Genomic DNA, 57671 nt, shown 5'->3' on the forward strand with positions numbered 1-57671 from the left:
TAATCCGCAGTACCTGCCGGACTTTCTCAGCGCTCTCGATACGTATGATCTTGTCGTGGGCTCGCGCTATCTCAGTGGAATCAGTGTCGTCAACTGGCCCATCCGGCGCCTGTTCATCAGCTTCTTTGCAAATAACTACGCGCGCCTGATCACCGGGCTGCCGATCCGCGACTGCACGAGCGGCTTCTGCTGTTATAAAAGAGAGTTGCTTCAGCGGATCAACCTCGATCAGATTCATTCGCGGGGGTATTCCTTCCTTGTCGAGATGAAATACCGTGCGTTTCGACAAGGCTTCAGGATTGGCGAGGTGCCGATAATCTTTTTCGAAAGACGTTCCGGAAGAACAAAGATGTCAAAGCTCGATATCCTGGAAGCGGTGTTCACCGTATGGCGGCTTCGACTGGGACTGTATAAAAAGTAAATCGGTTCATGCGGTCCGATAACTTCCGAACAAAATTCATCATCAATCCGTATTCGGCGAACGGTTCGACCCGGGAAGCATGGAGCCGCATTCAGGAAATCCTGCGCCGGGATTTGGAAAAGATAGATTTTTCTTTTACCGTAGCTGCAGATCATGCAACCACCCTTTCGAGGCAGGCTCTGCATAAGGGATATGAGATGATCGTCGCCGTCGGCGGCGACGGCACGGTCAACGAAGTCATCAATGGTTTTTTCGAATCCGGCTCACTCATTAATCCGAATGCCGTCCTGGGAATGGTCCCGCGTGGAACCGGATGCGACTTTGTGAAGACTCTGGGAATTTCGCGAGATACCGCCGCCGTCTCAAAGATCCTTTGCGGGAGAACAGTAAAGAAATGCGACGTCGGCCATTTCACCTGCAGTGATGGACGGGGAGGCAACCTCGAGCGGTACTTCATTAACATAGCCGATTTCGGAATCGGCGGAGAAACTGTCGAGCGAGTCAACCGCACGACAAAGGTCTTCGGCGGATTCGTCTCATTCCTCTACGGCGCCGTCAGTACGCTTCTCACATACAAGAGCAAGAGAGTGAAAGTGCAAGTCGATGAGACGTTTGCAGAAGAAATGTTAATCAATAATGTCGTTATCGCCAACGGACAGTATTTCGGCGGCGGCATGTGGGTGGCGCCGAAGGCGCGGGTTGACGACGGCCTGTTTGATATCCTCATTATCAAACATACCAGCCGCATCCAGTCACTCACCAGCATCCCGAAACTGTATAAGGGGACTCACGTGAATCATCCGAGCGTCACGTATATGCGCGGGAAGACGGTAACAGCCGAATCATCCGATGTTGTTCTGCTTGATGTCGAGGGAGAGCAAGTGGGCAGATTGCCTGCCCGGTTCGATATCGTTCCCGCCGCCATCAATGTCAAAATTGGGGAAGACCATGAACGTCTCCGAATATCTTGAGCAGCTTACAAGATGGCCGCATCGCGGCTCGACGACCGAATACGAGCGGCAGGCCGCCGAGTACCTTCACAAATGCATGGAGGAGATGGGCCTGGAAACGCGGCTCGAACACTTTGTTTCGCATACCTCGTTTTCCTGGATTTATTTGATCATCTATGGCGGGTTCCTTTTGGGGGGCGCCTTCGGGTGGAATCATCCTTTTTTTGGACTTCTCGTATGCTGCCTGATGTTTGCGCTGTTTTACGGAGAATGCACTTCCTTGTGGAAAGGACTTGCCGGTATCTTACCGAAGCGGCCTTCGCAGAATGTGCTTGGCGTACTTCCCAATGAGAAGGCCCGAAAAAAGGTTGTGCTGGTGGCGCATTATGACACCTCAAAAAGCGGTCTTAACTTTCATCCTTCGGCCGTCGGCTCTTTCCGGCGCTCGTTTCTCCTGTCCATCTTTATCATGGCGCTCCTCATCGAGGTTCTGGTCATCCGCTTCTTCGAAGGCGAGGGAACTCTGCTGTACGTATTGTGGCTGATCTCCCTCGTTTATCTGCTCTCGCCGGTCATCCTTCTGCTTCACCGGGAAATGTTCGGGCAGTACGTGCAGGGCGCCGCCGATAACGCCTCGGGCGTTGCGTCGATGCTTGCCGTGGCGAAAAAGCTGTCCGAAAAGTCGCCCGCGCATCTCGAAGTCTGGTGCTTGGCGACCGGGTGCGAAGAGGTCAATCTGGTGGGGATGGCTGCCTTTCTGCGCGCCCATCAGTACGAGCTGAATCCGGAGACGACATATTTCCTGAATTTCGATAATTTGGGGTCGGGCTCGCTCCGCTACATCACCGCCGAAGGCGTGCTCCGCGTTTTTCCCTCGGCGTGTGAGCTTGTCGCCATTGCGGACAGGCTGTCGCAGCGAGAACAATTTTCCGGCGTGCGTCCCTACGTGTATAAGCGCGCGACGCTCGATGCGCTGGTCGCATCGAGCCGCGGGTACAAGACGATGAGCCTCATGGCTCTGAATGAAAATGACGAGATCGTACATTGGCATTGGCCGAGCGACATCCTGGAGAACGTAGATGTCTCGGTCGCCGAAAAAGCCGCCGCCTTTGCTCACGCCGTTCTTGCGGAACTTGATATTCATGTCGAAGCCAACCAGAGAGGTGAGGGAGATGGGAGATCAACTTAAGATTTTTTCCGGCAGCGCACACCCCGAACTGGCCCGTGAGATTTGCAATATAATCGAGATGCCGCTTGGCCAGATGACAATCCATAAATTCTCGAATGACAACATAAAGGTCAAAATCGAAGAAAATGTGCGGAACGCCGATGTCTTCGTCGTTCAGCCCTCGACCATTCCGGTCAATGAGGGACTCGTGGAATTGTTGATCATCATCGACGCCATCAAGCACGCCTCCGCAAGCAGAATCACCGCTGTCCTCCCATATTATCCGTATGCGCGCTCGGACAAAAAGGATGAACCGCGCATCTCCATTACCGCGCGCCTGGTTGCCGATCTTCTGGAAACCGCGGGCGCAAACCGAATCCTGACGATGGACCTGCACTCTCCCCAGATCCAGGGATTCTGCCGGATTCCCGCCGATCAACTCATCGCGCTGCCTATTCTCTGCGACTACTTCGCCGGCAAAATGCAGAATAACTATGTCGTGGTCGCCGCTGACGCCGGCGGCGTGAAGAATAGCGCCGGGTATGCCGCGCGTCTGCAACAACCACTTGCCATTATCGACAAGCGGCGGTTCGCTGACGACGAGAAGGCGTCCGTTCTCAATATTGTGGGCGATGTCAGGGGAAAGAAGGCGATCATCTTTGATGACGAGATCAGCACGGGCGGCACCCTCGTTGAGGCGGTCGAGGAGCTACTGGCTTTTGGAGCGACCGAAGTGTCCGCCGGTATCGTCCATCCCGTCCTCGTAGGCAACGCCATCAAGAAGCTCGCAGGCTCGAAGCTGAAGGAACTCGTCGTCACCAATACGCTTCCTGTGCCGCCTGAAAAGAAATTGGACAATATCACCGTGCTTTCCGTCGCCCCGCTGTTCGCGGAGGCAATCAGGCGGATTCATGACGGCGAGTCCGTAAGCGCGCTGTTCCGCTAATCCTGCGGCAATGAGAGCCCTTGTCTTTGACGAAGACCTCCAGTTCGTGAAGGATTATCCTGCGCCTGTCCGCAAGCGCGGGGAATCGTTGATCCGCGTGAGCTATGCCGGCATCTGCAATACCGACCTCGAAATCTCGAAAGGATACATGGCTTATCGCGGCGTGCTCGGACATGAATTTGTCGGCATCGTCGAGGAAACGGATACTCCGGGTTTGGCCGGAAAAAGAGTGGTTGGCGAAATCAACATCGCGTGCGGCGAATGCGACTTCTGCCGGGCCCATATCAAAACCCACTGCCCCAACCGAACCGTCCTTGGTATCTCCGGCCGAGACGGCGCGATGGCTGATTACGTTGTGCTCCCTGATGAGAACCTGCATGAGGCGCCCCCGGGTGTGAGTGACGAGGCCGCGGTCTTTGTCGAGCCGCTTGCGGCCGCGTTCGAAATCTTATCGCAGATAAATATTCGACCCGGCCGGCGGGTCCTTGTGCTCGGCGACGGCAAATTAGGGCTGCTCGTGGCGCAGGTGATAAATACAACCGGAGCGGATTGCCGATTGATCGGACGCTCGCCGGGCAAACTGGCGCTTGCGCGGCGCCTTGCAATCGCCACGGCCGATCTCCAGAGCCTTCATCCCCAGGCGGCGGATATTGTCATCGATTGCACCGGATCACCGGAGGGCCTGCCGCTGGCGCTTCGCCTCGTCAAGCCGAGGGGAACCGTGGTCGTCAAAACCACGGTGGCCGCTCAATATCAAATAGACCTTGCGCCCGTTGTTATTCATGAGATAATGGTAATGGGCTCGCGGTGCGGCCCATTTCGGCCGGCTCTTTCGGCGCTCGCGTCGGGAACCGTCCGCGTGAAAGAATTGATCACCGGCGTCTTTCCTCTCGAGGATGCTCTCGCGGCATTCAAGCGGGCTCTCGAGCCGGGCGCACTGAAAATCCTCCTGAGAACCTGATGACCGAATCGATCCAGCACATTGCTATGAACAAGGCCCGTCTGGCGGGGGCCGATTATGCTGATGTCCGGATTGTCGACCTGCTGAAAGAGTCGATCCTCGTAAAGAACGGGCGTGTTGAGTCGGCGCATAGGTCACAGTCATCCGGATTCGGCGTACGCGTTCTGCTCCGAGGCGCATGGGGGTTCTCCAGCAGCAACAGGATGTCCGCCGCCGATGCCGTGCGCGTGACGGAAGAGGCGGTAGCGATCGCCCATGCAAGTCAAAAGGCCCAGCGCAAGCGCATCGAATTGTCTCCGGCGGAAAGCGCCAAAGATTTCTGGGCCACCCCGGTAAAGATTGATCCATTCACAGTCTCCCTCGAACAGAAACTGGCGTTGCTGGATCAGGCCGTTTCGCTGCTGAAATCGGTTCAGGGCGTCAATCTTGCCGAGGGGTCAATGAATTTCTGGAAGCGCAAACAACTGTTCGCGAACACCGAGGGCAGCCTGATCGAGCAGGAGATCATCCATAGCGGCGCGGGCGTCAGCGCCACCTCGATTCGGGACGGCGAGATACAGGTTCGCTCGTATCCCAATTCATTCCGCGGACAGTATCGATCGGGCGGATACGAACTCGTCGAGGAAATGGGCATGGTGGAGAACGCCGAGCGGATCGGTTCCGAAGCGGTTGCGCTCCATTCGGCCAGACAATGCCCGTCCGGGGTAATGACCGTCATCCTCGACGGCTCGCAGCTCGGACTGCAAATCCATGAATCATGCGGCCATCCGACCGAACTCGACCGGGTGCTGGGGTCGGAGATAAATTTTGCCGGCACGAGTTTTCTTACCACTGATAAGCTTGGCCATTTCAGATACGGCTCGGAACTGGTCAATCTTGTGGCCGATGCGACGCCGGCGACGTCTCCCGGCGGATTGGGGACGTTTGCCTACGACGACGAAGGGATCCCCGCGCGGCGCGTATATCTGGTGCGCGACGGCATCTTCAGCGATTACCTGTCATCGCGCGAAACCGCCCGCGAAATCGGTTCGCGCTCAACGGGCGCGATGCGGGCGATGAGCTGGAGCACGATTCCGCTTGTGCGTATGACTAACGTCAACCTGTTGCCGGGTGATTCTTCGCTCGATGAAATGATTGCGGCCACCGACGAAGGCCTCTTTATGAGCACGAACAGGAGTTGGAGTATCGATGATAAGCGGCTTCACTTCCAGTTCGGAACCGAGATCGGGTGGTTGATCAAAAACGGAAAAGTGGTCGAGATGGTGAAGAACCCGACATACTCCGGAACAACCCCTTCCTTCTGGGGGAGTTGTACTGCAATCGCCGGCCCGAAAGAATGGACTATCTGGGGAACGCCCAACTGCGGAAAAGGACAGCCGCAGCAGATCATATCGACGGGCCACGGAGCTTCTCCCGCCCGCTTTGATAATGTCTCCGTCGGAGTCGCCTATGGCCGGTAAAAGAGAGCTCGACGCCCATCGGAAGGAATCCGCCATCGAGTTCCTCGAAGACGTCTTGAGTCTTTCTGAAGCGGCTCAAACAGAAGTTTTGCTCGAGGCCGATCAGGGGGCGCTCACTCGCTTTGCCGGAAACCAGATTCACCAGAACATGTGCAGCAATGACTGCCGCTTGACAATCCGCGCCATCGAGGGCGAGGGAGCCGGCCACACTTCGACAAACCGGTTCGACTCGGATTCGGTTAAACAGGCGCTCGAATGGGCGCGACAAGCAGCCCGCTCCGGCAGGGTTCCCGCTCGCCCGGCCGATCTGCCCGGTTCTCAACAATACGCGCAGATCAAGAACCATTTCGAAAAGACAGCCCGATTGTCGCCGGACGAGCGAGCGGAGATGGCTCTGCGCGTGATTAAAAAAGCGTCCGCAGCCGGCGCAGAGGCGGCGGGGGCGGTCTCGAATTCACAGGAAACCATCGCCATCGCAAATTCCAGCGGTCTCCGCGCATTTCATAGCTTTACCAACTCCAATTTTACCGCCACGATCTCGGCGGACGGCTTCACCGGCTGGTGCGATTGCACGTCGGCCGATGTGACAACTCTCGATGTCGACGAGCGCGGCAAACGCGCGCTCGAGAGGGCGCTGGCCGCGCGGAATACTCGAAAACTCGAGCCGGGACGCTACACCGTCATCCTTGAGGAAGCTGCCGTAAAGGAATTCCTCGATTTTCTCGCATGGCTCGGCTTCGGCGCCCAGGCCTTCGAGGAAGGCCGCAGCTTCATGTGCGGAAAAATCGGGACAAGGATCACCGGTGAAAATATAACGATCGTCGACGACGCCTTCCATGAAGAGGGCTCAGGCATCCCGTTCGATTTTGAAGGCGTGCCAAGACAGCGGGTGGTTCTCATTGAGAACGGGATCGCGCGCGCGGTGGTGCACGATCGAGCCTCTGCCTCCAGAACGGGAACCTCCTCAACCGGCCACGCCCTGCCCCTCGAGTTCACGTATGGGCCGCTCCCCCTGAACCTCGTAATGAAGGCGGGAGACAGCGATCTCGAGCAGATGATCCGCTCGGTTGACCGCGGCCTGCTGATCACCCGATTCTGGTATTGCCGCGTCGTTGACCCCGCACGAACTCTTCTTACCGGCCAGACGCGCGACGGCACATTCCTTGTCGAGAACGGCGAGATCGCCTGCGGCGTCAACGATATGCGCTTCAACGAGAGCGTCCTCGAAGCCTTCGCGCGCGCCGACATGATCTCCCGAAGCCTTCGCCGCGTCAACTCGACCCTCGCTCCCATCATGAAAATCTCCGATTTCCGATTTACCGAAACAGTCGGAGAATAAAAAATATGGGGACAGAGACCATATTTTTATCGTTTATTTTCTTTATTTACAATAAGTCACTGTTGCTGAATGGCCTGATTGGATCGGGGCAGGATCTCCTCTGACCAAATGCTGCGCGTGAAACAACTCCACAAGTGGAAGGTCACTTACCGGGAAGCTGCAGCAATCCAGAATTCACTGCGCGAGAGAATCGATTTTTCTCCCCTTCGCCGGTCGCCGAAAACAGTAGCGGGGGCGGACGTTGCGTATGACAAGAAGACGGATGTGCTGTTTGCCGCAATCGTGGTCATTCGCCTGCCTTCACTTGAAGTGATCGAGGAGACGGTGGTCGAAGGGAAAACGTCATTTCCTTATATCCCGGGACTGCTCAGTTTCAGGGAAGCCCCGATTGTGGCGAAGGCATTCAAGCAACTGACTGTTTCACCGGATGCCCTTATCTGCGATGGCCAGGGGATCGCTCACCCTCGCGGTTTTGGCCTCGCGTCGCACCTCGGCGTGCTGCTTGATATCCCTAGTGTCGGTTGCGCAAAGAGCCGCCTCATCGGAACGTACCGGGAGCCGGGCCCAAACAGGGGCAATTTCACCTTGCTTAAGCGTGAGAAATCCGTCTCAACCGATGAGATTACGAATTCAGTTTACCAGCCCCCGGAAACCATCGGCGCCGTTGTCCGCACGAGAGCCGGCGTCAAACCGGTCTTCGTCTCCGTCGGTCACCGTATCGATCTGCGCGGCGCAATACGCCTCGTCCTGCGCTGCTGTAACGGCTGCCGCATACCCGAACCCACCCGCCGCGCGCATATCCTCGTCAACACCGCCAAAAGAACCGCCCGTCCATTCTAGAAGAGTGCAGATTCCGCCGGGGAAGAATTAATTTGAAACTAGGCGCTAAAAGTAATGCTTGTCAAGTCGCGGTGATAGTCTCTAAAATAGATTCATGCGAGTGGTTGGGATTGATACCGGTGGGACGTTTACCGATCTGGTGCTGGCGGAGGGCGGGACTCTTAAGACGAAGAAAGTCCCGTCGACTCCGCGCGATCCTGCCGAGGCCCTTCTGACCGGACTGCGGTTACTATGCGAAGAGGACGGGGGAGCGGCTCTCTTCACGCTCACCCACGGCTCCACCGTTGCCACTAACTCCCTGTTGGAACGGAAGGGGGCGACTGTCGCTCTTATCACGACTGCCGGCTTCGAGGACGTTCTCCTCATCGGCAGGCAGCAGCGCCCGTCGCTTTATGATTTGAACGTCGAAAAACCCGCGCCTCTCATTCGGCGTGAGAACATTTTCGGAGTGCGCGAGCGCATTCTGCATGATGGAACAGTTGAAAGCCGGCCCGATGAAAGGGAGATTCAGGAAATCGCACAGAGGATTATGGCGAATAGGTGCGATTCAATTGCCGTCTGTTTTCTTCACGCGTACCGGAATTTTGAAAACGAGGAGTTTGTAGAGCGGCGCCTGGAAAACCTGAAAATTCCCATTTGCTCATCGCACCGGGTGCTCCCCGAGTATCGGGAATACGAACGTATCAGCACAACGTCGGTCAATGCGTTTGTCGCTCCCAAAATGGATGTATACATCCGGCATATCGAAGAGAACATTTCAACCTCTTCGCGCCTGCGGATCATGCAGTCCAACGGCGGCGCGATTTCGGCCTCCCGCGCGCGTGCAGAGGCGGTTCAAACCATACTTTCCGGGCCCGCCGCCGGTGTGGTCGGCGCTTTCGAAGCAGCCCGAGCAGCGGGATTCGATAAGGTGATCACTTTCGACATGGGCGGCACATCAACCGATGTAAGCTTATGTGATAAAAGGATTTCCACCCGGACAAGCTCCAATATCTCAGGAGTCCCGATAGCCACCCCCGTTGTCGATATCCATACCGTAGGCGCCGGAGGCGGCTCGATAGCGTGGTTGGATTCGGCCGGTTCGCTCAGGGTTGGTCCGAAAAGCGCGGGCGCCGAGCCCGGCCCCGTTTGCTATGGAGTCGGCTCCGAACTGACCGTTACCGATGCGAATCTCTTTTTGGGGAGAATGGCGGCGGAGCGTTTTCTCGGCGGCGAGATGAGTCTCGATCTTGACAGGGTTCAATATCATATGTTAAAATTTTCCAACGACTTAGGAATGTCCGCCGAACAGGCCGCCGAGGGTGTTCTCGCAGTGGCGAACGCGACAATGGAGCGGGCCATCCGCGTCATCTCGGTCGAGCGCGGACACGATCCTCGACATTTCACGCTGATTGCCTTTGGAGGAGCGGGGCCAATGCACGCATGCTCCCTAGCCTGCGCCCTGGGTATTCCTCAAATTATTATTCCTCATAATGCGGGCGTTCTCTCGGCTCTCGGATTACTTATGGCCGATGTGAAGAAGGACCTCTCACAGACTGTCCTCATTCGTGCGGAACAAGTCGACATCCCGCGCCTCAATCAACTTTTTGCCCCTCTGGAAAAAGAAGCGCAAGAAATTATGGCCGGGGAGGGCTTCGCGCCCAACCAGTTCAGGCTGGATGGATTTCTTGATATGCGCTACGCCGGCCAGGCCTACGAGGTGACCGTGCCGGTGGCCGAGGATTTTGTGGCGATCTTCCACCAGGAACATTTCCGCCTTTACGGGCACTCCGATGCCTCTCGCGCCGTTGAATTGGTGAACATTCGATTAACGGCCAGTGGAATCGTCGAGCCGCCGCCGTTCATTCGGGGGGAAGAGACCGACATCATCGCAGAGGCGGCTTTCTTGGGTGATCGTCAGGCTGTTTTCGCCTCTGGAGTTAGCGCCACGCCGGTGTATGACCGGGCAGAACTTCGGCCGGGGAATCAGTTGGCGGGGCCGGCCATTGTCGCCGAAGCCCACGCAACCACGGTCATCACACCTGGTTTCACTGCAAGAATGGATGTTCTTGGGAATATCTTGATTAAACCCGCGGTGTCCGCTTGAGGTGCGGAGGCGGGCCGCTCAGCTACAACTTTAAGAATTGAAAAGAATCGAAAGGATAATGCGCTCATGACCAGGGAAGAGGCGCTCGCGCTCGTCAACGGAAAGGTTAGAACGAAAAACTTGCGCAAGCATATGTTTGCGACGGAGGCGTGCATGCGCGCCCTTGCGGGCCGGCTTGGCGGCGACCGGGAGCGATGGGCGATGGCGGGGCTTCTTCACGACCTGGACTACGATGAGACGGTAAACGATTTCTCGCGCCACGGATATGCCACCTGCGAATATCTGCGGGGCACAGACGTGCCCGCCGATATTCTCGATGCCATCATGGCTCATACCGGCCACACTCCGGCTCGAACCCAGATGGATATGGTTCTCTATGCGGTCGATCCGCTGACCGGATTTCTCGTGGCGGCGGCGCTGATGCATCCTTCAAAAAAGATCGCGGATGTCGATGTCGCTTTTGCCATGAACCGATTCAAAGAGAAACGCTTTGCTGCCGGGGCAAATCGGGATCAGATGAAGAAGTGCGAAGAATTTGGCCTTCGGCTCGAAGAATTCATCCGGATTTGTCTTGAAGCTATGCAGAAGGTTTCGCAGGAGCTGGGCCTGTAGAGGGATGAACTTGTTCGATCCGATAAAGCTCGAGATTTTCAAGAACCTCTTCAGCTCGGTTGCCGACGAAATGGGCGTTGTGCTGCAGAGAACAGGTTTCTCGCCGAACATAAAAGAGCGCCTGGATTTTTCGTGTGCGGTTTTTGATGGAGCCGGCGAGATGGTCGCTCAGGCCGCCCATATCCCTGTCCATCTCGGCTCGATGCCGCTCTCAGTGAAAAGCGCAATCGAGTCGCTGGAGATGGAACCGGGCGACGTGGTCATCTTGAACGACCCGTTCCGAGGCGGGACGCATTTACCCGATGTGACCATGGTCGCGCCGGTTTTCCTGGACCAAAACCGCCCTCAATTCTACGTGGCCAACCGTGCTCACCATGCCGATATCGGCGGGCTGATGCCGAGTTCGATGCCGCTCTCCACCTCAATCTATCAGGAGGGCTTGATCATTCCGCCCGTCAAGCTGGTGTCACGCGGGAAAATTCAGAAGGACCTGCTTTCGGTCATACTGGCCAACGTGAGGACGCCGGTTGAGCGGGAGGGCGATATATCGGCTCAGCTTGCGGCCTGCGAGACGGGCTCGCGCAGGCTGTTCGAACTGCACGCGCGTTACGGGCTGACCGAGTTGCGGACAGCGGCCTCCGCATTGATGGATTATGCGGAAACCCTGATGCGACACACAATCGGGGGTATTCCGGACGGAGTCTATTCTTTCGAGGATTTCCTGGATGACGACGGCCTTGGCGCCGAAAGAATTCCCATTCGAGTCGCCGTTACCATACAGCGAGATACGGCTTCGGTCGATTTCACCGGAAGCGCTCCTCAGGTCGCCGGCTGCGTGAACGCGGTATTCGCCATTACTGTCTCGTGCGTCTTTTACGTGTTCCGCTGTCTGACGGACGAAATGGTTCCGTCCAATGCCGGCTGCCTCAGACCGATTCGCGTCAGCGTTCCGGAACATTCCGTCGTAAACGCGGCGCCTCCCGCAGCCGTCGTTGGAGGCAATGTGGAAACGTCACAACGTATCGTGGATGTCCTTCTCGGAGCGCTGTCGGCGGCGATGCCCGAAAAAATTCCCGCGGCAAGTTGCGGCAGCATGAATAACGTCTCCATCGGCGGCTACGACTGCATCCGCAATCGGATGTTCACATATTACGAGACGCTGGCAGGAGGCATGGGCGCGCGTCCGCAGAAAGACGGTCTGGATGCAGTCCATACACATATGACCAATACGATGAACACCCCGGTTGAAGTTATCGAAACCACCTACCCACTCAAGGTGGTGCAATATGCGATCAGGCCCGGATCGGGCGGACGCGGTAGGCGCAACGGCGGCAACGGCCTGGTCAGGGAATACGAACTTCTGTGCGCATCGGAGGTTTCGGTTCTGTCTGAGAGACGTCTGTTCGCTCCGTATGGAATCGCAGGCGGCGAGGCCGGTCGAAAGGGCGAAAATCTGATTTTTAAAGACGGTCATTGGCAATCTCTTCCGCCCAAGATCAACATGCAATGCAGCGCGGGGTCCCGCCTGCGGATTATGACGCCTGGAGGAGGCGGGTATGGCTAGGAAATTCAACATCCGAAAATACTTCCGGACGGCTGCGCTTGGATTCTTCTGGTTGATCTTGTGCTCGGTAAACGAGGCGGGCGCGACGGCCAATCATTCCTTGATCTTTGTCGTCGATTCCTCCAAAAATATGGCCGCGCATATAGGTGACGTTAAAGACATCATTTTAAGCTATACCGATCAATCCCAGCACGGAGATTATTTGGGGGTAGTTTCCTTCTCGCAGACGGCAAAACTGCTGACCATGAAGAAAATCGCCGCTCCGACCGACCGCAAATCGCTCGCTGTCATGCTGGACGTGTTGGCAGCGGAAGGCGATACCGCGGATATTGATCAGGGGGTTGTTCGCGCCCTTGAAGAAGTGGCCGTGCTGAAGAGAAGAGGAGACAAGAACATCAAGGGGATTTTCATTGTTGCCGCATCCAGGCTCCCGGACGATCGATCCACGGAGCACTTGGACAGGATTATGCAAGACGTTTCGAAATGGGTATCGCAGGACGAATGGTACATACAATATTGCTTTCTTGGGGGTATTAAGGATGAAACGATGGCGGCTTTTGTCGCAAATAATAATGGCATTTCTTACGATATCGATGCATTAAAAGACGCAAACGAAACGGAAACTCTTGCGGAAATATATAAGATCGCCATTCTGCCCCAGGAAGTCTGCCATTCAACTGCGACAGATGTACAAGGCGCTGTTCTTAAAAAACCGTCATCTTCAGATGAATGGCTGAACCTGAAAGCGGGGGAGGCGGTCGGGGAAGACACCCAGATAACTGTCGCGGAAGGATCGCGTTTGGTCCTTGCAATAGATAAGTTTGGCAAAGTTGGTTTTGCGCCCGGCTCGAACGTTATCATAAGCCATTCAAGAAGAGATCCGACCTCTAACAGGGCCGACGTACATATCGGCATCGAATCCGGCTCCATGTGGATGAAAACGGATGCAAACTCGTTTCTCCATGTACATCTGAAAGAGAAAGCAGCCGAATTATCCGGTGGAGGCGGATTTTCGGTGAGCGCGAACGACTTGGGTGAACTGGAGGTCGTCTCCTTTTTCGACCGCCTGTCAATGAAAGCCGATGGTGCGTCCCAGGAGCCGGTCGTCCTCGGACGCAATCAAATGGCGTGGGTGAAAGCGGCACATCTGGCGACTCCCGCCGTTGCCGCCGAAGCCGACCTGATCGAGGAATGGAAGAACTGGAGCAAGGTAATTGTGGGCGGAGAGGGATTGGCGTCTGTCGCCTTTACTATTCCTGAGGTGGTTTTTCCTGCGGAAGAGGTGACTGTCGGCCCTCTTGAATCCGGCAATATTCACACAGAGAAGTTCCTGCTGAGGCTGGTCAATATTCCAGATATGTCCAAGCTGAAGCTTGCGATTGAGGTAGCGGTGGCTTTGCCCGAGGGCATCTCGATAACCACGGCCTTGCTCGATGGTGAAGAACCGGACAGTAAGGAATTGGTTCTCAAGCTGGATGGCAGTGAAGGGTTTTCCTCGGACCGAAAGGAAGAACACAAAGGCTTTCTCAAGATCGCACCGGAAGTGAATTCAGCGGTAACTTTCCAAAAAATTTCCGTCCCCATTACCATTATCACCAGCGGCGGCGACCTTATCAAGAACGCCCTGCTCTTCGGTATCGTGGCCGTGGGTATAGGGCTTATTGGATTTACCGCCATGCGCATGTACCGCAAAAAGGAGATCATACATGCGAGACCCCATCGAGTTATCGGGAGACTGATTATCATTGACGACCCCACAAGAGGTCGAACCGGTTCGATCAATCTTGAGGAGATCGGCACAAAATCAAGCCGCCTTTCGCTTATTATTGGGCGAGATCGAAACTCCGAAATCCGGTTAAAACATGCTTCAGTACAGCCCAGCCACTGCCTGATCGAGGCGAACCTGGTGGAAGGCCATCTCGTTACTCTGATGGAACCGATAGCCTCCGCCGTAGTGCGCGTAAACAATGAACAGATCACTTCCAAAATACAGCTCAATGATGGTGACAAGATAAGTATTGGCGACTTCTCTTTCCAATTCGAGGATACGCAATATTACAAGAAAGTGGAAGTCGTCTATTCCAACGGAAGGCGGATTGCCGGCATTCTGGACGTTGCGGGGATGGATGCCGAAGGATTCAAGATCAGCCCGACGGACGCGGTCTCTCCGAGCGAGCGGGCGCGGGTAAAATTCTCCGATATCCGCACCATTACTTTTTACCGGCGGACGGTGGATATCCTTGCGCAGAAGCCTCGTCCTCAGGCCAAACATGGGTTGAAGCGGGTGGAGTTAATGTTCAAGCGCGGCGATACGATCGGCGGCTACTTGCAGCGGGAGTACAGCGAAGGACGGCGCCGCTTTATCGAGTTGCTCCCACTGGATCACAACAGCGACATTGATTATATCGTTGTCGATTACTCATCGGTAGTGGAGAAAAAGACCCTGTAGACGATGAATTGGCCTGTCTATTCCTTCTGAGACCGGCGGTCATCATTCCGCGTGAAAATTGAATTCCGCCATCACCCATTTTTTAGAGCGTCATCAAATGGAGAAAATCGAGAGATTCCTTTTTACGCAATTCGCGGAGCGGTTCGGGCATCGACCACAAGCCCAAGTCTGGGCGCCGGGAAGAATCAATCTGATCGGCGAGCATACCGATTACAACGATGGATTTGTTCTGCCGATAGCAATCGGCAAGCGGATTTACGCGGCCGCCTCTATCGAAAAAGGTAAAACGATGACATTATGTTCGGCAAATATACGAGGCGAGGTGACGTTCAATCTGTCCGAAATAGAGCCCGGCGGTGACTGGGGGGATTACCCGAAGGGCGTCGTGGCCGAGCTTCTGAAGAGAGAGTATCCGCTGCAAGGCCTGAACGCATTTTTTCTTAGCGATCTGCCGATCGGAGCGGGGGTAAGCAGTTCGGCCGCAATGGAAGTGGTAACATGCTATCTGATGCAGCGTCTGTTCGGGTTCAGCCTTCCACCGGAAGAAGCAGCATACCTTTGCCAGCGGGCCGAGCATTCATTTTCCGGCACCCGATGCGGCATCATGGATCAATTTGCCTCCATCATGGGTGTGAAGGATAATGCGCTTTTCCTCGATTGCCGAACCCTTGACTATCGCCGGATTCCGTGCCAGTTGGATGACTATGTTCTTGTTGCCTGCGACTCGCGTGTCGAGAGGGAACTCGCAGCGTCGGAGTATAACCGGAGAAGGGCCGAATGCGAAGAAGGTGTAAGGGTTCTTGCGGAGAATTATGAGGGGATACGGGCCCTCCGGGATGCAAACCTGTCACAGCTCGAGGCAGTTTCGGCGCTCTTAAATGAACAGGTATCCCGCCGGTGCCGCCACGTGATCACGGAAAATGAGCGAGTCCTGAAGGCGATTCAATCAATGGAAGCGCGTGATTGGTCCCGGCTCGGGATTCTCATGAATGAGTCGCATGAAAGCCTCCGCTTTGACTACGAAGTCAGTTGCAACCAGCTTGATTTCCTGGTTGAGACATCTCGTGAAATAGAGGGGGTGCTCGGCGCACGGCTGACGGGTGCCGGTTTCGGCGGTTCAACGATCAATCTCGTTCATATGTCGGCAGTGGAAGAATTTCAGGCGAGCGTCTCGGAAGAATACCTCAAAAGATTCGAGATCGTTCCTCGAATTTTTGCCTGTATCGCCTCCGACGGCGCTGAACAGGATCGGCTACGTTCTTGATCGTGGAGAGACGATTCCGTATATATCTTTTTTGGGCGGCCCTCTTTTTTTTGATTCTTGCCGCGTCCGCATGCGCGGCGCGAAGGCCGCCCTTCAGGCCCGATATCTCAGTCCCGCCACTGGAGACACCGGAAAACGTGCTTTCGCTCCTGACCCGCAATTACGGCGGACTCGAATCGATAAAAGCAAGCGGCACCCTCGAGTTCCGCCCAACAGGCGAAAGAAGATGGAAGGGAGCATCGGTCATCCTGCTGGCTCAAAGGCCCGACAATGTCCGACTCCGGGCATATCGGCTTCTTGCGCCGACTCTTTTCGAATTCGTCTCCGGCGAAAACAGATGCTGGCTTTTTCTTCCAGCGGAACAGGCGGCGTATCTGGACGACGATTGCAGGATGATTGAGGCCGGGGAGGATAACCTTGTGCTTTCCGCGGAGACCATAGTGGCTGCCCTGCTCGTGGTTTCCGACTTCGACTCACTCCGCATTTCGCCGGAACTCGGTCTGGAGCCAAACAACATCCTGCGGGTGCTGCTCATTAACGAGACGCAGCTCCGGCGACAACTGTGGATTGATACGATTACCGGTCTCGCCACAAAGCAGGTGTTTCTGACGGATGATGGAGAGGTTGAGGTCGAGGTCGATTATCTCGAGCATATCGCAAAGAGGGAGAACGTTGCCCCTGCCGAGGTCGAAGTTCATATTCCAAAGGCACACGCCGAGATGCGCCTGCGTCTTGATGACGTCGAGCTGCAGCCTTCGCTTCAACCCGCAACGTTTCAATTCGTTCCACCGCCAAACGTCCGCATAATCAAACTAAACCAATCACAACAATAATCGGTCTCAAGCGTCGCCTATCATAATCTGGGGTGAATTGAGCGGGAAAAATTATGTTGCGTTTGAAGACGACATCAAATATGATAAACTGAAATTGCATGTTCCCGGAGAACGAATGGCCGCGGGGCATGGGAGATTCATGATGCATGGAGGAAGCAATGAAGAAGATGGGTGTGGGAGTAATTGGCACGGGGTTTGTCGGACCTGCTCACGTGGAGGCTGTCAATAGATGTGGTATCGCTGAAGTAGTCGCCATTGCCGGCTCTTCCGCCCAAAAGGCACAGGAAACGGCCGCTCGGTTGGGGGTGGATCGCGTCTACGGCAATTATGCGGAACTGATCAAGGATCCGGATATAAGCGTCATCCATAATTGCACGCCCAACCATCTGCATTTTGCCATTAACAAAGCCGTGATCGCTGCCGGAAAGCACGTGATCTCGGAGAAACCGCTTGCGATGGATTCGCGCGAAGCGAAATTGCTGTTGAGCGCAACGGAAAGAAGCAAAGTCGTCCATGCAGTTGTTTATAATTATCGCCATTATCCGATGGTGGCGCAACTGCGGGCAATGATTCAGGAGGGTGAACTGGGCGAGATCTATGCGGTTCATGGAAGTTATCTGCAGGACTGGTTGCTGCACGAAACGGACTATAACTGGCGAGTGGACCCGAGGCTGGGAGGCGTCAGCCGCGCAATCGCCGACATCGGCTCCCATTGGCTTGATCTGGTGCAGTTTCTTCTCAATCAACCGGTGGTCGAACTGATCGCGGATTTGCGCACGTTCCTGCCGGTGCGAAAGAGAAGCACGTCCGCCGTCGGAACGTTTGGCCGCTCGACGACTCCCCATCACATTGCCGTCGATGTGAAAACCGAGGATTATGCATCCGTGCTCTTCTCATTGAAAAACGAAATTCCGGGAGCTTTAACCGTGTCCCAAATGAGCGCCGGCCGCAAAAACCGCCTTTTCCTGCAGGTCGACGGATCGCTTCAATCGGCGGCATGGGACCAGGAGCAGCCGGAGATCCTGTGGCTCGGCCGGCGTGATCAACCGAATGAGACTCTGCTCAAAGACCCGCATCTTTTGAAGGAGAAAGCGCGCGCATACGCGCATTATCCCGCTGGTCACGGGGAAGCATGGGCGGATGCGCTCAAAAATTTCATGCTCGAAGTTTATCAGCACATCAGCAGCAGGAAAAAAGGCGGGAAAAATTCGCCCGGCTTTGCCACATTCTACAATGGATGCGATGCTGCCGTTCTCGTGGACAAGATCTGTGTCAGCAGCCGCCAGAGGCGATGGGTGAAAACAGGGTTGAAGTAGAGCAGGCGGAGGGACAGCGTATGAAGCTCGGAGTTTTTACCCCACTCTTTTTTGATCTTTCAGTTGATGAGACGCTCGATAAAATCGCAGCGCTGGGCATTGAGATGGTCGAAATCGGAACCGGCAATTATCCCGGCCAGGCCCACTGCGACATCGACGAGCTGCTCGCCAACGAAAAGAAGCTCAAAGAATACCATGATAAATTCGCCGAGCGCTCCCTTCAGATCAGCGGGCTGAGCTGCCAGGGCAATCCGTTGCATCCAGACACCGAATTCGCAAGGAACAACCACATCACGTGGCGAAAAACGGTTCAACTCGCCCAGAAATTGGGGGTGGAGGTCGTCAACTGTTTCTCCGGTTGTCCCGGCGATTCCGATGCCGCTCGCTACCCGAACTGGATCACGTGCTCCTGGCCGCGCGAATGCCTGAAAATACTGGAGTGGCAGTGGAATGAAAAAGTCATCCCCTATTGGAAAGAAGAGGCGAAATTCGCCAAGTCACACGGGATCATGAAGATCGCTTTCGAGATGCATCCCGCCATGGTCGTATACAATCCGGAAACGCTGCTGAAACTCAGAGATGCAGCCGGCGAAAATATCGGCGCTAACTTTGACCCCAGCCATCTGTTCTGGCAGGGAATCGACCCGGTCGCCGCAATCCGCAAATTGACCGGCGCCATTTTCCATGTGCATGCAAAGGATACCTATATAGACCGGATCAATTGTTCTGAGAACGGCGTGCTTGATACAAAACATTATGGGGAAATCGGAAAACGTTCCTGGATATTCCGCACCGTTGGCTATGGTCACGACCAGAAAGTCTGGAAAGATATCGTCAGCGCGCTCAGAACGATCGGCTACGATTATGTCCTGAGCATCGAACATGAGGATGTCCTCGCCTCGCCCGAGGAGGGGCTCAAGAAGGCCGTTGCTTTCCTGAGCGGAATCCTCTTTAGGGACGAACTTCCGGGCGGCATGTGGTGGGCGTAGTCGCGTTTGGTGATGCCCTGCCTTTCGCCGAAGCAGACCTGCGGCTAAAATCCTGAGGCAGAGAAAAAATGAGTGCGGATACTTTTTTCGAGCAGGATGACAAGATAGACGACATCCATTGGGAGGAATTGAAATCCCTCGATCCGCTGGACGTCTGCAGGCGAAGTCTCGCCCTTTATAATATGACAAAGAAGGCCTATGAACTGAGATTGCTCGATGAGGACCTGCGCATTTACCCTGCGGAAAAGAAGGTTAGACGCATCGGGGAGCCGATCAACGAGCATGATGCCTCTCCCGGATTCAATGCCACCCTCGTTTCGGTGCATTACCTGCTTCGGGCAAAGGATATACCGATGGCCTGCGAATATGTTACCGGTCATCAGCTTATCGACGGCGACTTTTTTTTCAAAGGGCCGCATGCCCTTCCCGATTGGAAAATCCAGAGGCGCTACGCGAACGATGCCGCTAGCTTCCTCGAACGGGGAAAACTTCTGGGAGGCACTCCCATCCAATTCGGAGACGCGGGACTCGAATTCCTCGTTCTCCCGCGCATCAGGATAAGCTATGTTCTTTGGACGGCTGACGAAGAATTCCCGGCCCGCGCCCAGATCCTGTTTGACGCCGCTGCCGACCAGCACTTCGCCCTTGACGTCGTGTGGGCGATGTGTAATCTGGTTACGAATAAGCTGCTCGAAAGTTCATAGGGGAGCCGCAAAGACAAATGAAGCACATTGATGCCGGAACAAAAGTATGCGCGGTCATTGGGAACCCGGTAGAACATTCACTCTCTCCCGCAATTCACAATGCCGCCTTCGATGCGCTCGGCTTGAACTATGCGTATGTGGCTTTTCGCGTCGAAAACATAGCGGGCGCAGTCGCCGGCCTGCGGGCGCTTGGCAACTTCAGGGGCCTCAGCGTTACCATTCCGCATAAGGTCTCAATCATGCAATACCTTGACGAGATAGACGAGATTACCAGGAGTATCGGATCGGTTAATACCGTTGTCAAGGAGGACGGCATCCTGCGGGGAACAAGCACGGACGGCCCCGGCGCGGCAAAAGCCCTGGCGGACGCGGGCATCGAGATCGAAGGGCGGCGAATTCTCATGCTGGGATCGGGCGGGGCCGCACGCTCGATAGCGTTTGCGCTGGCGACGCGAAAGTGTCCCCGGGATCTGACGATACTCGGTGTGATTCCCGCGGAACTTGAAAAACTGGTGAACGATCTGCGCGAAAAAACGGCCGCTCAGGTCGAGGGCGCCTTGCTTGACGATTCCTCTTTACGCCGCAATATCGGCCCCGCTGATATCGTCATCCATTGCACACCGGTAGGGATGAATCCGAGGACGGAGGCATCGCTGGTGCCGAAGGAAGTCTTGCGCGCCGGCCAGGTCGTCTTCGACATCGTCTATACTCCGCGAAAAACGCGCCTTCTTCGCGATGCCGAGACAGCCGGCTGCACCATCGTTCCGGGACTGGAAATGTTCGTGAATCAGGCAGTCCTCCAGTTTGAATTGTGGACTGGCAAGCAGGCGCCGGTCGAGATCATGCGTAAGGTAGTCGAACGGCATTTGGGCTAGGTTCAGGCCATACGGGAAGTTCTCATGAATATCGTGCTGATCGGATATCGGGGTACCGGCAAAACCGCAATTGCAGAGCGGCTTGGCAGTCGTTTGTCGATGAAGGTCGTGGGGATGGACGAGGAAATCGTGAAACGGACGGGCAAGTCAATTCCCGAGATCGTACAAGAACACGGATGGGATCATTTTCGCGATATCGAGTCGCGGGTGGCCGCCGAACTCGAAAATGAGGATGGATTGATCATCGATGCGGGTGGGGGAATAGTGGTGCGTCCGCAGAATATCGCCGTCTTGAAAAAGAACGGGATGATTTTCTGGTTGGTCGCCGACGAGGAAACAATAGTCAGTCGGATTGTGACCGATCACCAGAGGCCTTCACTCAGTGGAACAAAATCTTTCACTGAAGAAGTTGCGGAAGTGCTGGCGCAGCGCCGCCCTTTATATGAGGCCGCCGCCGATCATATCATAGACACCGCGAAGCTGCCGCTCGCCGAGTCGGTCGAGCTGATTGCCAATATTTTTCTAAGCCACAAAAGTGGCAAGTGAATGCGACCGGTTGCAAACTCTTCAATTTTCTGCCGCCTCGTCAAATGAATATTGTTCCCATACAATATTCTCCAGCGGCTTGGACATCATAAGCCTGACGATGTCGGGACGTCCATAGAATTGCGGGACCTCTCCCGTTTCAGCGGCCATGAATACAATGGCCATATCAGGAAAAAAGCTTTGGAATGAAATCATTCTGTCTCTGGCTCTGCCGGGGACTTCAAAGATATCCTTTCCGACTTTGACAATTGCGAATTTGATTCCTTGTTCCTCGATGATGGCGCCTTCAAATTTCATCTCTTTCTCCTCATCGTATTGTGGGCGAAGTAGTCCTTATAGTAATAAGATGTTCACCAGATGCGGCATGCGCTAACAGATACGAGGTCATTTCCCGATTTCTTCGACGAAGAGAAGATCGAAAAGAGGGACAGCTGAAAGAACAGGGACATCACAGTGTAAGGGGGGTGCCTATATCTCGGTTCCCGGTTCGTCCGGCGTCATTCCTAATTGCCGCACGGTTTCCTGAAAGATTTCGGTAAAGATCTCCGGATTTTCTTTCAAAAAGCGACGGGCATTTTCACGCCCCTGTCCGATGTGCTCATTCTTGAAGGAAAACCATGCGCCGCTCTTAGTGATAATTTTTTGTTCGACGGCCACATCAATAAGGCTGCTCTCCTTCGAGATCCCTTCAGTAAAAAGAATATCGAATTCGGCCTCCTTGAAGGGCGGGGCGACCTTGTTCTTTACCACTTTGACTCTGGTGCGGGCGCCGGTGGTATCCTGCCCCTCTTTTATTGTTCCGAGACGCCGCACGTCAAGGCGCACCGATGCGTAAAACTTTAATGCCCGACCGCCGGGGGTCGTCTCCGGATTCCCGAACATCACGCCGATTTTCTCTCGAATTTGATTGATGAAAATGACCGTCGTCTTCGATTTGTTTATTGACGAGGTCAATTTGCGCATGGCCTGCGACATCAGGCGCGCCTGAAGCCCCATCTGCTGGTTCCCCATCTCGCCTTCGATTTCCGCTCGCGGCACAAGCGCGGCCACCGAATCGATCACCACGACGTCCACCGCCGCACTGCGCACCAGCATGTCCGTTATCTCGAGCGCTTGCTCGCCATTGTCCGGCTGCGAGATGAACAGGTCATCTATATTTACCCCGATTTTTTTTGAATAATCCGGATCGAGCGCGTGTTCTGCGTCGATGAAAGCGGCAAGCCCCCCATGCTTCTGAGTCTGCGCGACAATGTGGAGAGAAAGAGTTGTCTTCCCCGAAGATTCGGGTCCGAAAATCTCGATTACCCTGCCCCGCGGAATTCCGCCTACTCCAAGCGCACGGTCCAGGGTAATAATCCCGGTCGGAATCGCCGGCACACGCTGAGCTTTCGCGGCGTCACCCAGCCTCATGATGGCGCCCTTGCCGAATTGTTTCTCGATCTGAGTGATAGTTAATCCGAGAACTTTCTCCTTGTTTTCCTGTTCTTTCGCCGTCATAGCCTCTCCCTTTCCCTCGGTACCGGCCATTAAAAAGCGCTGAATATGCAAAAATATCTCGCCGCTCGCACATTAAGACGAAACGAATTCGCCCGGCCAACCTCCATATTAGCCTATGCCGCAGCCGTTTTTCAAGTTGGCCGCGCTGGACGTCGGCCGGCAATGGCTGAGAAGATCAACACGCCCGGCCGAAGGATAAGGCGGTGGAGGAAGACACGTGAGACCGCTCCTAAAGAAGCGGGATAGCTCTCAGCTCAGTATAAACAGGGCCTGCCGGAAGCGTCTTGCTTTTCATCACGGAGATTTTTTCGGCGCGCATCGATCCAAGGAAAATGTTCCTCTCCTCCTCGAGAAGACGGCAGAGCCGGGAGATTCCCTGTTTTCCTTTAACGCGTCCGATGGTAAGGTGAGCGCGAAATGGCTTTTCTTCCTTGGAAAACCCGATTGCCTGCAGTTCTCTCTCCACTTTTTCCTGAAGGCGAGTGACTGCCTCCACTCCTCGCTGGATTCCCAGCCAGACGATGCGCGGGCTTTTATTGTTTGGAAAACAACCGAGCGCTCTCATCTCGAGATCGATTGGGCCGAATCCTTCCGCCGCACGCCCGCAGGCCGCAAATATTTCAGGGAGGCGCTCCTCCTCAACGTTCCCGAGGAACTTCAGCGTGAGATGGACATTCTCAGGCTCGACCCATTTCACCTTTGCTCCTGATGATGAAAGTTTCCCGATGATCTCGCCGAGTGTGGTATGCAGCGAACCGTGAAGAGTTATCGCAACAAACATGCGGACAGCTGCCATAAGGCGGTTCTCTCCTATAAGGGCTCCGGATAAAGATGGACCGGAATCCCGATATCGATTACTCTCAACTGCCCTGTATAATTTCGCGCCTTCGGATTCTCAAAAGCTTTCTTGGGGAACTGAAAGGTTACCGTCGTGTTTGCAATCACAGAAATTCCCAGCGGATTTCCGGTGAGGCCGTCCAGTCCCGACGGAATATCCACCGAAAGAACCGGGCAGCCGGCCTCGTTGATCAAGCCGATCACATCTCGATACAGGCCGGTTACTTCGCCTGAGAGGCCCGTCCCCAGCAGGGCGTCAATAATGATACCGCACCGCTTCATTCGCACCCGCAGTTCCGGCAACAGACCGGCTGAAACCTTCTGAACCTGTGCACCCATTTTCCGAAGAATTCGCAGGTTGATTGCAGCGTCTCCCCTTATTTTTGATAACGCTCCCACGACAAAGATCGAGGTTTCGATCCCGTTATTTATCAAATGGCGAGCGGCGACAAAACCATCGCCGCCATTGTTGCCCCGCCCGCAGAAGACGACCGCCGGTTGGCCGTTATTGCCAAGTGCGGCATATGCCGACTCGAATACGGAGCGGCCGGCATTTTCCATCAGGACGACGCCTGGAATGCCGATCGTGTCGATTGCGAAACGATCCAAACGCCGCATCAACTCCGGGGTGACATACTTTAGTTCCGATCGCTCCATCGGCTTTTCCCTTTCGGGGGTGGCACTGTCGGCGGAAACGCATGAGATGCGCAAGGCTTCATGATAGCACAGGGTAAGCGCTTTTTCAATTGATTGAAGACGAATCGAAGAGAAGGCGGATTGATAGGCAAAGACGGAGGCTTACATCCTGGCTCTCTGCCTTCTACCAAGCTGCCGCTGAAAAACGTGTTCCCGATGGGGGCTTTCAGAACGAAGAAGGAGCACCGGTGCGGGCGGAACAATAAAACGCGCCGCGCTCCCAGCCTATCATCTTGTCCTGTCTTTATCCCCTCAAATAATTAAATTTTTGGGAGGCGGCGCGTTCTATAATCTGATGTAGTTATACTATGCCTAAGTGCATCTTCCATGCCAGAAGACTTTTTGGGGGCGACATCATCAAAATCTTGTTGATATGCGCTGGAAATCGACGCATTTTATCCTTTTTGAGCGTACAGAATCGTGGGAGTGATCACCTGAATTAAGCGGGGCAAGCTTGTCTTTCTGACAATTCGATTATATTTTTCACAAGAAAAACGCGGCTCAATCTCCTCGCCGGCGGGGGATACACTTTACTTTTGCGCGAACTCGATCTCCTGAGCCGCACCCATTTTCTTCATCTCCAGCCATTTTGAACGAAATGTTTTGGCCGCCACGATGACCACTCCGAGCGACAATGCGAGCAGTAAGAGATCCATAACGAGCAGGGTGTATGCGTGTTTCTCGAGGTAGAGGCGGGGGAGGAGCAGGAGAGACGCTATTGTTGTCACCATCATGAAGATGCCTGGAATGATGATCATCCAGGCGATTTTGCCGCGGCTCATGAACCAGACGGCGATGGAGAACAGGGTCAGCGCGGCGAGCAATTGGTTGGCGGAACCAAAAGCCAGCCAGTTGGTGACAAAGGCATTGTAATAGGCCATCACCAGCATCAGCACGGCCGACAGGCCGGAGTTGAACCAATAGGAGCGCATGGCCTTCGGCGGCGACGCGAGGATGATCGACCACAGCTCCTCGAACAGGTACCGGTTAATACGAACAGCCGAATCGAGTGTTGTCACTACGAAACCTTCCACCATCAGGATTCCGAAAATAGTCCCGATCGCGGTCGGAATCCCAAGCGATGAATTCAGCAAATGCCCGACGGCGAGCGAGAATGCCAGGACGGGATTGGCTTTTCCGCCCGCCAAGGTGGGCCAGACAAGACTCTTATAATCGGAAAAATTCAGGCTGCTTGCCAGCGCTAGCACTACTCCGACTGCAAGAGCCGATTCCAGCAGCATCGCATTGAATCCGATGCTCTTGGTCGCCCGCTCGTCGCGCACCTGTTTTGAGGTTGTCCCTCCTGCAGCAAGTGCGTGGAAACCGGAAACGGCGCCGCAGGCTATCGTAATGCACAACATCGGCCAAATGAATCCGATATGACCCGTGCCCTCTGCTATGTTTGAGGCGGGCGCGCTAAAATGCAGGCTCCCCGAGAATCCACCCGCCACAAGCCCCGCCGTCAAGAGGCAGATACCCGCGTACAGGAGTTGAACGTTCGTGAAATCGCGCGGCTGCAGGATGATCCAAACGGGGATGCCGGCCGCCAGCGTCACATAAACGGCGAGAATAATCATCCACGTCGTAGGTTGGAGCGTAATCGGAACCTGAAATCCTATGACGACGGAGATAATGCAAAGCAGGGCGGCCAGAAGAAACACATACGCCACCCGTACATTCTTCTTGTAGAGCAGATACCCCAGGAGCGGAGCCATACCGGTGATAATAATCACAGAAGTCGACGCAATCCCGCCAATCCGCCCGAGCAACACTCCATCGTTGTTCACCCTTGTCTTCAGAAGGGTCTGGTCGGCCGTCAGCCCGAGTTTCTCAATGGGCCATTCGGAGGTAAGTGATACCGCCGTCGCTTTTAAAAATGATGATGTTACCAGGAGGATCATGATGATGGTGAAAATAATGAAAAGAGTAAATCCGGTCTTTCCCATCGCCCGTCGGGCGATCTCGGATATCGAGCGCCCTTCCTCGCGCACGCTCGCAAAAAGCGCCGAAAAATCGTGGACTGCTCCGATAAAAATACCCCCAAAGACAATCCATATCCATGCGGGCAAATATCCGTATAGAAGGGCGAGTGTCGGCCCGAGGATCGGACCGGCCCCGGCAATCGTGGCGAAATGATGCCCGAAGACCACGGAGGTCTTGGTGGGAACGAAATCGCGGCCATCATTAACTACAACGGCGGGCGTCGGGCGTTCCGCGTTCAACCCGAAAAATCTTCCGATGTAATTGCCGTAAATCCTGCCGGCCAGTACGTAGAGAATAACCGCAACGAACAGATAGACAAGCACCTGCACCGCATTATCCTCCCCGATGTTAATAAGAAACGGCGGACGGACCGAGACAAAAAAATCATATCAGAAGTGATTTACGAGGTCAAGCAGACTGGCTGAGCCGCGGCACTCAACGGTACGTGCCGCACAGGGAAGCGACAGGGGCGCGAGATTCAGCGTTTATTCGCGCCCCTCCTATGGCCGTCAACGAGAATCGCAAGCAAGCAAAAAGGCAAGACTTGCTGCGCTTGCCTCTCGGTTTGTGAGAAGCTGTTATTGTCTCCTCAAGATCAAAGGTTGCGTCTGATCGCATCTGCAATTTTTTGGGATTTGGCCTGGTCGCCGAAGAAGCCGACGCGGACATCCACCTTGGTTACATTGTCCGCTTGAGGCTCCAGATCAATCGTCACATCTTCGCCGGTATCAGGGACTGAGCCCTTTATGGTACCGCCAAGTTGACTTGTCTCATCCTGTACTACCGTGATGTTCAATTCGTCAAAGGCTTCGAGAACCGCATCGTGAGTCGGCGCTACGGCGTTCGGAGTGGTGAAGCTGAGTTTCCCCGCCTGCCATGCGTACGTGCCCGCGCCGGCCGCCGCGCCGGCCGCAGCCGCGCAACCATATACCGCAACTGAAAGGCCTACCAGTACCACGAGTGCGACTGAAACACGTGAGTTCGGCGTCATCGGAATATCCTCCTTTTTGGAAAATGCTCTCTTTTCACAAATATGCGCCATCTCGAAGCGGCACGCTATAGAACCGGAAGTTCAATAAGATCATATCCTTACACATGGTTGATTCGCAGGATCGAATTTCAGCCTTCGTCTGACTGATTTCGCTATTCCCGCAATACGTTCTACTATATACTCTGATGCAGCATTATTTGCTTCATAATGGAACGGAAAATTTGTAAAACTATATAAAGATGCCGTTCCATAGAGATCCGTGTTTCAGCATGATGCGGATTCGATGGAAGGGTTTCTACGGGAAGAATTGGAGAATTTTAGAAGCTATCGAAGGTGCCGTTGAATAGCGTCGGCGATCTTGGCTTCCTGGTACTGGTTTCCCCAAAAGCCCACCCGAATATCGATTTTGGTGATATCTGTGGCCACCGGCTCGAGATCGACCGTCACCTGTTCGTCGGTAGTGGTCAGCCCAGTGAGTTTGCCGCCAAGCGTGCTGGTTCGATCCCCTGTGACATCGATCTCAAGGTCTTTGAAGGCGGAAAGAGCCGCGGCATGGACTTCGGCTACTCGATGAGCCGTCGTGAAGGTGAGTTTCCCACTTGCCCATGCGTATCCGCCCGCCCCGGCCGCAGCACCCGCCGCCGCGGCAGCGACACAACCCGATACCATTACGGTTATTAAAATTGCCAACGTAAAAAATGCATTCCCACGACGCATGCTCATGCTCCCTTCGTTACCGCCGATATTCGGATGCTAAATATATACATACAAATCGCTCTTACCACCAAAAGTACTGAAGTTGGAGGAAATTACCGCAATTCTCGCTCCAGAATGGCCGTGTAACGCTCCGGATAATATTGCACAGGTCTTCCCGGTGGAAGCTTGGCGATCTCTCTGGCCACGGTATCTACCCTGTCCTCAGACATGGGATGCGTGCTGAACCAGCTCATCACTCGTGAAGGGTTCGACTCCCTCATTGCCGCAAGCTTTCGATGGAAATCAACCATTGCTGTCGGATTGTATCCCGCCTCGAACATGTATCGCACACCCAGCCGATCAGCCTCCAACTCGTCATTGCGCGAGAATTTGAGCATACCCAGAGATGTGGCAATGTTTGTTGCCAGCGCTGTTGCGGCTGCAGGATTCTCGCCCAGAAGTATCTGGGTCAGTATTTGTGCGCCAACCGACGTTGTCAACTGCTCGGTCGCGTGGCGGGCAGTGATATGACCGATCTCATGCGCAAGCACGCTGGCCAGTTCAGCCTCATTATCCGCATATTTCAGCAAACCGGTATTCACATACACCGGACCACCCGGCAGCGCGAACGCATTGACTTCGTCGCTCTCAATGATTTTGAACGTATAAGGCAGATCGGGTTTTTCCGTTTTACTGGCAATCCTATTTCCAATGTCGCTGATGTAATCCTGAAGCACCGGATTGTCCAGCACCGGCTGTTCTCTCTCAATTTCCTGAGAAAGCTGTTGTCCGAGACGGATTTCCTCCTGGGGAGGAACAAGGTTGAAGCCGCCAGTCGTCGCGCAGGAAGAAGCAAACAGCAACGACACGAGGACAGATATGTATTTCAATGAACGTTTCATGAACTCCTCCTTCAATTAGTTCGACTGACAGGTTCGTTTTCCGTTGGGGGAGGCGAATGCTCGTTCAAATGTTCCGCATCCAACTGCACAAGCATCTTCTCGAGCACGTGCAGTGCCGGCTCCAACTGGTTCGGTTGTATGTCGGATTCGTCGGCAGCACCGCCTTCAGGCGGAAGAGACGTGAAAATAACATACGGAAACTCCTTTCCGGCAAATCCTCTAAACTGATCTGGCTCAACAGGCAGGATCTCCGGCGTTCGTTCGCCGGCGGCGGCAGCATCTGATGACAATATCCTGAGCAGGCGCCGCTCCGAGAGCGGGTTTTTACTCCGCTCTTCAAGGGGGAACAGGAACGCGAGTCTCTCCCCCCTCCCGATCCTCCGGCAACCGATAAATATGGTCTCGATCGAATGTTCCGGGCTCCGAGAAAGCTTTTTCGCAAATGTTTTGGCGCCTTGCCCGTCGTCCCCGCCAAAGAAAACAACGGATACCCATGTGTTCTCGAGCCCCAAATCTTCGTTCCTCAGATTCAACGCAAGCTGCGAGAGCATAGCCATTGAACCAACATCCTGCGAGGAACTCGATGCTTCCCTCTTTGCATCTCCTTCATCCCATACGACAAAAGAATACCATGCAAAATACGCCAGACATGCTCCTCCCATTACCAGCAGGATCGTCCGCGCGTCTTCTGAATCAAATTTACCAAAGTGGATTGCCAGTTGCCATAAGCCCATCGAGAGAAACGCAAGCGCCGCGGGCAAAAGAAAGGCCGAAGCCGCCGTCTCGGCAGGCGATAGGGCTTGCTCCTCTTCTTGATATTGTTCATATGGAGCGCCAAGCGCCACCTTGCCGGATGGATTCTGCACCGGGAATTGGACGATGATATTCTCGCCTTTCTTCAATAAAGGCCAACTGACCAGTGGAATACCGAGTGAAAACTCAAAAAAAAGGATACACGGAACAGCAAACGCCGCACCGATTATCACCAACTGCTTCCGCCTGAATACGCCAAAAAGAAAGATTGCGGCTAGAATAAAAGCGGCCCCGCCTGCAAGAGCGGCGCTGTTCCTGGAATAGAAAAACGTCTCGCGCTGAACGTGGAAACCGGCCGTTTGAAAGATCGAATAAAGGTAATCTGCCACATGCCGGTCCGAAAACTGTTCGCGCAGTTTCAGAATGTCCTCAACGTACTTTCCCATATCCGTAAGAGTTCTCAAGAGATTATTCAAGCCGGGAAAACGAAGCGTGTACAAGGCATAATAGCACCTGCATTTTTTCACTGTCAAGGAAAGGCGGCCTCGCGCTCCGCCCGGTTTGCGCCGAAACGCCCTGTCGCATAACTTGCGCCTCTATAATCTGTGTGCTATCATAAGGATGCGTCATCCAGAAAAAGAACTTGGCGGCTGAGGACACCATAGCCTTTATCATGCAAATAGACGCAATAAGAGAGCAATTCTCTCAACCTCCTGCCGAATACTCCCCCACTCCTTTCTGGTTTCTCAATGATAATCTCCAGGAAGATCGCATCGCGCAAAACCTTGAAGAACTCAAAGCAAAGGGTATCTCAAGCGTCATCATCCACCCTCGAACCGGCCTTGAAATCGAATATCTTTCCCCGCTCTATTGGGAGCGAATAACCTTTATCTGTGAGTCACTGAAGCGGCTGCGCATGACCGGATGGCTCTACGACGAATACAATTGGCCCAGCGGTCCGGTCGGCGGCAAATTATTGCGCGAACATCCTGAGTACAAGCAGATAACCCTCGACTACCTGATATTTCCGCCTTCACGACTGATAAAAGGATTGCAGCATCTGAACGCGCACGTATATGCGGCGTTCGAGCTTTCATCCGATACCGTAGTCGAGAAAACCGAAAGTATTCTTAAGCGCCGGTTTAACGACTTGTCCGGGGATGTGCTCCTCTTCTTAAGAAGGACCGTGCAGGTTCTTACCCATGCCTCAACCTGCGCCCCCTGGACCCGAGGCGAAGCCGGCTATCTCGACGTGCTGAACCCCGCCGCCACTGACGAATTCATGAGAATGACGCATGTCGAATACGATCGGCACATCCGCCGCTACTACGGCGACCCTATCATAGGAATTTTCACCGATGAACCCGGGAATTACGGAGCGCTGCCTTTCAGTTCCATTCTTCCTGCCGAATACGAAAGACGTTATCATGACAAGTTTCTCGATTGTCTCCCGAGTCTGGCCGGTCGAATCCCCGGCATTCCTATCGAGCAACAGGTTTTGAATCGCACCAGGTATTTCGAACTCGCGCGAGACATGTTCGCCGGCAATTTTTTTGGGAAAATTGCGGCTTGGGCCTCGGAACGGGGCCTCTTTTTGACCGGCCATCTCAATGAAGATGATAAGATCAACCGCCTGCCAGGCATCAGCGCCAGCTTTTTTCAGCCATTGAGCCGGATGTCGATGCCCGGAATCGACGTGCTCGAAGATAGGCACGGGTTCGATCGTGGTTGCCGCCTGATGGCGCACCCGAATTTCTTGCCGAAAGCAGCCAGCAGCGTTTCGCATCATTGCGGGCTGATGCGAACCTTATGCGAGATATGGGGCGGCAACGGGTGGGAGACCTCGCCGGAGCGGCTCAAAGGCGTCCTGAATTGGACCCAGGCGTGCGGAGTGAACTTCATTAATCCTCACGCCGCCTTCATGTCGTTGCGGGGACTGCGAAAACGAGATTTTCCCGCATCTCATTTTCCGCCGCAGCCATGGTGGCGGTTCTACAAGAAATTCTCCGACTATATCGCACGGCTCAGCTATCTCAACTCCCAAGGGGCGCACGTGGCGGCCACTCTGCTCGCTTTTCCGATGAAGAGCTTGTGGGCCGAGTTCGACCTGAAGGCCGAAGACAGCAAGTTTGCTGATTTGATTGAGCGGGTATCGGAAACCCTGCTCAGGAATCAATTGGATTTCGATTTCCTGTTTGATGAGTTTCTGGACGACCACGAGCCAACGCTCCAGGACGGGCGGATCAAGATAGGAGAAGAGGTTTATTCGATACTGCTACTTCCAATAAATTCAGTGATTCCGGAAAAATTGCTGCAACTGGCAGAACGTTTTGCGGCGGCCGGCGGAAAGGTCTTTGCCTTCGGATATCAACTGCCGGCGCATAACGAATTCGGGCACGAGATATCGAAACGGATCGAGGCGCTTTTCGGAGGATCAAAGCCGGAAAACGTGGAATATCATCACGTGGGAACAGAGAATGATTCCACCTTTTCATGGCTCCTGAAAAAACTTGATCAGTGGCTGCGCCGCGACTTCCAGATCGAGGGGCTGACCGCCAGGAACTTTGCCTACCTGCACCGGAAAACCGACGGGGCGGATATTTATTTCGTCGCCAATCTCTCTGAACAGGAAGGCGCGGTCGATCTGAAATTCCGCTGCGCCGGCCGGCCACAGCTCTGGAACCCTGAAGACGGCTTGATTCAAGACGTGCTCGCATATAGAACCGACAACGTGCATACGACGATTAATCGGCATTTCCATCCGAATGAAGCGGCATTCTTCGTTTTTCTTGATGAGCCTCCCGTCGATCATGTTGATTCCACTAATTTCGTGCTCACCGCCGTCACGCCGGATTTTGTCGAAGGATATGCGAGCGCGCTCGAGGTGAGAGTCGTCCAAAACAATAAACGATATATCCGAACCGTCGAGCAGGCATATCAGCCTCTCCTCCTGCCGAGGCGATGGCAGATTGAGTACCCCTTGCGCAATATCCTGCTGCTTGACCAATGGAAAGTCGAAATGCTTTCGGAGGTCGAGCGACCCAAATGGGATCCCCATGAAGACCCTCGGCTCGGCATTCGCACCCGCCTGATCCTGCAAGCACTCCGCAAGACGATGTCCTTCGCAAAGACATTAACCGGGCGCGATGGCGGTGGAGGGAAACGAGAGACCGCAAAATATCGGCGGCTTTCGCATGCAGTGACATCTGCGGCTAAATGGAGTAAAATACTTGGCATCGACCCTCAGAACTTTGAAGAGGCCGAAGGGATCCTTTTAAAAATGGCCGAATATGCCGGAGTCCCCGTCGGGCATGACTATCCCCCTCCCGCAAGTGCATATGCCATGATAACTTCCTTCGTGATTGAACATGTGCCAGAGGATCTCGCTCTGGTGTACGAGGAGAGCGATGGAAACCCCGTATCGATCCAATTGAACGGCCACGAGATCGACAGAAAACCCGAACCCATTTTCATATGGGACGACTCCAATCGCTTGATCCCTCTCTCCACCCTCGTAAGAAAGGGAGCAAACCGCCTGCGGCTGGAGTGGCGGCAACCAGAATTCCCGACTCTTTTTCCCAGCGTTCATGGTATCGAACCCGTCTGCCTCATCGGCCGCTTCTGGGTGAAAAAGAAAAGGATCGTCGAACAGCTCTACGGCGCGCCGGCCATCCCCTGGGCGGATATCGGTCTTCCCAACTTCATTGGCACGATGACATACAAAGCATCATTCAAGTTGCCGCTCAAATACATCGGCCAGCAACTGCTCCTCAAGTTTTACCGGATACATGAAGCAGCCGAGGTCAAAATAAACGATAAATATGCCGGACAATTGTTGTGGAGGCCGTACGTACTCGACGTAACGCATTTGCTGAAACAGGGAGAGAACAGCATCGAAGTCACCGTCGCCAATACAGCAGCAAACCTGTTGGGCGAGCCGGTCCCTGCGGGAATGATCGGAAGACCATACATCGTGCCCTACTGGCGCCATCGAATCCGCTTCCGCTGATACTGCTGAGACCGTTTGGGAGAGCATTCATTGGGCAAAGGAGGCATTGCAGAATGCATCAAATTGAATTCGATGTCAAGGAGCGTGAAGACGGCTCAATCGAAGTTCGGTTTACTTGGACCCATGATGTCGGCCTTCCCACTGAAAGTGTAGTCAAGAATCAGTACCGCCACTACATGAACAAGGAGGACCTGGCGAATGAGGTGATTTATTTTCTTAATGTCGAGGAAAATTACGGGGAAGAGGCAAGCAAGGATCTCCGCAGTGCGCTCGTTCAGATTCCAACCCGCGCTTTGAAGCTGCTCTCCTTCATGGTCATCGATCTCTGGAGCGAGACCCAGATCGAATACAAACGCCGAAAAATATCCAATCGGCGCAGGTTTCTCGAACTCTCCCGCTCCCTTCACGGGATTCTCTTCGACTTCGCAAAGAAAAAGCCAAACCTGACCTATGGAGAGGTGTTGGCGGCCCTCGAAAAAGAATACAGCGTGATCCGCTCGGGCGCCCAAACCGGGGCGACATTGGGCGAAACCCTGAATCGCCGCTCCAAGCGCTCGCGAAAATCAAAAAAATGATTCACAACACCACCGTCAGATAGAGGAGAGGGTATGTGCGCTGAATGTGATGAACTGACCCCGGACTTCATGAGAAGACAGTTGAATCTCATGGCGGATGTGGAGATGGGCCCCGAGATTGATGCAAATTTTTACCTTTTCGCCGGCCTCATCTCCATGATGAAGATGCTCCAGCCTGAGGGATACCAGCAGTCGATCCCCGCATTTATTTTCCATACCATAAAGGAGTGACTTCCATGCCCAACGAGCTCTGCGATCTGACCATTTCCGAATTGGGTCCAATGATCAAATCACGTAAAATCTCTCCCGTCGAGCTTCTCCGCTCCGTGTTGCATCGAATAGAGAAATTGGAGCCCCGGCTCAAGGCCTATATAACCGTCGATCACGATGCCGCTCTCCAGGCTGCGCGCAAAGCGGAACGTCAGATAAAACAGAATAGATATCTCGGCCCGTTGCACGGTATCCCGATTTCGCTGAAGGATCTGTATCAGACGAAGGGCCTGCGGACGTCAGGCGGATCAAAAATTCTGCAGGAGTGGGTGCCGGACGAGGATGCCACATCCGTCGCCAAACTTCGCGAAGCAGGCGCGGTTATCGCGGGGAAGACCAACCTGCATGAATTCGCGTTTGGCGGGACAACTCAGAACCCTCACTTTGGGGGCGCTAGGAATCCCTACAACCTGGCGCGCATTCCCGGCGGTTCGAGCGGCGGTTCAGCCGCGGCGGTCGCGGCCGGAATGTGCATCGCGGCAACCGGCAGCGATACCGGCGGCTCCATACGCACTCCATCAGCTCTTTGCGGGATCGTCGGTCTGAAGCCCACCTATGGCCGGGTCAGCCTGCACGGGATCATCCCGCTGGCCTGGTCGCTCGACCACATTGGCCCGATGACGAAATGCGTGCGTGATGCCGCCGTGATGCTCTCGGCCATGGCAGGATACGACCCCAAAGATCCTTCGAGCGCCTGCGAGAAAGTTCCTCGATTCGAACGCGCGCTCAAAGACGACGTGAAGAAATTGAAAATTGGAATCGAACCGGCCTTCTGTTTTAATGGAGCCGACGACGAGGTCGAGCAGGCGGTGAGGCGCGCGCTTTCCCTGTTCGAAAGGCTGGGCGCAAAAATCGTGGAGGTCAACCTGCCCAATATCGAGCTGACCAGCCCTATTGAATCCGTCATTATCACCGCCGAAGCAGCCTCCTATCACGAGGAGAATCTGAGGAATCGTCCCCTCGATTTCGGCGAAGACGTGCGCGTGCTTCTCGAGGCCGGAGCGGCTTTCACCGCTGTGCATTACCTCAAGGCGCAGCGCATACGCAGTCTGATCCGAAAAGAGTTTGCGGATGCCTTCAGAAAAATTGACGTCTTTGCGCTTCCCGCCGCGGCGGTTCCTGCTCCCAAAATCGGGGCGCAGACGGTTTCGATCAAGGGAATGGAGACCGACGCGCAGATGGCGCTCCTGCGATATACGTGCCCGTCCAACCTGACCGGCCTCCCGGCAATCTCGATTCCGTGCGGCATGAGCGGCGACGGCCTGCCAATCGGCCTGCAGTTGGTGGGGAAAGCTTTCGACGAAGCGACTCTCCTGCGGGCCGCATTCGCCTTCGAAGCGCACGTCGAACCACTGCCGAAACCGGCGCTCACCTGAACGCTCACGCCCTCATCTCGTTGAGTTGCTCGTGAGATGGGGGCGATTTGTCTGAATATCATGATGAAACCGGTAGGCGGTGAGCATCTTTTTGGAAACTCTTCGAAAGGTGCGATATAATTGCTTCGCTTGAAGAGCCGGTCTTTTGCCTTTCCATCTTTAATGGAGGAAGAGAATGTTCAATAAGTATTTCGACGACATCGCCATCGGGGACAAAGTTGTCAGCCGGGGGAGAACCGTGACGGAGGCCGACCTGGTTAACTTCTCGATGTTTTCCGCCGATTGGTTCCCGCTTCACAGCGACGTTGAATATGCCCGCGCCACGATGTTCGGAGGCCGGATCGCTCATGGGCTGCTGGTCCTCTCCATCGCTTCAGGACTTGTCCCGCTTCAACCCTACTTCACCATCGCATTCTATGGAATGGATCGGGTGCGTTTCATCAATGCCACCCGCATCGGCGATACCATTCACGTTGAGGGCGAGGTGATCGAGAAAGAAGAGCGAAACGACCAGAGCGGCATAATCACCTATCGGCAGACAGTGAAGAATCAGCGGGGCGAGGATGTCGTGGTCGGCATCATGAAAGTTTTGATGGCGCGGGCGAAGCGGAAATGATCGCAAAGGAAACGTCGGCCGGGCGCTATTGAAAATAGAATTCCAACCATTCGCTCCAACAGCGGGGCTGTGTGTCCGGCGAGATACGCACCCTCCACGGATTCCGGACACCGAGCGCAAGCCATATCTCCTTCGAATACGGCCCGAAATCGCGCTGATTTCCGTAATTGAGGAATGAACCGGTGAGGTGATGAATTCCGTCGCCTATGTCATATTCGATGATGTACGTCATCACAGGACTTCCGGTCCATGAGGCGCGCACCATCCCGTGCCTCTCGTTGAAGCGAAGAACCACTCCGTCATACGGAAAAATGAGTTGCGGGCAAAGCCCTTCGCTTCCGCTGTCCACCAAAGCAGATTGGTGCGCGGCAAGCGCGTTCCGGCGGAGAACGTTTTCCCGCTTCCACTCGTCTAAGAGCGTCAGAAGAATATTGGCAGGCTCGGGGTTTTTGTCGTAGACGTTTCGGTGCTCCTTGATGTCTATCAGCAAATCAAAGAGTTGATAGTTTTTTCCTGCCGGGCCTTCTGTCTCGATCAGCTTCCAGGAGTCGGTCCGCACGCATCTCAACCGCGTCTCCTCCATTTCGCCGCTCGCCTGGTATCCGCCGTAAATAGTCTCGGCGAAGGCAGGAATACTCGACTCGCTTCGCTTGCCGGCATCGAAAATGAGGGGCGCCAGAGAGCGTCCTTGTATCCCCGACGGCATCGGGATTCCCGTCAGCTCGAGAAGCGTCGGCATGATATCTATCTGCTGCACTTGCTCCCGTATTTGCACTCCCTCCGGAAGATAACCGGACAAAGACATGATCAGCGGGATTCGCAGCACCTCGTCATACACGGTCGCTGAACGCGATGTCGATGCGTGCCCCACAAAACCATGATCAAACAGCTCCTCTCCATGGTCCGCCGTAATGACAAGCAGCGTCTTCTCAAGCAGGCCGTATTTGTGCAGGCGCGCGCACAGACGGCCCACAAAGAAATCCAACTCGATCACTTCTCCGTCGTAGAGATCGTGTATGATGGCCCGATCCGATTGCTGGAACTTGACCGTGTCGACAAATACGCTGGCGGAATCTGAAAGAACGGCCTTCACGCCCGGTGACACCTGATTTTCATTCGGATGCCCCGAAAGAAAAACTGAGTGAGTGCTTTCCCGCGGCCTGTACGGAAGGTGTACGTTTCGGTAGTGATACCAGAGGAAGAACTTGGAGTCATGATTCTCGTCGATCCAGCGAAAGATCTCCTCGCCATCCTCTTCAGAGAAATACCGTTCTTCGACCGGCCCAATGCGTATGCCCAAAAATTCCGGCAACGTGAGAACAAAACAGATGTTCGGAACTTCATATTCGGCCTCCGCAAAACAGTCGAAAATGGTCGTAATCTCGGAGTCCAGCAGCTGCCCCCGCTTGTCAACCTGATGTACCGGCGGCTGAAGAGAGGTCAAAACGGAAATCAGACCGGGTACGGTCCATGCCGATTGACTGAACACCCGGCGAAAAAGCACTCCCCGCTCGGCAAGCGCATCGATATTCGGACTCGTTGCTCTGTTGTGTCCATAACAGCTCAAATGATCGGCACGAAGCGAGTCCACAGTCAGAAGAATGACGTTGATATCCTCAGGCGCCCGTCTGGGGGATGGTCGCTCCGTCACGAGAAAGAGAACGCCGGCTAAAACAGCAAAAATAAATATCTTTCCTGTACTTCTTCCCATATTATTTCAGCCGCTCCAAAGGCATCTTCCCACGGCTCCGTTTCGTTAACAACGCAATCAGCGCCAGCCCGAAAGCGGATGCAAGACCATTGGTGACGATGTCTCGTGTTTCAAATGTGCGGTTCGGAAGAAAATATTGTATGCTTTCATCGATAGACCCGAAAACCAGTCCGAAAAGGAATGCGAGTGCGTAGGAAAACCTGGTCGAAAAATCAAAAGAGAAAGCTCTCAACGCAAGGAAAACCAGAGCTCCGTACTCCACAAGGTGCAATTTTTCCGCCGGAAATTTGCAGTAGTATTTCAATACGTAACCGTAGCCCATTGACAGCGCCGCCAATGCAATGATCCTGAAAGGGCCGTAGTCTCTCCATGAACCAACCATGATATAGAAAAAAAAGAGCAGCAGCGCAACAGAAAACATATAAGGGAAATTGCTGAAGCCCGCCCCAAAAGTAAGAACCGCTCTCTCCCACACATACGGCGTCAGCGGCAGCGAAATCAATATCACCAACTGCATCAAAATTACGAAACCCCAGGCTCGCAGCCTCAGAGCCTGTTGTGTTTCCGCCGTGACATGCACTTCCGACACATCAGTCCTTTTCGATTACCCTGATTATATTCTTAGTCATCGCTCCATTCTTGAACACGATGGAAAAGCTGTTGACTCCCTCCTCAAGCGGAAGGTTCATCGAGAAGGCGCCGCTCGAGGCTGCCGATAAAGAATGGGAATTGATCTCGATCGCGCAGTCTGGTTCCGTAACCCCATAAATGCGAACTGTCGCGGCATCAGTGTACCGCCTCTCCTCCGGATCCGTCAATACCAGCGCGTACGGACGGTCTATCATGGACGCGATCTCCGTGATTACTTCGCTGCGCGCCTGTTCGATTTTGCCGGGCTCGCGCGCAAACGACATGAGCGGCAATATACCTGCAGGATCGGTATGCAGCGAATCCCGGGAAACGAGGCGCCGGCACAGTTCTCCGATTCTTATTGTTGCCACATCTCCCAGATATTCGGCGGAAAGTATCTTCTGCACCGTCTCAATGTTTCGGCGCAGCAAGAATAGGTATTCCATATCCTCGAGCCCCTCGCGAAGCAGTTCCAATCGTATCGAGGGCGCCGGTCTCCCCCCCTGCGAATAAATCAGCACCCCCTCTCCGTTTCCAAAAAGCGGAATAAACGCTTCATCGAACGGCTGCGTCCAATTGGCTGCTTCCCAATGCAGAAAACCATCGATTCCATACAACTGCTGCATCCACGGGATTACCCTGAAGGCCGAGGGATCATCTTCTATATGAAGTGTCGGGAACGGCTTTACCGGCCCCGCTGTGTACCACCATACCGCTTCTTGCGGCAATCGCCCGTTCACCCGGGCAAGATATTCCGATCGATCGGAAAAAAGATGTGGTATCCCAACCGGCAAAAATGAGATGTGAATGCCCCAGATATCGACCGAGCCCACCAGCATCTCATCAGGCATACATGTGACCAGGAACTTTGGGCGCTTCCCGCGAGAATGGATTTCTCGACCCGTTTCCACGACCGCAGAATATTGATGGTACGTCGGCTCATCGATAAAGTAGACAAATATCTTGTCCAGCCACCCTTCTTTCTCCCCCAACTCCACCAGAGGAGCATACCATTCGTTGACCGGCGGCAGAGGAAACCGGCACGCGGAGACGCGCTCGTCCCTTAAGTACTCGCCAATCCTGTCCGAGTTCAGCGACACTGGGGGCTGGTATGGCGTCAGCCTTCGCTCAACAAGAAACCAGTAAAATGAATCGAGCACCTCCCGACCATCCGCCGAATTTTTATCCACTCCCAGATGACGGGCGACCAGATCGTAATTCAGGCCGACTACGGCTGGCTGTGACGGCGAAGCCGGAATCTCCCACGGGAGCACTTGAATTTTTATGGGAATCCGACACCATGCCTTCTCCGGATTCTCCAGAATTATCGCCAGCGTCCGCTCTCCAGCGGGAACACCTCTTCCCACAAAAATCTCCACCCAAAGCCTGACAGGTGCACCGGGTGAAAGATCAAATGAATCAACCGGCTCCAAGATATTGGGATATGCCCCCGCCTCGTTCGCAACCAGCGGCAGCGGCACGGTAGTGTCCCTTTCTCCATATACCTCAATGCGAAAATGTGAAGCATCTTCATTTCGGGGTGGCGATTCAACTTTCCACGTGACCCGTTCCGCCTCCTTCTCACTGCTGATCAGGAGTTGGAAAGACTCGTTTTCATTTCGGGCACACGTGACGGTGACGGGCAGATTCTTCAACCCCCTTCGTTCGCCAGCGAAAATGCGCCGAGTGCTTTCCGCCCACGACACTGATATTGCGTCTGAAGCAGCACCTTTGCCATGATTTTCCGCGTCAAATGAGCGCGTTATCTCCCGCAGCGCCTCTTCCGGCGACAGCAGCCCTGCATCCAGTTGGGCTACAGCCCGCGAAATCTTTGAAAATGCGCCACCGCCCAAAGACAGATCCAGCGGTTTCCCCGCCCGGGCCGATACCAGAACCTGTCGATATAATGGGTCATCTTCTTCGATTTCCATTCCCCCCGCAGTGCTTGTGAAGGGATTGACGTAGAAACATTTTTCCTGGAACATCCGATAGTACGACGGATTGAAGAATAATTCCAGGAAGGCCGATGCAGCTTGCAGATTGTCGGTCCGACACAGCACAAAAACCAGGCTGTCGGACAAAGCGGTCACACGGTTTTCCGAGACCGAAGGCATCGGCGCAATGACGAGTGGAATTTCAGTCGAATCCTGCATTGCCGAAACCAGGTTGGCATCTTCGATTTGGAAGAGGACTTTTCTATCCGTCACTTCAAGAAAATTTGGATCCCAGAACTTATAGTACGGAGGAAAAACATTTTGCTTTCGGAATTTGTGCAGCAGTTCCAGGATGTCAGCGAGGACTTCATCTTGCTTTTCTGCCCCCGAAAGCCCTTTCTGGACAGCGAGAATCGAGAATATCGAATCAAGAGAACGAGTGTTTAGCGTCCATATTTCTTCGGCGCCCGCAGGCCTGTGCTTGGCAACGTGCTTCTGCAATTGCAGGATGTCATCCCAATCCGACGGCAGCTCGGCCCCAATTTCCGCCAGCAAGGCGGGATTGCAGATAAAAACATACGGGTTCAGAGACGCAGGGATACCGTATAGAAGGTCTCTATACCGCACGTATTCCCTGGCGGGGGGAACAAGAACTTTATTTTTCAATATTCCGTGATTCTCGAGGAAGCGGTCAACCGGAAAAATGATGCCCTTATCCGCCAGCGCCGGGAGCGCCTCGCGCTCGACCAGCGCAAGGTGCGGCCGTTCCTCCGGCTTGATCGAACGAAGCTTCTCCGCTACCGCTCCTCGCGCAGGACCAAAAACCACATCCTCGACTCTTGCAGTCTGATCTCGGCAATTGATCTCTTTTATTATTGATTGCAGAATCTTCCGCCTCTGGCCGGTCTCCTGGTGCCAGAGAAGAAGACGTTCCTCAGAAGGTGCGCCGTCAGCATGGACAAATGCGCATGCGAAGACGGCGGCTGCAAGGGCGCCGAAGGCGAGACGAGTAAATTTGAGCACGGCCGTTCCACTGGCAAAAGCCGCCAAAGAGGCGGCGCCCGAGAATTATTAATGCATTACTGTTCTCGTGCGAGAACCCGATCAAAGACTTGCTTGTCAGCCTCTTTGAAAAGAGCAAAGATAATCTTTTGTATTGTCGAATCGTTTTGCTGGAGATGTTGTCGCGCCAAACCAATCATTATTTCCGCGCAGCGCTCAATCGGGAAACCGCCAATCCCCGTCCCGATCGCAGGAAATGCAATGGATCGAACGCCGGCTTCCTCTCCCCTGAGCAGGCTGTTCCTGACGGAGTCGCGCAATGATCGTTCGGAAACCGGTTCATCCCCCATGCTGGCGGCATGTATCACGTATTTTGCGGGAAGCCTGCCGGCGCCGGTAATCGCCGCTTCCCCTATCTCGATGCGGCCGATTTTATCGCATTCCTCCTGAATGGTGGGACCCCCTTTTGAACGTATCGCGCCGGCTACACCGGCTCCGAGGATCAAATGATTATTGGCGGCGTTAACGATGGCATCCACCTCGAGTTCGGTGATATCGCCGCGCACAATGGAAATCTCACCACTTCCTGCTTTCATTTGGCTTCACCTCCATGGGATCGATGCCGCCTTCAACCCGATTTTCCGGAGCGGGTCTTAAAAGCATTTTGCGTCCGCGCTTCGACCGCAATCTCGATCCTTTGAAGAGCGTCCCTCAATCTTGTGGAAAATGCCTTCTCCAGCATCAATCCTTTTGAGATACCGTTCTAGCAGGTCAGGTGAAGCGCGGCGATAACCTTTTTCCCCTGTTCGACCAGCCTGTTAAATTCCTCGCATGCTTTTTTGGTGGGAGCGGCAAGAACCCTCACGTTCAATTGCTTCAGCGCCTCGGTGACGCGAGGGTCTATTTGCATTCGTCCGGGATCCCCCTGTCCAATCACCAAAATCTCCGGAGGGTCTGCAAGGACATCCGGAATATCCTCTGTTTGAAGCCTGTGGCCTTCCTTACGCCACCACTCTTCTTGGATTTTGTCCGGATAGATGATCAGGTCAGACGCATATGAGCGCCCGCCGATGGTGACGGAACCAAAGGAATACCGATCAATAAGAGCCATAGTCTCTCCCTTTCCGGTGTAAACCCGGCGTAATCATCCTTTGATTACGCCGAGGGGGCGCAACTTTGCCACGCGCAGGCTTATTCCCGCCTGATGCATCACGTTCACAACGGCGTTCACATCTTTGTAGGCCTCGGAAACTTCCTCGGCGAGTGTGCTTCTGCCATGGGCCATCACAATAATGTTCTTCTCTTCCAATTCTTTCTTGATCGAGCGTCCCTTCGTCGCCTTGATTGCGGCGGAGCGGCTCATCACCCGGCCGGCGCCGTGACAGGTCGACCCGAACGTCTCCTCCATCGCCGCATTGGTGCCCACGCACAGGTACGATGCCCTCCCCATGTCGCCCGGAATCAGCACCGGCTGACCAACGTGCCGGTAATCGGCTGGGATATGGGGATGCGCTGGTGGAAAAGCGCGCGTCGCCCCCTTTCGATGAACCCACAACATGCGCTCCCGCCCGTCTACCGTATGCTTCTCATACTTGGCAATGTTGTGACACACATCATAGATCAGGCGCATGCCTAAATCGCGTGGATTCATGTTCAATGTGCGTTCAAATGCGGCCCGCGCCAGATGCATGATTACCTGCCGGTTTGCCCACGCATAATTTGCCGCAGCCGCCATGGCCGAAATGTAGTCCGCCCCCTCCTGCGATTCCGCCGGGGCGCAGGCAAGCTGCCTGTCCGGCAGCTCGATGTGATACTTCTGGATCGCCCGCGCCATCACTTTCAAATAATCGTCGCAGATTTGGTGGCCGAATCCGCGTGACCCGCAATGAACCATGACCGTGATCGAATCCTTCTCGATACCGAACACGCGGGCGGCCTCGGGATCATATACTTCCTCGACTTTTTCAATCTCGAGAAAATGATTGCCCGAACCAAGCGTTCCCACTTGAGCGGCTCCGCGTTCCACGGCATGGTCACTCACCTTGTCCGGATCAGCCCCTTGCAGGCACCCCTTCTCCTCGGTATGTTCGAGATCGGCGGCGTCGCCGTATCCATTTTCAACCGCCCACTTCGCTCCTTTCACAAACAGCTTTCTCTGCTCGTTTCGGGTCAGCTTCTCGATGCCGCCCTTGGCGCCGACGCCCGTCGGGATCGCCTGGAACAGCGCCATCACCAAATCGCGAAGGCGCGGCTGGATATCCTGCACCATTAAGTTAGTCCGGATCAGACGGACTCCGCAATTTATATCATAACCCACTCCGCCGGGTGAGATGACGCCGCCCTCTGCCGGGTCCATGGCCGCAACTCCCCCAATCGGGAATCCATAGCCCCAATGAATATCCGGCATCGCCAGCGAATATCTCACGATTCCCGGAAGCGTGGCCACATTGGCGGCTTGCTCGGGACTCTTGTCCTTCTGAATATCGCGCATCAGGCCCTCGTCAGCGTAAATCCTGGCGGGAACCCTCATCTGGCCGGTCTTGGCGATCTCGTAAATGAAATCGCCGATTTTTTTCATCGCCACTTGCGGCATTTCTCTTACTCACCTAAATGTCAAAAATCACCCGCGCGAGCCACTGCCCTTCTCTTCTGGCAACCTCGAGTTCGTGATATGTGGCCGCTTTGATGCTTTGTCCTATCGGATGCCTTTTCTGATCGTATGGCTCGCCCTTGATCGAAGCTTTCATCTTGTTATCCCTGACGGAGACCACTTCAAACCTGCTGAAGAACATCCCGCTCACCTCCGCCCGGAAAAGCAGTTCGTTCAGCCACGTCACCAGCAGCTCCTCGAGTGACTCCGCTTCCAGGCTGAGCTTCGCTTCTTCTTCTGGTTTCACCTTTCTCACATCGACCATCAGATCAAACATCGCACATCCGGCAAGCGCAAATAACTCTTCAAGCGTCTTCCCTCTTACCGAAATGCCGGTATCGGCGGTGTGCTCAATCACTTCGTACTTTTTCTTGATGTTTTCAGGCCCGGCGACTGCTTTCACAATCCCACCACCACGGTCGGCCTATTGTTGAATGAATGTAACTATCTCTCCCAAAACCAGTATAATGTAGCCTGCCACAAGAAGCAATGACCACAGAATCGAGAACCAGGAAGAGGAAAACCGGCGGGATATCACCAGCAGAATCAGCGCGACAAGGTCCAGCGCGACGAGGGGGCGGAAAAATGTCTCGCCGCGCAAAAGCCGGCCCGCAAGCAGGAAATCCAAAAAGAACAACAGATGAGAAACCATGATCGAAACAACCAACAGATATTCCAGCGGGGTTGCGGCGCGGCCAGTATCCGACTTCTCATCCGGATTCTGCTCACCGGCAACTGATTCAGATGCGGGCTTGGACGGTGAGTCCGAGCAGGATAAACAGTAAATCACCCCAAACTGGTTCAAACGATAACCGTTAATAAGCGATTTGCCGCATTTTGAGCATCGGCCCTTCACATAAATGAGCGCCGCACGCTCCCGAACTTTTTCCTGCACGGTCCCGTCAAAGCAGTCTTTGCAGAATCGAAGTCCCAGCGGGCTTTCTCGGTAGTCATCGGTCAGGGGCGCCGCACACCGCGCGCATACCGCGTGTTCCGGCCATTGCTCCTGATTATTCTTGGAAGGCATAACCGCGTCGTCTCTGAGCAAAATGCCATTATCTTTCTGACAGGCAAAATCTCACAACAGGGGCGGATCGTGTTTCTTGAGATCAGACGCGAGGTTCTTTATCCGGTTTGGACGCCGGTTGCCGGGAATCTTTTTCGGAATTGACGAGAAGTTTAACTTTTTTGATGAGATCGCGCGTGTTAAACGGTTTGATCAGGAGGTCGTTCGCCAGCTTGAGCGTCCCTTCCTCCTCCATTCGCTTCGTCTCAAGGACGTTACCCGTTATCAGCATCGCCGGAGTCTTTCTGAACTTGCTGCTCCGGCGCATCAGTTGGAGCAGCTTGGTCCCCGGAACCCTCGGCATCGATACATCCAGAATGACGGCGTTGAAGGCATGTTTTCGCAGCAGCTTGAAAGCTTGCTCGCCGTCGCGCGCCGTGTTCACCTGGAGACCTTCATGCTCCAGAATTGCCTTGATTACCTCCAGCACATCAACATCGTCATCGGCAACCAAGACGCGCTTCTTTCCCATATCGATTCTCCCCCAATTCACCTGCATCTACTGATAACCCTATGATACCAAAGCCTCGGGGGACTTGTTTGTCTTGAACGGATATGGGAGCAGACATATATAGGTAATCGCTTGCGGATGGAACGTGAATATGAAGCAGAAAATTGAAATGAAACGAATCTTCAATGCCCCTTCCCGACAAGCAGTGCGATTCTATCATGCGCCCTTTCTTTTTGCAAGTCTTAATTTTCAATATGCATGGAAATCAACCATTCGCGGCCAAAATTGACTTTTTCGAAGCGGCCTCTGCGTCTTCGCCTCCGTACCTCAAGAGCGTCTTCCACTCTTTCTCACTTTGGCAACAGTCAATAGCGGCGCGCCATGCACGGTTCCGCTCCGCGAACAGATGAGTTAACGGAATTGGACAAAACCGGACTTTCGGCATTTTTTTTGCTTATAATACAATTTAAGGTGGTCTTGCGCGTTTTTCTGCTCTATTTGGCTTTTTCCCCAACGTGATGTATAATTGAGGGGACCAAGAGGGGTTAAGTGGGCGTTCCGGCTGCCTGCTTTGTGCCGCAGGGGGGAAATGAAGAACAGTTTGAAAACGTTCATCGCAGGCCTTACCATATTGGTGGCGCCGGTTACGATTCTGGCGGAGGCCGCTTTTTTCGAGTCCCCCGCTTCACAACGAGAAATCCTTTTAGCCCAGAAGGAAGCTAACTCCTTAATCCTTGTCGATACGTCCTCATCGACTTCAGACCTTGTCCAGGCACTGCAGCAATCGACACTGAAGTATCAACGCCGATATGCCGCTCAGCTTCTCGGAGAACGAAAGGAACCGGGAACTGCCCCATATCTTGTGCAGGCACTTGATGATCCCGAGGATATAGTTCAAAAGGCCGCTGCGGAAGCCTTGGTTAACCAGCGCGATAAGAGCATCTTTCCCCAACTCATCGACACTCTGAGCGCACCCCGTCCTTCGGCGCGAGAATATTCCGCCTACGTTCTGGGGAAATTGGCGAATAAGGGCGACACTGCTGCTATCCAGGCACTGGAGACTGCCGCAGGCGATGAGAAAAGCAATGTCCGCGTCGAGGTGATTTATGCCCTTTATGAAATAGGATCGCCCAGCAGCAAAGGAATTTTTGTCAACGGATTAAATGACGAAGAAGCAAGAATCCGCAGTTATTGTGCAAATGCGCTCGGAAGCTTGAAAACGGCCGGCGCCGGAGCCGAACTTTCCGCCGCGCTTGATCGGGAGACCGATGAGAGTGTCAGGCGGACGATCATTTCCGCAATGGGGAAAATCGGTGGAAGCTCTTCCGCGAAAACGCTGGCCCAGGCCGTAACCAATGAGAATGCTTCCCTGCGGGGCGACATCGCCGACGCGCTCGGCGAAATAAAGACGCCCGAGGCGATTCGAGCACTCGTCGAACTGCTTGCCGATTCAAATCCCACGGTTCGGGCGCGAGCGGCTTCGGCGTTGGCGAATGCAAGAGACCCTTCATCGGCCGGAGCGCTTGCGAACGCGCTGAAAGATCGCTCGCCACTCGTTCGACGAGCGGCCTCCCGCGCGCTTATTTATATAGCTGATTCGACGACCATCAAGGAACTGGTGGACGCTTTGGGCGATTCGGATTCTGAAGTCGCCGAAAATGCAAAAGAAGCCCTAATTCACGTTAATGATCTCAACGCCGTGCATTCGCTTATTGACGCGCTCGACTCGGGCAACCCCAACAAACAGACACGTGCTTTGATGGTACTCGAAGAAATCACCCATCGGCCGTACGGGTCGGACGTCGTCAAATGGGTTCAGTGGTACGAGGAAAACTTCAAGACCAGCGAATAGTTGACGGCCACACGGAGCGCGCGCCGTGGAGCAACTTCTTCCCCAGGACGAGATAACGAAACGATTCCTCGAAAAATTGGTGGTGTGCCAGCGGCTCACCTTGCTGGGAAAGCTCTCTTCAGACCTCACTCACGAAATCAATAATCAACTCACCGGCGTCAGCGGATACGCACAACTGCTGCTCGGACAGGAACGGGCGCTGCTCATCGCCAGAGAACTGGAAAAAATCAGTTCCTCCGCCGACGAATGCAAGAAGCTGATCTTCAACTACAAGCGCCTCGCCAGGTTCACGAATCAGGAGAAAGAATACTGCAGCTTGAATATCATCATCCGCCAGGCGTTGGATCTATTTCGGCGCCAGTTCGCAAAAAAGAACCTCGAGATAACCGAAGACTATTCGGACGATCTTCCGGTGATCGAAACCAACGCCGGCGCGTTGGAGCATGCATTTGCGAATATCATCCAGAACGCGCTTGAAGCGCTGCAGGAAAGCGGCAGCCGGCTCTCCATTCGGACAGCGATCGAAGATCAGCAGTTGCTGGCTGTCTTTGAAGACGATGGCCCCGGAATTTCACAAGAGGCACATCAGCGCCTCTTCGCTCCCTTCTTCTCCACCAAGAGTCACCTGCATTGCATGGGCCTCGGATTGGCCGCGACCAAAGCGGTAGTGGAAGAATGCGGAGGGAAAATCCGGGTTGACTCACTGTCTGAATCGGGAACAAGTGTAAGAATTCTCTTGCCATTGGAATGAGATCGCGAACAGGAAGAATTCAGGACGATGAAAATTACGAATGAAATGGTCGAGAGTTTCCTCAGAAGTCTGGAATGCCGTTACGAGCGCGAGAAAATGTCGCTTGCCGGAGTGGAGAACGTCGAAATCCGGCTCTTTAACCATACCACCGGCGAACAAGCCGCCAGGCTCGAATTCATCAACAGCATCCTGACGAAGATAGATTATTGGGACCAGGAAAAAAAGACGATCGAAACGATCAAGTGGGACTAGCTGCTTCCTCGTCCCATCCCGCATAATTTACCAGCCGAATCCCCAGTCTCTTCACCGTCGCCGCTGTCTCCTGAGAACATAAAGCGGCCAGCTCTTCCCGCCAGCAGTAACCCCATGGGTGATCCCGATTCAATGCCGCGTTGTCCGCGCCCGGATGACAGGAAAGTTCCACGACTGCATCGGGAAGCTCCTGAAGCACTCTCAGCAACGCATCCTCCCGCAGACAGCCGGCATGTTCTATTCCCACGTGATAATCCGCCCAACGGAGCTTCGTCCCCCTCAACGTGCGCAGGTTCCATGCCGCCAATCGCCTCAGCAGCGCCTTTTTCATTTTCCCCCCAATATCGCCATTGCACCCGACGGTCCTGACGGGCGCAAAGGGCATCCTCACCCAGCTTATCCCAAATTCAAGCGCGAGGCCGATCACAATGGCAAAGATCGGCGGCGCCAAATGGATGTGCTGATGACTGTCTATATGCGTGATCGGAATGCCGGCCGAAGTTATTCTCTCTAATTGCGCCCGAAACTCTTTCTCCAGTTCTCCCGCATCAACCAGACGCAGAGCCGCCCGCATGGCAAAGATGATAGGACTCTTCGAAAAACGCCCTGTTCCGCCTGTCACGGAAGATGTTTCCGAACCGATGAGCGGTTTCCCCTTCAGGGACGGCCCGCGTGTCAACGCAAGATGCGCTCCGACCCCGAGGCGCGGATGCTTCTTGGCAAGCTCCACCGCATGTTCGAAGGCATCCCCGACCGCCAAAAGCGACGCGCTGGTGACAATGCCCTCCTCGTGAGCTCGAATGACGGCCGTGTTTATTTCCTTCTCGAGCCCGAAATCGTCGGCATTCACTATGAGCAACGTGGCCATTTCAACCGCTCCCTGAAAGCCGGTCGCTCGCGATCCGCAGCTCTGTCAGCCGGAAAAGACGCAACGCCCGAATATTTCGATTCAGCTTCCGGAACCGATATTCAAAAACCGGCTCGCACTGCGCGTCCACCTGCACGAACCGGAAATGGGGAATGATCTCCTGTGTCAAAAACACCGGTCGGCCTTCCCTCAATCGTTGCTGCGCCAAACGAAGCATATCCACTTTCATCACTACTTTGCCGGGACTATATTCGGTTACCAGATATACAGTCTCCGGCGGATTCTCCCGGTTGTAGTAGAGGATCATCGGTTCTGCGGCCGTCGTGAAAAGAAGGTTCCGCCCGACCGCCCGACCCACCTCGGTCGCGGCCTGCTTATCGTCGTCGTTGTGCCGGGCGTACAGTAGCTCGGACAAGTTCGGACCCAGCGCCGCCACGGCGACAATCAAAAGGGCCGCCGCCTTGGCGGGATGCACCGATTTCCATTTCGCCGGAAGCACTTCATCCAATTCATCACCCGCGGAGAACACCAGCAGAAGCGCCGGCGGCAGGAGCACCAGAAAATACCGGTTCATCGAATACATGCCCGAATAGAACACGTACGCGCTCGCAATCCAGGAACCGGCGAGAAAAACCAAAAGATACTTGCGCCTGAACAAGAGAACAGCCAGGCCCAATACCCCAAGCGCAAGAAGCGCCGGGGTCAAAGCCGAAAGAGCGATAAAGAAGCTGCTCTTGTAGTACCTGCCCAGCTCATAATAGGTGAACAGAAAATCACTCGAATATGAGGCCAGATGCTGCACCAGGGCGGGGCGGTAGACCGCCGCCAGACACACGACCGCTCCGCCGGCGGCAAAGATCGACAGGCGCGCCAACGGCCTCCACGCGCCGGTCCCCCTGACGTGAAACAGGAACAGAATCAGCAACGGCATGCTGATGAAAAACACGCCGCTCGGCCGGGCGCACCACGTTGCAGCAAAAAAACACCCGAACAGAATAGCCGCCGCACGACCTCCATGATCCAGCACACGCTGGAAGAAATACACCGCCCACAGCGCGAAGGCAAATCCAATAATCTCGTGCGAAAGATATGCCGAAAACTCGAGGAACGTGGGCGAGATTATCAGGGCGATTGAAGCAAATAGAGCAGCTTTCCGGTTCACCAGCCACGCGACGAGTTGGAAAAAGGGCCAGATGCTGGCGGCCCCGAATAAGACCGCTAGAGTATTGAGAACCGTCGCCTGCTCGGCGCTGATTGCACGGGCGACTCTCGTCCCGACCACGAAAAAATACATGGTCAACGGGTGATCCCAATAGGAAGAATAGGTGCTTTCGTCGAGGTACTTCAGCGCCGAGAGCGCCTCCCGGTACGAATCGGGTTCTCCCATATTCGGGCGCATGAAGAAGAAGCCGATCAGGAGGGACCCAACCACAAGAGCGGCGGGTAGGGCGGCGGGATTATGCTTAAACCTCATGTTCGCCCATGAGGGAACTTCGGGTTCGGTTGCTTTCATTACCATCGGCCCCGAACGGAGATGAAGAAGAAGGAGAGGCTCATGATCTCCTGGAATCGTGGGAATTGAAGAGACGTCGAAGCATGTATCTGGACATCTCGTACAGGATCCTTGCGATCACGGAAGGGCTCGCCAGAGTAGATTCGCCGAGCGTGCGCGGATAGTACATGATCGGAATCTCCCGAATCCGGCCGCCCAGTCTCTTCGCCTCAAGCAGCATTTCGGCATCGATGAACGAACCCTCCGATTTCAGGTCGAGCTTCTGCAGAAGCTCGCGCTTGACCATCTTATAAGAAAAATTTACGTCCTGGGTGTCCAGCCCAAACAACATCCGGATCATCTTATTGTACACAGCCGTGTACAGAATCCGTTTCAGCGATGGCTCGCGCGCCAGTCGCCGGCCATTCACAAAATCGTACTCCTCCATCAACGGAATTGCCTTCTTCATATCTTCCATATCGATGGGGTTATCTGAATCCGTAAGGAAAATCAGGTTCTTGCGCGCTGCCGCAATCCCGTCCCGCAACGTCCGCCCAAAACGGTAATTCTTGTCGTGATGGATCACCCGGAGTGCGGCGTGTTCCTGCGCCATCTTGTCAAGCAATTCGGCCGTGCCGTCGAGGCTGCCGTCATCAACAACGACCACTTCATAATCATCGCAGGCGCTCCGAAGAACCGCGAGAGATGATAGCACCGCTTTCTCGATGTTTTCCCTTTCATTGTAAGCGGGCATTACAATCGAAATGCTCGGCCGGTCGGGGTTTTCTCCCAAGCCACGTCTCCCGAATGAAGAAAAAGACCATAATTTTTTTAACGTATCACAGAATAAACCGCTTCATCGCACATTTCCTGAAGCGCTGCAACTCCTTAAAAATGATACATCCCCATCATCCGCTAAGTCAAGCGCCGCCAATCGCTCGCAACTCGTTCAACGGGGCCATTTCTTGGCGCTTGACAAACGAACCGCGTTTGATTTAGAATCTGAGCCATTAGGAAGTCGCACTGTCTAGTTTGAGCGCTCCGCCGATGAGAAAACAGCCGATACAGCCGCCGGGATTGAGAATAAGTCAGCTCGCCGCTCTGGCGGGTGTGCCGGTCCCTACCGTCAAGCACTACCTGCATGAGGGGCTCCTCCCGCGACCCATCAAAACGGGTCGCACCATGTCCTACTACGACGCCGCCTGCGTGGACAAAATCAGGTTGATCAAGCGCCTGCAAAGCAAGCGATTCTTTCCGCTGAACGTGATCAAGCGGATAATTGACAATGGCGCCATCGCTGCCGGTGAACTGGCGCTGGGGGAAGCGCTCCTCGATATCCCCGCTGAGCCGGAGGACGTACAAACTGTTTCAAGAAAACGAGTCGCCGGACACACCCGTTACTCGCTGAAGAAGATCGACCGGATGGAGTCGCTCGGTCTTCTCCGACCAGTTATCACCTCTCGAGGAAAAGAGTACGATGCGTCCGACTGCCGCGTTATTGCGCTCATGCGCCAGCGTGAGGAGGCTGGCTTCCCGTTCGACTATTCCCTGGAAATGATGTCGGTGTACCGCCGCCATATCCAGGAAATTGTGAAGGAGGATGCAAGGCTGTTCCTTAAGAGACTCTTGCCTTCTTCTTCTCCTGCCAGCGCCGCGCAGTACATAAGAGAAGGCGACAAGGCGCTCGGCGCCTTTATGCCGTTGATGAAGGCGAAGCTTGTGCGGGCGCATGCAGAAAAGGTCATTGAGACGGTGAATTCGGCGCCCGAGCACCTGAAGGAAATACTTCGCTTCCGCCGGGCGCAATCATTTTCTTCCACAGACTTGTCATTCAGCGAAATTCCGCGGGAAAATGTGAAAAGGACGCTGATTGCGGCACTCGGCAAGCGGCGCGATTTTCCCGCCGCCCCTCATTTCAGAACGCTCGGCCAGGCGGTGTTGTCGGCCGCCGCCGGTAATTTTCGGCTGACCCTGGCTCATCTGGAGGAACTGAAAGCCCCGCCTGAATTGTTTCCACTTGTTGCCGCACTGAAAGGGTTGGCCTTGTATGGCAGTGTGCCTGAGACGCGGGGCGTTTTTTCAACCATCCAACCGATCCTCGATGCAGTCGCGGCATTTCGAGATTCCCGCATTCGGGTGGATCCTTATGAGGTCTGCCTCATCTCATCCTATATCCGGGGGGCGGTCCTTTCCGTGATCCCCGACGTCTTCGATACGCATTCGGAGGCGGCAATGGACCTGAAGGCGGTCGCTGAAGCGCACGAGGTCGGCGAAGAATCTGCGTGGAGAACGATTGCCGAAGAGCTTAAACTCAAGGCTCTGTTCCACCTTTCGCAAATGCTGATCTCAGACGAAGCCCTCGAGTCGGCTCGACACGTGCTCACTCTGTTAAAGGAGAAAGCGGGAGGAACCTTCTACGGAAAATGGGCTTCAAAACAATTGGCGGCCTTGGCTGAAGAAGGCGATGCGTCTGATCCAGTCACACATTCACGTGCCGGACCGGAGCATAAACGGTAAAGAACAAAACGCTGAGGATGCCCAAAAGGAGCGAAGACCGTGGGATATAAAATAGGAATCGATGTTGGCGGCACCTTTACCGATCTGGTCTACACGGACCTGACGGCTTCAATCGGGGTGGTCAAAACACTGACTACTCCTGAAAATCAGGCGTTGGGGGTGATGGCCGGTATTAAAAAAATCGCCGTACGCGAAGGGATGACGCCCGCGGAGCTTCTGGCGCAAACGGAACTGCTCATCCATGGGACGACCGTCGCGACCAACACCATGCTCGAATTCGATGGCGCGTTAACCGGTCTCATTACAACCGACGGTTTCCGGGATGACATCGAAATCAGGCGCGGCTACAAGGAACGCATCTTCAACCCGCGGCATGAAGCGCCGGTGCCCATCGCGCGCCGCCGGCACCGCCTCACGGTGGCTGAACGAGTGGACCGTGAGGGGAAAGTTCTGATCGCGCTCAACGAGGATGAGGCCGTCGAGCGGGTTCGAAAGCTGAAGAACGCCGGCGTCGAGTCAATCGGAGTATGCCTCTTCTTCGGGTTCCTGAATCCGGCTCACGAGAAGAAAATCGCTGAGATCATTCGGCGCGAGCACCCGGCTGCTTTCGTCTCGCTCTCCCACGAGGTGCTCCCGCAGATACGCGAGTTCGAGCGTGTCAGCACCACGCTGGTCAACGCCTACACTGGCCCAAAACTCAAACATTATCTCGAACGTCTCGAAACCGAATTGAAAAGAAACGGCCTCGAGAGCGAATTCTTCGTGATGCTCTCAAACGGCGGAATCATGAACGCCGCCTACGCCGGAAACTTCGCCGTCTACAGCCTGCTCTCCGGCCCGGCCGGCGGGGTGGTCGCCTGCGCCCAACTCATTGGAACCCTTTGCAACGAGCCGAATCTGATCACCGTCGACATGGGCGGCACCAGCTATGATGTCTCGCTCATTCGCGGCGGAAAGCCGGCAGTCACTACTGAGTATTGGGTCAGCCGCTACCGGGTGGCGGCGCCCATGCTGGATATCCATACCATCGGCGCGGGCGGCGGCAGCATTGCCTGGGTCGACGCGGGCGGCGCTCTGCAGGTAGGTCCCAGAAGCGCGGGCGCGCTGCCGGGGCCGGCATGCTACGGGAGGGGCGGCGCGGAGCCGGCGGTAACCGACGCGAACCTTCTGCTGGGATACCTCGATCCGGATAATTTTCTCGGCGGCGAAATGAAACTGGATCGCAATGCGGCCGAACGCGCCATCGAGGAAAAGGTCGCGCGCCCGCTCGGACTCGACGTCCTCCATGCGGCCCACGGGATATTTCGCATCGTCAACAACAATATGACCAACGGCATTCGCGTCGTATCCGTCCGCAAGGGATATGATCCGCGCGACTTCACCCTCGTCGCGTTCGGAGGAAACGGGGCTCTTCACGCCGGTGTGCAGGCAAAAGAACTGGGCATCGGGAAAGTCATTGTCCCTCGCATTGCGACCGCATTCTCCGCGCGCGGTCTCCTCGCCTCGAACATCGTTGTGAACAAGATGCGAACCTATATCGGCCGCTCGGATGCCCACGAACTCCCCCAGATCAATGCGCTTATCCATTCGATGAAAGAGGGGGCGGAACAGGATTTGCCCGCTGCCGTGAGAAAGCGCGCCGGTTTGGTGGAGACCGTAAAGTGGAACTATCAGATTGACATGCATTATAAGGGAGAGACACACGAGATCACCGTCCCGCTTGGGGCGGAGGATGGGGCCGTCACCGACCAAACTCTGGGCGCGGCGGTGGAATCATTTCATGCCGCCCATGAGATGCTCCATACTTTTTCCAATCCGGGCGACCCGGTCTTCTTCATGAATCTGCGGGTGGAAATGATTATCGAGACCGAAAAACCGCCTGTTCAACGGCTTGCCTTTCAGGGAGAGGACCCTTCTGCGGCCCTGCGATCAACGCGAAATGTCTTTTTTAATGAGCAGGGCGGCTTCATCCAGACCCCGATATACGACGGCGCGCGTGTCCGATGCGGAAATGTCTTTGTCGGCCCTTGCATCATCGAGGAGCCCGCGACAACCATAGTCGTTTACCCGAAGCAGAGGGCGCGCCTGACAGAGTACGACAGTTATGAGATGGTGATAGCAGGATAACCGGGCTTTTATTCAGGAGAATACGCATGAATACTTTGGACCCGATAACGACCGAGGTGATCCGCTGCGGCCTCGAAACCATAGCCAACGAAATGGGCGACACCATGATTCGAACGGCAACCACTCCGACTTTCAGCGAGTCCCATGATTTCTCCACCGCCATCTTCGACGGCGCCGCCAGAATCATCGCGCTCGCCGACGCTTTGCCCATTCATATGGGCGCATCCAAATTCTCCGTAATGGCGGCTCTTGAAGCTTTTCAGGACGATCTCCATACCGGCGACCTCATTGTTGTCAACGATCCGTATCACGGCGGTTCTCATCTTCCTGATTGGACCATGATGACCCCGATATTCTTCGAAGGACGCCTCGTTTTCTTCCCGGTGACACGCGCCCATCAGGGCGATACCGGCGGCGCTGTTCCCGGCGGCTACAATCCCGGCGCGGTCGATATCTGGCAGGAGGGCCTGCGTCTGCCCCCGATAAAGATTTACGAACGCGGCCGCCCCAGAAACGATATCATCAAACTGCTCCAGATCAACAACCGCGAGCCGACGTTCCTCGGCGATTTGAAGGCGATGATCGGCTCGGTGAGAGTGGCCGAGCGGCGCCTCCTGGAAATGCTGAAAAAATACGGCGTGCAGGTGGTCACCGATTGCCTGGACGAGATCATCCGCTATACCGAACGCAGGTTCAGGGCTGAGATCGAGGAGTGGCCCGACGGTATCTACACCGGTGAGGCTTACCTCGAGCACGACTGCCAGGGAACACGCGACGTAACCGTTCGCGCCACAGTTACGGTTGCCGGCGACTCCCTGAAAATCGATTTCGCCGGCAGCGATCCCCAGACCCGCGGTTTCATCAACAGCTCCGTCCCCAACTCCTATTCATATATCTTCCTGACGCTGTCCAGCATGATCGACGACTCCATCCCGCGTAACGAGGGGTTGCTTCTTCCCGTTAAGATACTCCTTCCGGAAGGGACCGTAGTCAATCCGCGCCCGCCCGCTCCATGCACGGCCTGCACCCTGCACGCCGGCGGCGAGATAGGGGAGGCGGTCGCTGTCGCGCTGGCAACCGCGATACCGGAAAAAGCGTATCCTCAAAATATCAAGCTGGGAATGCCCCTCGTTACCTACGGTGCGAACCCCTATTCCGGCGAGTTTTACGTCGATCAGAATGTCACCATGGCGGCAGGCTGGTGCAACGCCGCCTGCGGAACCGACGGCTGGGGCGCAATGTCCCCCTTCTTCGGCGCAATGACGATGGCCACCGGTGAATTGCACGACATGTACTATCCTGTATTGACGGTGGCGCGGCAGTATCTGACCGACTCCGGCGGGGCCGGCACATGGCGGGGCGGCCTCGGAACCCTGCTGAGGATGAAGGCGCTGGCGCCCATGTTCATGCATACGTACGTCATCGGCACCAGGTATCCTATGCGCGGATTCAACGGCGGTCTGGATGGCTCGCCGAACAGCATCATCTTGCGCGAAGGGAGCCCTGCGGAGATCGAAATCGAGGCAACGGCTTTCGAAGAACCTCTCTCGGCCGGACACATGGTTACCGCGAAACTCGGCGGCGGCGGCGGGTGGGGCGACCCCCTCACACGCCCTCCACAGGCGGTCCTCGATGACGTCCTCGATGAATATGTATCGCTCGAAGCCGCCCGGCGCGATTATGGCGTCGCGATCGATGAGCGCCAGATGCGGATCGACCTCGAAGAAACCGGGCGACTTCGCCAACAATTGGCAAAAGAACGCGCCGAAAAACAGCACGAAAAAATGGTTGCCGTACGGTACCTCTCCCCTGAGTGGCAGCACATGTGCCAGGCGGCCGTTAAC

General features: G+C 54.8%; 51 protein-coding genes (1 of these 51 running past the window's edge). 30 read left to right on the forward strand and 21 right to left on the reverse strand.

Going from position 1 to position 57671, the window contains the following annotated elements:
- The 19 genes from C4520_21150 to C4520_21240 form a co-directional block, all read left to right on the forward strand.
- The coding region (locus tag C4520_21150; GenBank protein RJP14514.1) for a polyprenol monophosphomannose synthase at positions 1-421 on the forward strand (421 nt) is incomplete at its 5' end.
- An 8-nt stretch (positions 422-429) separates the two neighbouring features.
- Entirely contained in the window at positions 430-1392 is a 963-nt protein-coding gene (locus tag C4520_21155) for a diacylglycerol kinase family lipid kinase (GenBank protein ID RJP14515.1), read from the forward strand.
- A complete protein-coding gene (locus tag C4520_21160) occupies positions 1271-2560 on the forward strand; it encodes a M28 family peptidase (GenBank protein RJP14516.1) in 1290 nt (429 codons plus the stop codon). Before C4520_21155 ends, C4520_21160 begins: the two co-directional genes overlap by 122 nt.
- The gene (locus C4520_21165; protein RJP14517.1) at positions 2544-3485 is read left to right on the forward strand and encodes a ribose-phosphate pyrophosphokinase; all 942 of its coding nucleotides are present in this window, start codon (positions 2544-2546) and stop codon (positions 3483-3485) included. Before C4520_21160 ends, C4520_21165 begins: the two co-directional genes overlap by 17 nt.
- Positions 3486-3495: 10 nt before the next feature.
- Complete coding sequence (locus C4520_21170; GenBank protein RJP14518.1) at positions 3496-4446, forward strand: alcohol dehydrogenase; 951 nt, start codon at positions 3496-3498, stop codon at positions 4444-4446.
- Positions 4446-5906, forward strand: coding sequence for a TldD/PmbA family protein (locus C4520_21175; protein ID RJP14519.1), 1461 nt, complete (start codon positions 4446-4448; stop codon positions 5904-5906). The genes C4520_21170 and C4520_21175 overlap by 1 nt, the downstream gene beginning before the upstream one ends.
- A complete protein-coding gene (locus tag C4520_21180; GenBank protein RJP14520.1) occupies positions 5875-7245 on the forward strand; it encodes a TldD/PmbA family protein in 1371 nt (456 codons plus the stop codon). The genes C4520_21175 and C4520_21180 overlap by 32 nt, the downstream gene beginning before the upstream one ends.
- Before the next feature lie 108 nt (positions 7246-7353).
- On the forward strand, positions 7354-8085 hold the full coding sequence (locus C4520_21185; protein RJP14521.1) for an endonuclease V: 732 nt from the start codon (positions 7354-7356) through the stop codon (positions 8083-8085).
- A gap of 94 nt (positions 8086-8179) precedes the next feature.
- Positions 8180-10171 carry a hydantoinase/oxoprolinase family protein gene (locus C4520_21190; GenBank protein ID RJP14522.1) on the forward strand — a complete coding sequence of 664 codons (1992 nt, stop codon included), beginning with the start codon at positions 8180-8182 and terminating at the stop codon, positions 10169-10171.
- A 66-nt stretch (positions 10172-10237) separates the two neighbouring features.
- Entirely contained in the window at positions 10238-10783 is a 546-nt protein-coding gene (locus tag C4520_21195) for an HDIG domain-containing protein (GenBank protein RJP14523.1), read from the forward strand.
- Between the two features lie 4 nt (positions 10784-10787).
- The gene (locus tag C4520_21200) at positions 10788-12347 is read left to right on the forward strand and encodes a hydantoinase B/oxoprolinase family protein (protein ID RJP14524.1); all 1560 of its coding nucleotides are present in this window, start codon (positions 10788-10790) and stop codon (positions 12345-12347) included.
- Positions 12340-14796 (forward strand): FHA domain-containing protein, encoded by a 2457-nt coding sequence (locus C4520_21205; GenBank protein ID RJP14525.1) that lies wholly within the window; start codon positions 12340-12342, stop codon positions 14794-14796. Before C4520_21200 ends, C4520_21205 begins: the two co-directional genes overlap by 8 nt.
- Positions 14797-14893: 97 nt before the next feature.
- The gene (gene galK / locus C4520_21210; protein RJP14526.1) at positions 14894-16060 is read left to right on the forward strand and encodes a galactokinase; all 1167 of its coding nucleotides are present in this window, start codon (positions 14894-14896) and stop codon (positions 16058-16060) included.
- Positions 16057-16893: a hypothetical protein gene (locus tag C4520_21215; GenBank protein ID RJP14527.1), complete on the forward strand. Its 837-nt coding sequence runs from the start codon at positions 16057-16059 to the stop codon at positions 16891-16893. The genes galK and C4520_21215 overlap by 4 nt, the downstream gene beginning before the upstream one ends.
- A 158-nt stretch (positions 16894-17051) precedes the next feature.
- The gene (locus C4520_21220; protein ID RJP14528.1) at positions 17052-18209 is read left to right on the forward strand and encodes a gfo/Idh/MocA family oxidoreductase; all 1158 of its coding nucleotides are present in this window, start codon (positions 17052-17054) and stop codon (positions 18207-18209) included.
- A 20-nt stretch (positions 18210-18229) separates the two neighbouring features.
- Positions 18230-19198, forward strand: a complete 969-nt coding sequence (locus tag C4520_21225; protein RJP14529.1) for a sugar phosphate isomerase/epimerase — start codon at positions 18230-18232, stop codon at positions 19196-19198.
- Positions 19199-19266: 68 nt separating this feature from the next.
- Complete coding sequence (locus tag C4520_21230; protein ID RJP14530.1) at positions 19267-19902, forward strand: DUF3786 domain-containing protein; 636 nt, start codon at positions 19267-19269, stop codon at positions 19900-19902.
- A gap of 17 nt (positions 19903-19919) precedes the next feature.
- On the forward strand, positions 19920-20777 hold the full coding sequence (locus C4520_21235; protein RJP14531.1) for a shikimate dehydrogenase: 858 nt from the start codon (positions 19920-19922) through the stop codon (positions 20775-20777).
- 24 nt (positions 20778-20801) lie between these two features.
- A complete protein-coding gene (locus C4520_21240) occupies positions 20802-21323 on the forward strand; it encodes a shikimate kinase (GenBank protein ID RJP14532.1) in 522 nt (173 codons plus the stop codon).
- Between the two features lie 21 nt (positions 21324-21344).
- Here C4520_21240 and C4520_21245 read toward each other — a convergent pair whose 3' ends face one another.
- The 9 genes from C4520_21245 to C4520_21285 all read right to left on the reverse strand — a co-directional run bounded on the left by C4520_21245 (position 21345) and on the right by C4520_21285 (position 30205).
- The gene (locus C4520_21245) at positions 21345-21620 is read right to left on the reverse strand and encodes a hypothetical protein (GenBank protein ID RJP14533.1); all 276 of its coding nucleotides are present in this window, start codon (positions 21618-21620) and stop codon (positions 21345-21347) included.
- Between the two features lie 171 nt (positions 21621-21791).
- Entirely contained in the window at positions 21792-22820 is a 1029-nt protein-coding gene (gene recA / locus C4520_21250) for a recombinase RecA (GenBank protein ID RJP14534.1), read from the reverse strand.
- A 229-nt stretch (positions 22821-23049) separates the two neighbouring features.
- Positions 23050-23616, reverse strand: a complete 567-nt coding sequence (gene thpR, locus C4520_21255) for an RNA 2',3'-cyclic phosphodiesterase (GenBank protein ID RJP14535.1) — start codon at positions 23614-23616, stop codon at positions 23050-23052.
- Positions 23617-23630: 14 nt separating this feature from the next.
- Positions 23631-24314, reverse strand: a complete 684-nt coding sequence (locus C4520_21260) for an NAD(P)H-hydrate epimerase (GenBank protein ID RJP14536.1) — start codon at positions 24312-24314, stop codon at positions 23631-23633.
- A gap of 569 nt (positions 24315-24883) precedes the next feature.
- On the reverse strand, positions 24884-26665 hold the full coding sequence (locus C4520_21265; GenBank protein ID RJP14537.1) for a carbon starvation protein A: 1782 nt from the start codon (positions 26663-26665) through the stop codon (positions 24884-24886).
- A gap of 266 nt (positions 26666-26931) precedes the next feature.
- On the reverse strand, positions 26932-27378 hold the full coding sequence (locus C4520_21270) for a DUF3568 family protein (GenBank protein RJP14538.1): 447 nt from the start codon (positions 27376-27378) through the stop codon (positions 26932-26934).
- A 273-nt stretch (positions 27379-27651) separates the two neighbouring features.
- On the reverse strand, positions 27652-28050 hold the full coding sequence (locus C4520_21275; protein ID RJP14539.1) for a DUF3568 family protein: 399 nt from the start codon (positions 28048-28050) through the stop codon (positions 27652-27654).
- 86 nt (positions 28051-28136) lie between these two features.
- The gene (locus C4520_21280) at positions 28137-28925 is read right to left on the reverse strand and encodes a peptidase M48 (GenBank protein RJP14540.1); all 789 of its coding nucleotides are present in this window, start codon (positions 28923-28925) and stop codon (positions 28137-28139) included.
- An 11-nt stretch (positions 28926-28936) separates the two neighbouring features.
- Positions 28937-30205, reverse strand: a complete 1269-nt coding sequence (locus C4520_21285; GenBank protein RJP14541.1) for a tripartite tricarboxylate transporter TctB family protein — start codon at positions 30203-30205, stop codon at positions 28937-28939.
- A 116-nt stretch (positions 30206-30321) separates the two neighbouring features.
- Here C4520_21285 and C4520_21290 point away from each other — a divergent pair, with 116 nt between their 5' ends.
- The 5 genes from C4520_21290 (at position 30322) to C4520_21310 (ending at position 36524) form a co-directional block, all read left to right on the forward strand.
- The gene (locus C4520_21290) at positions 30322-33687 is read left to right on the forward strand and encodes a hypothetical protein (protein RJP14542.1); all 3366 of its coding nucleotides are present in this window, start codon (positions 30322-30324) and stop codon (positions 33685-33687) included.
- A 53-nt stretch (positions 33688-33740) separates the two neighbouring features.
- The gene (locus C4520_21295; GenBank protein ID RJP14543.1) at positions 33741-34262 is read left to right on the forward strand and encodes a hypothetical protein; all 522 of its coding nucleotides are present in this window, start codon (positions 33741-33743) and stop codon (positions 34260-34262) included.
- Between the two features lie 33 nt (positions 34263-34295).
- Complete coding sequence (locus tag C4520_21300) at positions 34296-34493, forward strand: hypothetical protein (protein ID RJP14544.1); 198 nt, start codon at positions 34296-34298, stop codon at positions 34491-34493.
- Between the two features lie 5 nt (positions 34494-34498).
- The gene (gatA, locus tag C4520_21305) at positions 34499-35908 is read left to right on the forward strand and encodes an Asp-tRNA(Asn)/Glu-tRNA(Gln) amidotransferase subunit GatA (GenBank protein RJP14545.1); all 1410 of its coding nucleotides are present in this window, start codon (positions 34499-34501) and stop codon (positions 35906-35908) included.
- 175 nt (positions 35909-36083) lie between these two features.
- Positions 36084-36524, forward strand: coding sequence for a dehydratase (locus tag C4520_21310; protein RJP14546.1), 441 nt, complete (start codon positions 36084-36086; stop codon positions 36522-36524).
- Between the two features lie 25 nt (positions 36525-36549).
- On the opposite strand, the gene C4520_21315 is transcribed toward C4520_21310, so the two are convergent.
- The 9 genes from C4520_21315 to C4520_21355 all read right to left on the reverse strand — a co-directional run bounded on the left by C4520_21315 (position 36550) and on the right by C4520_21355 (position 46016).
- Positions 36550-38235 (reverse strand): hypothetical protein, encoded by a 1686-nt coding sequence (locus tag C4520_21315; GenBank protein ID RJP14547.1) that lies wholly within the window; start codon positions 38233-38235, stop codon positions 36550-36552.
- Position 38236: 1 nt separating this feature from the next.
- The gene (locus C4520_21320) at positions 38237-38824 is read right to left on the reverse strand and encodes a VanZ family protein (protein RJP14548.1); all 588 of its coding nucleotides are present in this window, start codon (positions 38822-38824) and stop codon (positions 38237-38239) included.
- Between the two features lies 1 nt (position 38825).
- Entirely contained in the window at positions 38826-41849 is a 3024-nt protein-coding gene (locus C4520_21325) for an extracellular solute-binding protein (protein ID RJP14549.1), read from the reverse strand.
- 29 nt (positions 41850-41878) lie between these two features.
- A complete protein-coding gene (locus C4520_21330; protein ID RJP14550.1) occupies positions 41879-42397 on the reverse strand; it encodes an Appr-1-p processing protein in 519 nt (172 codons plus the stop codon).
- 167 nt (positions 42398-42564) lie between these two features.
- Positions 42565-42912, reverse strand: coding sequence for a hypothetical protein (locus C4520_21335; GenBank protein ID RJP14551.1), 348 nt, complete (start codon positions 42910-42912; stop codon positions 42565-42567).
- Between the two features lie 33 nt (positions 42913-42945).
- Positions 42946-44394 carry an RtcB family protein gene (locus C4520_21340; protein RJP14552.1) on the reverse strand — a complete coding sequence of 483 codons (1449 nt, stop codon included), beginning with the start codon at positions 44392-44394 and terminating at the stop codon, positions 42946-42948.
- 13 nt (positions 44395-44407) lie between these two features.
- On the reverse strand, positions 44408-44857 hold the full coding sequence (locus C4520_21345) for an archease (GenBank protein ID RJP14553.1): 450 nt from the start codon (positions 44855-44857) through the stop codon (positions 44408-44410).
- Positions 44858-44875: 18 nt separating this feature from the next.
- Complete coding sequence (locus C4520_21350; protein ID RJP14554.1) at positions 44876-45478, reverse strand: hypothetical protein; 603 nt, start codon at positions 45476-45478, stop codon at positions 44876-44878.
- 82 nt (positions 45479-45560) lie between these two features.
- Positions 45561-46016, reverse strand: coding sequence for a response regulator (locus C4520_21355; protein ID RJP14555.1), 456 nt, complete (start codon positions 46014-46016; stop codon positions 45561-45563).
- Positions 46017-46557: 541 nt separating this feature from the next.
- Between C4520_21355 and C4520_21360 the strand changes: the two genes are divergently transcribed.
- The 3 genes from C4520_21360 to C4520_21370 are packed head-to-tail and all read left to right on the forward strand — an operon-like array spanning position 46558 to position 48823.
- Positions 46558-47820: a hypothetical protein gene (locus C4520_21360; protein ID RJP14556.1), complete on the forward strand. Its 1263-nt coding sequence runs from the start codon at positions 46558-46560 to the stop codon at positions 47818-47820.
- Between the two features lie 25 nt (positions 47821-47845).
- Positions 47846-48571 carry a GHKL domain-containing protein gene (locus C4520_21365; GenBank protein ID RJP14557.1) on the forward strand — a complete coding sequence of 242 codons (726 nt, stop codon included), beginning with the start codon at positions 47846-47848 and terminating at the stop codon, positions 48569-48571.
- A gap of 27 nt (positions 48572-48598) precedes the next feature.
- The gene (locus C4520_21370) at positions 48599-48823 is read left to right on the forward strand and encodes a hypothetical protein (protein ID RJP14558.1); all 225 of its coding nucleotides are present in this window, start codon (positions 48599-48601) and stop codon (positions 48821-48823) included.
- On the opposite strand, the gene C4520_21375 is transcribed toward C4520_21370, so the two are convergent.
- From C4520_21375 to C4520_21385, 3 genes are read right to left on the reverse strand one after another with little or no spacing between them, the layout of a single operon-like run.
- Complete coding sequence (locus tag C4520_21375) at positions 48810-49691, reverse strand: ChbG/HpnK family deacetylase (protein RJP14559.1); 882 nt, start codon at positions 49689-49691, stop codon at positions 48810-48812. The genes C4520_21370 and C4520_21375 overlap by 14 nt on opposite strands.
- A gap of 1 nt (position 49692) precedes the next feature.
- A complete protein-coding gene (locus C4520_21380; GenBank protein ID RJP14560.1) occupies positions 49693-51210 on the reverse strand; it encodes a hypothetical protein in 1518 nt (505 codons plus the stop codon).
- A gap of 34 nt (positions 51211-51244) precedes the next feature.
- On the reverse strand, positions 51245-51976 hold the full coding sequence (locus C4520_21385) for a glycosyltransferase family 2 protein (protein RJP14561.1): 732 nt from the start codon (positions 51974-51976) through the stop codon (positions 51245-51247).
- A gap of 254 nt (positions 51977-52230) precedes the next feature.
- Between C4520_21385 and C4520_21390 the strand changes: the two genes are divergently transcribed.
- The 3 genes in view from C4520_21390 to C4520_21400 are tightly spaced (at most 39 nt apart) and all read left to right on the forward strand, a layout consistent with a single transcriptional unit that may run on beyond the window.
- Positions 52231-53700 (forward strand): MerR family transcriptional regulator, encoded by a 1470-nt coding sequence (locus tag C4520_21390; protein ID RJP14562.1) that lies wholly within the window; start codon positions 52231-52233, stop codon positions 53698-53700.
- Positions 53701-53739: 39 nt separating this feature from the next.
- Complete coding sequence (locus C4520_21395) at positions 53740-55827, forward strand: hydantoinase/oxoprolinase family protein (GenBank protein RJP14563.1); 2088 nt, start codon at positions 53740-53742, stop codon at positions 55825-55827.
- Positions 55828-55853: 26 nt separating this feature from the next.
- Positions 55854-57671: the 5' portion of a hydantoinase B/oxoprolinase family protein gene (locus C4520_21400; GenBank protein ID RJP14564.1), read on the forward strand. It continues 348 nt past the right edge of the window; only the first 1818 of its 2166 coding nucleotides appear in the window; its start codon is at positions 55854-55856; its stop codon lies off the right edge, out of view.

It is taken from the genome of Candidatus Abyssobacteria bacterium SURF_5 (genome assembly GCA_003598085.1).
Classification (GTDB): domain Bacteria; phylum Abyssobacteria; class SURF-5; order SURF-5; family SURF-5; genus SURF-5.

Bases quoted from the DNA above. Each gene is read 5' to 3' on its own strand.
- C4520_21155 (RJP14515.1), top strand. From the start codon at position 430: ATGCGGTCCGATAACTTCCGAACAAAATTCATCATCAATCCGTATTCG.
- C4520_21160 (RJP14516.1), top strand. From the start codon at position 1,271: ATGTTGTTCTGCTTGATGTCGAGGGAGAGCAAGTGGGCAGATTGCCTG.
- C4520_21165 (RJP14517.1), top strand. From the start codon at position 2,544: ATGGGAGATCAACTTAAGATTTTTTCCGGCAGCGCACACCCCGAACTG.
- C4520_21170 (RJP14518.1), top strand. From the start codon at position 3,496: ATGAGAGCCCTTGTCTTTGACGAAGACCTCCAGTTCGTGAAGGATTAT.
- C4520_21175 (RJP14519.1), top strand. From the start codon at position 4,446: ATGACCGAATCGATCCAGCACATTGCTATGAACAAGGCCCGTCTGGCG.
- C4520_21180 (RJP14520.1), top strand. From the start codon at position 5,875: ATGTCTCCGTCGGAGTCGCCTATGGCCGGTAAAAGAGAGCTCGACGCC.
- C4520_21185 (RJP14521.1), top strand. From the start codon at position 7,354: ATGCTGCGCGTGAAACAACTCCACAAGTGGAAGGTCACTTACCGGGAA.
- C4520_21190 (RJP14522.1), top strand. From the start codon at position 8,180: ATGCGAGTGGTTGGGATTGATACCGGTGGGACGTTTACCGATCTGGTG.
- C4520_21195 (RJP14523.1), top strand. From the start codon at position 10,238: ATGACCAGGGAAGAGGCGCTCGCGCTCGTCAACGGAAAGGTTAGAACG.
- C4520_21200 (RJP14524.1), top strand. From the start codon at position 10,788: ATGAACTTGTTCGATCCGATAAAGCTCGAGATTTTCAAGAACCTCTTC.
- C4520_21205 (RJP14525.1), top strand. From the start codon at position 12,340: ATGGCTAGGAAATTCAACATCCGAAAATACTTCCGGACGGCTGCGCTT.
- galK (RJP14526.1), top strand. From the start codon at position 14,894: ATGGAGAAAATCGAGAGATTCCTTTTTACGCAATTCGCGGAGCGGTTC.
- C4520_21220 (RJP14528.1), top strand. From the start codon at position 17,052: ATGAAGAAGATGGGTGTGGGAGTAATTGGCACGGGGTTTGTCGGACCT.
- C4520_21225 (RJP14529.1), top strand. From the start codon at position 18,230: ATGAAGCTCGGAGTTTTTACCCCACTCTTTTTTGATCTTTCAGTTGAT.
- C4520_21230 (RJP14530.1), top strand. From the start codon at position 19,267: ATGAGTGCGGATACTTTTTTCGAGCAGGATGACAAGATAGACGACATC.
- C4520_21235 (RJP14531.1), top strand. From the start codon at position 19,920: ATGAAGCACATTGATGCCGGAACAAAAGTATGCGCGGTCATTGGGAAC.
- C4520_21240 (RJP14532.1), top strand. From the start codon at position 20,802: ATGAATATCGTGCTGATCGGATATCGGGGTACCGGCAAAACCGCAATT.
- C4520_21245 (RJP14533.1), bottom strand. From the start codon at position 21,620: ATGAAATTTGAAGGCGCCATCATCGAGGAACAAGGAATCAAATTCGCA.
- recA (RJP14534.1), bottom strand. From the start codon at position 22,820: ATGACGGCGAAAGAACAGGAAAACAAGGAGAAAGTTCTCGGATTAACT.
- thpR (RJP14535.1), bottom strand. From the start codon at position 23,616: ATGGCAGCTGTCCGCATGTTTGTTGCGATAACTCTTCACGGTTCGCTG.
- C4520_21260 (RJP14536.1), bottom strand. From the start codon at position 24,314: ATGGAGCGATCGGAACTAAAGTATGTCACCCCGGAGTTGATGCGGCGT.
- C4520_21270 (RJP14538.1), bottom strand. From the start codon at position 27,378: ATGGCGCATATTTGTGAAAAGAGAGCATTTTCCAAAAAGGAGGATATT.
- C4520_21275 (RJP14539.1), bottom strand. From the start codon at position 28,050: ATGAGCATGCGTCGTGGGAATGCATTTTTTACGTTGGCAATTTTAATA.
- C4520_21280 (RJP14540.1), bottom strand. From the start codon at position 28,925: ATGAAACGTTCATTGAAATACATATCTGTCCTCGTGTCGTTGCTGTTT.
- C4520_21295 (RJP14543.1), top strand. From the start codon at position 33,741: ATGCATCAAATTGAATTCGATGTCAAGGAGCGTGAAGACGGCTCAATC.
- C4520_21300 (RJP14544.1), top strand. From the start codon at position 34,296: ATGTGCGCTGAATGTGATGAACTGACCCCGGACTTCATGAGAAGACAG.
- gatA (RJP14545.1), top strand. From the start codon at position 34,499: ATGCCCAACGAGCTCTGCGATCTGACCATTTCCGAATTGGGTCCAATG.
- C4520_21310 (RJP14546.1), top strand. From the start codon at position 36,084: ATGTTCAATAAGTATTTCGACGACATCGCCATCGGGGACAAAGTTGTC.
- C4520_21315 (RJP14547.1), bottom strand. From the start codon at position 38,235: ATGGGAAGAAGTACAGGAAAGATATTTATTTTTGCTGTTTTAGCCGGC.
- C4520_21330 (RJP14550.1), bottom strand. From the start codon at position 42,397: ATGAAAGCAGGAAGTGGTGAGATTTCCATTGTGCGCGGCGATATCACC.
- C4520_21335 (RJP14551.1), bottom strand. From the start codon at position 42,912: ATGGCTCTTATTGATCGGTATTCCTTTGGTTCCGTCACCATCGGCGGG.
- C4520_21340 (RJP14552.1), bottom strand. From the start codon at position 44,394: ATGCCGCAAGTGGCGATGAAAAAAATCGGCGATTTCATTTACGAGATC.
- C4520_21350 (RJP14554.1), bottom strand. From the start codon at position 45,478: ATGCCTTCCAAGAATAATCAGGAGCAATGGCCGGAACACGCGGTATGC.
- C4520_21355 (RJP14555.1), bottom strand. From the start codon at position 46,016: ATGCAGGTGAATTGGGGGAGAATCGATATGGGAAAGAAGCGCGTCTTG.
- C4520_21360 (RJP14556.1), top strand. From the start codon at position 46,558: ATGAAGAACAGTTTGAAAACGTTCATCGCAGGCCTTACCATATTGGTG.
- C4520_21370 (RJP14558.1), top strand. From the start codon at position 48,599: ATGAAAATTACGAATGAAATGGTCGAGAGTTTCCTCAGAAGTCTGGAA.
- C4520_21375 (RJP14559.1), bottom strand. From the start codon at position 49,691: ATGGCCACGTTGCTCATAGTGAATGCCGACGATTTCGGGCTCGAGAAG.
- C4520_21380 (RJP14560.1), bottom strand. From the start codon at position 51,210: ATGGTAATGAAAGCAACCGAACCCGAAGTTCCCTCATGGGCGAACATG.
- C4520_21390 (RJP14562.1), top strand. From the start codon at position 52,231: ATGAGAAAACAGCCGATACAGCCGCCGGGATTGAGAATAAGTCAGCTC.